The 57671-nt window shown below is 38.2% G+C and carries 49 protein-coding genes and 2 tRNA genes (2 of these 51 running past the window's edge); 45 read left to right on the top strand and 6 right to left on the bottom strand.

The features are described 5' to 3' along the window. The 7 genes from rsgA to J3U73_RS05385 form a co-directional block, all read left to right on the top strand. A protein-coding gene (gene rsgA, locus J3U73_RS05415; protein WP_267409798.1) for a ribosome small subunit-dependent GTPase A crosses the window boundary here: on the top strand, positions 1–606 show its 3' portion. The gene continues 423 nt to the left of window position 1, outside the view; the window shows 606 of its 1029 coding nt (coding positions 424–1029); its start codon lies beyond the left edge, outside the window; the stop codon is at positions 604–606. Positions 607–821: 215 nt separating this feature from the next. Further along, positions 822–2417, top strand: coding sequence for an ATP-binding cassette domain-containing protein (locus J3U73_RS05410; protein ID WP_267409797.1), 1596 nt, complete (start codon positions 822–824; stop codon positions 2415–2417). Continuing rightward, a complete protein-coding gene (locus J3U73_RS05405) occupies positions 2414–3991 on the top strand; it encodes an ATP-binding cassette domain-containing protein (protein ID WP_267409796.1) in 1578 nt (525 codons plus the stop codon). Before J3U73_RS05410 ends, J3U73_RS05405 begins: the two co-directional genes overlap by 4 nt. A 175-nt stretch (positions 3992–4166) precedes the next feature. Next, positions 4167–5021, top strand: a complete 855-nt coding sequence (locus J3U73_RS05400) for an ABC transporter ATP-binding protein (RefSeq protein WP_267409795.1) — start codon at positions 4167–4169, stop codon at positions 5019–5021. Next, entirely contained in the window at positions 5021–5881 is an 861-nt protein-coding gene (locus tag J3U73_RS05395; RefSeq protein WP_267409794.1) for an ABC transporter permease, read from the top strand. The genes J3U73_RS05400 and J3U73_RS05395 overlap by 1 nt, the downstream gene beginning before the upstream one ends. A 231-nt stretch (positions 5882–6112) precedes the next feature. Continuing rightward, positions 6113–6565: a LytTR family DNA-binding domain-containing protein gene (locus tag J3U73_RS05390; RefSeq protein WP_267409793.1), complete on the top strand. Its 453-nt coding sequence runs from the start codon at positions 6113–6115 to the stop codon at positions 6563–6565. 1 nt (position 6566) lies between these two features. After that, positions 6567–6962, top strand: coding sequence for a DUF3021 family protein (locus J3U73_RS05385; protein WP_267409792.1), 396 nt, complete (start codon positions 6567–6569; stop codon positions 6960–6962). Between the two features lie 137 nt (positions 6963–7099). On the opposite strand, the gene J3U73_RS05380 is transcribed toward J3U73_RS05385, so the two are convergent. After that, complete coding sequence (locus J3U73_RS05380) at positions 7100–8179, bottom strand: GntR family transcriptional regulator (RefSeq protein WP_267392349.1); 1080 nt, start codon at positions 8177–8179, stop codon at positions 7100–7102. A gap of 377 nt (positions 8180–8556) precedes the next feature. Between J3U73_RS05380 and J3U73_RS05375 the strand changes: the two genes are divergently transcribed. The 5 genes from J3U73_RS05375 to J3U73_RS05355 all read left to right on the top strand — a co-directional run bounded on the left by J3U73_RS05375 (position 8557) and on the right by J3U73_RS05355 (position 14916). After that, entirely contained in the window at positions 8557–9945 is a 1389-nt protein-coding gene (locus tag J3U73_RS05375; protein ID WP_267392348.1) for a sugar porter family MFS transporter, read from the top strand. 7 nt (positions 9946–9952) lie between these two features. Then, on the top strand, positions 9953–11557 hold the full coding sequence (locus J3U73_RS05370) for a xylulokinase (RefSeq protein WP_267410002.1): 1605 nt from the start codon (positions 9953–9955) through the stop codon (positions 11555–11557). Continuing rightward, complete coding sequence (locus J3U73_RS05365; RefSeq protein WP_267409791.1) at positions 11558–12286, top strand: L-ribulose-5-phosphate 4-epimerase; 729 nt, start codon at positions 11558–11560, stop codon at positions 12284–12286. 38 nt (positions 12287–12324) lie between these two features. Then, positions 12325–13749 (top strand): L-arabinose isomerase, encoded by a 1425-nt coding sequence (gene araA / locus J3U73_RS05360; protein ID WP_103752331.1) that lies wholly within the window; start codon positions 12325–12327, stop codon positions 13747–13749. 132 nt (positions 13750–13881) lie between these two features. Beyond that, the gene (locus tag J3U73_RS05355) at positions 13882–14916 is read left to right on the top strand and encodes an aldose epimerase family protein (protein ID WP_267392343.1); all 1035 of its coding nucleotides are present in this window, start codon (positions 13882–13884) and stop codon (positions 14914–14916) included. Between the two features lie 240 nt (positions 14917–15156). Here the strand turns inward: J3U73_RS05355 and J3U73_RS05350 are convergent, their stop codons facing one another. Then, on the bottom strand, positions 15157–15747 hold the full coding sequence (locus J3U73_RS05350) for a TetR/AcrR family transcriptional regulator (RefSeq protein WP_267409790.1): 591 nt from the start codon (positions 15745–15747) through the stop codon (positions 15157–15159). Positions 15748–15903: 156 nt separating this feature from the next. On the opposite strand from J3U73_RS05350, the gene J3U73_RS05345 reads away from it, so the two are divergent. Genes J3U73_RS05345 through J3U73_RS05335 form a run of 3 tightly spaced genes read left to right on the top strand, consistent with a single transcriptional unit; the run spans position 15904 to position 19483 of the window. Further along, positions 15904–17739: a beta-glucoside-specific PTS transporter subunit IIABC gene (locus tag J3U73_RS05345; RefSeq protein ID WP_267409789.1), complete on the top strand. Its 1836-nt coding sequence runs from the start codon at positions 15904–15906 to the stop codon at positions 17737–17739. 14 nt (positions 17740–17753) lie between these two features. After that, positions 17754–18059 carry a hypothetical protein gene (locus tag J3U73_RS05340; protein ID WP_267409788.1) on the top strand — a complete coding sequence of 102 codons (306 nt, stop codon included), beginning with the start codon at positions 17754–17756 and terminating at the stop codon, positions 18057–18059. A gap of 8 nt (positions 18060–18067) precedes the next feature. After that, positions 18068–19483 (top strand): 6-phospho-beta-glucosidase, encoded by a 1416-nt coding sequence (locus tag J3U73_RS05335; RefSeq protein WP_267409787.1) that lies wholly within the window; start codon positions 18068–18070, stop codon positions 19481–19483. Between the two features lie 128 nt (positions 19484–19611). Here J3U73_RS05335 and J3U73_RS05330 read toward each other — a convergent pair whose 3' ends face one another. Next, complete coding sequence (locus J3U73_RS05330) at positions 19612–21066, bottom strand: FAD-dependent oxidoreductase (protein ID WP_267409786.1); 1455 nt, start codon at positions 21064–21066, stop codon at positions 19612–19614. Positions 21067–21168: 102 nt separating this feature from the next. Between J3U73_RS05330 and J3U73_RS05325 the strand changes: the two genes are divergently transcribed. Continuing rightward, positions 21169–22083: a LysR family transcriptional regulator gene (locus tag J3U73_RS05325; RefSeq protein WP_220220084.1), complete on the top strand. Its 915-nt coding sequence runs from the start codon at positions 21169–21171 to the stop codon at positions 22081–22083. A 34-nt stretch (positions 22084–22117) separates the two neighbouring features. Here J3U73_RS05325 and J3U73_RS05320 read toward each other — a convergent pair whose 3' ends face one another. Continuing rightward, complete coding sequence (locus J3U73_RS05320) at positions 22118–23431, bottom strand: APC family permease (protein WP_267409785.1); 1314 nt, start codon at positions 23429–23431, stop codon at positions 22118–22120. Between the two features lie 210 nt (positions 23432–23641). On the opposite strand from J3U73_RS05320, the gene rbsK reads away from it, so the two are divergent. The 11 genes from rbsK (at position 23642) to alr (ending at position 33868) form a co-directional block, all read left to right on the top strand. Next, positions 23642–24556 (top strand): ribokinase, encoded by a 915-nt coding sequence (gene rbsK, locus J3U73_RS05315; protein WP_267409784.1) that lies wholly within the window; start codon positions 23642–23644, stop codon positions 24554–24556. A 154-nt stretch (positions 24557–24710) separates the two neighbouring features. Beyond that, positions 24711–25619 (top strand): L-lactate dehydrogenase, encoded by a 909-nt coding sequence (locus J3U73_RS05310; RefSeq protein ID WP_220268402.1) that lies wholly within the window; start codon positions 24711–24713, stop codon positions 25617–25619. 390 nt (positions 25620–26009) lie between these two features. Beyond that, on the top strand, positions 26010–26669 hold the full coding sequence (locus J3U73_RS05305) for an amino acid ABC transporter permease (protein WP_220232245.1): 660 nt from the start codon (positions 26010–26012) through the stop codon (positions 26667–26669). Beyond that, on the top strand, positions 26650–27324 hold the full coding sequence (locus tag J3U73_RS05300) for an amino acid ABC transporter permease (protein WP_220232244.1): 675 nt from the start codon (positions 26650–26652) through the stop codon (positions 27322–27324). Before J3U73_RS05305 ends, J3U73_RS05300 begins: the two co-directional genes overlap by 20 nt. A gap of 9 nt (positions 27325–27333) precedes the next feature. Beyond that, positions 27334–28074, top strand: a complete 741-nt coding sequence (locus tag J3U73_RS05295) for an amino acid ABC transporter ATP-binding protein (protein WP_103752338.1) — start codon at positions 27334–27336, stop codon at positions 28072–28074. A gap of 9 nt (positions 28075–28083) precedes the next feature. Further along, on the top strand, positions 28084–28926 hold the full coding sequence (locus J3U73_RS05290; RefSeq protein ID WP_220234759.1) for a transporter substrate-binding domain-containing protein: 843 nt from the start codon (positions 28084–28086) through the stop codon (positions 28924–28926). A gap of 114 nt (positions 28927–29040) precedes the next feature. Next, on the top strand, positions 29041–29286 hold the full coding sequence (locus tag J3U73_RS05285) for a type B 50S ribosomal protein L31 (RefSeq protein WP_103752340.1): 246 nt from the start codon (positions 29041–29043) through the stop codon (positions 29284–29286). Between the two features lie 133 nt (positions 29287–29419). After that, positions 29420–30787: a UDP-N-acetylmuramoyl-tripeptide--D-alanyl-D-alanine ligase gene (locus J3U73_RS05280; RefSeq protein WP_103752341.1), complete on the top strand. Its 1368-nt coding sequence runs from the start codon at positions 29420–29422 to the stop codon at positions 30785–30787. A 10-nt stretch (positions 30788–30797) separates the two neighbouring features. Then, positions 30798–32303 carry a DEAD/DEAH box helicase gene (locus J3U73_RS05275; protein ID WP_267409783.1) on the top strand — a complete coding sequence of 502 codons (1506 nt, stop codon included), beginning with the start codon at positions 30798–30800 and terminating at the stop codon, positions 32301–32303. Between the two features lie 78 nt (positions 32304–32381). Beyond that, complete coding sequence (acpS, locus tag J3U73_RS05270; protein ID WP_220268398.1) at positions 32382–32735, top strand: holo-ACP synthase; 354 nt, start codon at positions 32382–32384, stop codon at positions 32733–32735. A 2-nt stretch (positions 32736–32737) separates the two neighbouring features. After that, positions 32738–33868 (top strand): alanine racemase, encoded by a 1131-nt coding sequence (gene alr / locus J3U73_RS05265; protein ID WP_267409782.1) that lies wholly within the window; start codon positions 32738–32740, stop codon positions 33866–33868. Between the two features lie 271 nt (positions 33869–34139). On the opposite strand, the gene cbpA is transcribed toward alr, so the two are convergent. Then, positions 34140–34847, bottom strand: coding sequence for a cyclic di-AMP binding protein CbpA (cbpA, locus tag J3U73_RS05260; RefSeq protein ID WP_103752345.1), 708 nt, complete (start codon positions 34845–34847; stop codon positions 34140–34142). 225 nt (positions 34848–35072) lie between these two features. Between cbpA and pth the strand changes: the two genes are divergently transcribed. From pth to J3U73_RS05195, 13 genes are all read left to right on the top strand, one after another. Continuing rightward, positions 35073–35639, top strand: a complete 567-nt coding sequence (pth, locus tag J3U73_RS05255; RefSeq protein WP_103752346.1) for an aminoacyl-tRNA hydrolase — start codon at positions 35073–35075, stop codon at positions 35637–35639. Positions 35640–35642: 3 nt separating this feature from the next. After that, positions 35643–39134, top strand: coding sequence for a transcription-repair coupling factor (mfd, locus tag J3U73_RS05250; RefSeq protein WP_267409781.1), 3492 nt, complete (start codon positions 35643–35645; stop codon positions 39132–39134). Positions 39135–39148: 14 nt separating this feature from the next. After that, complete coding sequence (locus J3U73_RS05245) at positions 39149–39391, top strand: RNA-binding S4 domain-containing protein (RefSeq protein WP_103752348.1); 243 nt, start codon at positions 39149–39151, stop codon at positions 39389–39391. Between the two features lie 76 nt (positions 39392–39467). Then, positions 39468–39845: an FtsB family cell division protein gene (locus J3U73_RS05240; protein WP_103752349.1), complete on the top strand. Its 378-nt coding sequence runs from the start codon at positions 39468–39470 to the stop codon at positions 39843–39845. Continuing rightward, a complete protein-coding gene (locus J3U73_RS05235) occupies positions 39845–40210 on the top strand; it encodes a S1 RNA-binding domain-containing protein (RefSeq protein WP_267409780.1) in 366 nt (121 codons plus the stop codon). Before J3U73_RS05240 ends, J3U73_RS05235 begins: the two co-directional genes overlap by 1 nt. Further along, entirely contained in the window at positions 40200–41459 is a 1260-nt protein-coding gene (gene tilS, locus J3U73_RS05230) for a tRNA lysidine(34) synthetase TilS (RefSeq protein WP_267409779.1), read from the top strand. The genes J3U73_RS05235 and tilS overlap by 11 nt, the downstream gene beginning before the upstream one ends. Positions 41460–41545: 86 nt before the next feature. Further along, positions 41546–43783, top strand: a complete 2238-nt coding sequence (gene ftsH / locus J3U73_RS05225) for an ATP-dependent zinc metalloprotease FtsH (protein ID WP_267392332.1) — start codon at positions 41546–41548, stop codon at positions 43781–43783. A gap of 47 nt (positions 43784–43830) precedes the next feature. Next, on the top strand, positions 43831–44706 hold the full coding sequence (hslO, locus tag J3U73_RS05220) for an Hsp33 family molecular chaperone HslO (protein WP_220268387.1): 876 nt from the start codon (positions 43831–43833) through the stop codon (positions 44704–44706). Positions 44707–44765: 59 nt separating this feature from the next. Then, a complete protein-coding gene (locus J3U73_RS05215; protein WP_267392330.1) occupies positions 44766–46337 on the top strand; it encodes an ABC transporter ATP-binding protein in 1572 nt (523 codons plus the stop codon). A 106-nt stretch (positions 46338–46443) separates the two neighbouring features. Continuing rightward, the gene (locus J3U73_RS05210; RefSeq protein ID WP_220268385.1) at positions 46444–47067 is read left to right on the top strand and encodes a histidine phosphatase family protein; all 624 of its coding nucleotides are present in this window, start codon (positions 46444–46446) and stop codon (positions 47065–47067) included. Between the two features lie 102 nt (positions 47068–47169). After that, complete coding sequence (gene dusB, locus J3U73_RS05205; protein ID WP_220268384.1) at positions 47170–48207, top strand: tRNA dihydrouridine synthase DusB; 1038 nt, start codon at positions 47170–47172, stop codon at positions 48205–48207. Then, positions 48208–49749: a lysine--tRNA ligase gene (lysS, locus tag J3U73_RS05200; RefSeq protein WP_220268383.1), complete on the top strand. Its 1542-nt coding sequence runs from the start codon at positions 48208–48210 to the stop codon at positions 49747–49749. It abuts the gene before it with no gap. A gap of 123 nt (positions 49750–49872) precedes the next feature. Further along, the gene (locus J3U73_RS05195; RefSeq protein WP_220268382.1) at positions 49873–50433 is read left to right on the top strand and encodes a histidine phosphatase family protein; all 561 of its coding nucleotides are present in this window, start codon (positions 49873–49875) and stop codon (positions 50431–50433) included. Positions 50434–50465: 32 nt separating this feature from the next. On the opposite strand, the gene J3U73_RS05190 is transcribed toward J3U73_RS05195, so the two are convergent. Further along, positions 50466–51284: a DUF2785 domain-containing protein gene (locus J3U73_RS05190; RefSeq protein WP_267392329.1), complete on the bottom strand. Its 819-nt coding sequence runs from the start codon at positions 51282–51284 to the stop codon at positions 50466–50468. 227 nt (positions 51285–51511) lie between these two features. Between J3U73_RS05190 and J3U73_RS05185 the strand changes: the two genes are divergently transcribed. From J3U73_RS05185 to rpoB, 5 genes are all read left to right on the top strand, one after another. Further along, a tRNA-Gly gene (locus J3U73_RS05185) sits at positions 51512–51583 on the top strand. 43 nt (positions 51584–51626) lie between these two features. Then, positions 51627–51700 (top strand) — tRNA-Pro (locus J3U73_RS05180). Positions 51701–51833: 133 nt separating this feature from the next. Further along, positions 51834–52028 carry a hypothetical protein gene (locus J3U73_RS05175; protein ID WP_220268380.1) on the top strand — a complete coding sequence of 65 codons (195 nt, stop codon included), beginning with the start codon at positions 51834–51836 and terminating at the stop codon, positions 52026–52028. A 206-nt stretch (positions 52029–52234) separates the two neighbouring features. Beyond that, entirely contained in the window at positions 52235–54742 is a 2508-nt protein-coding gene (locus J3U73_RS05170) for an ATP-dependent Clp protease ATP-binding subunit (protein ID WP_267409778.1), read from the top strand. Between the two features lie 212 nt (positions 54743–54954). Next, positions 54955–57671, top strand: the 5' portion of a protein-coding gene (gene rpoB / locus J3U73_RS05165; protein ID WP_220232231.1) for a DNA-directed RNA polymerase subunit beta. 925 nt of this gene lie beyond the right edge of the window; the window shows 2717 of its 3642 coding nt (coding positions 1–2717); its start codon is at positions 54955–54957; the stop codon falls past the right edge of the window.

Here is a 57671-nt window from a genome sequence, read left to right as displayed (position 1 = left end):
TCAGATAGTAGCAAAATCGCTGCCCAGCTTGCTGCCAAATTGCAAGTTCCCGTCTTTTGCACTTCCAGTGTAACCAGTGATGGCATTGAAAAATTACGTTCCAATATTTTGCCGGGACAAACTGTTTCCTTTTACGGTAACTCAGGCGTGGGTAAATCGAGCTTAATTAATATTGTTGCCCAAAAAGAGGTCATGGCGACCAGTGATATTAGTGCAAAAACTGATAAGGGCCGCCATACAACTACGAGCTCAAGGTTAATTCCAATTGAAAATGGGGATTTTGTCTTAATTGATACCCCAGGCGTGAAAAGCATTGGTGTTGGAGCTAACGACCTAGCACAGGTTTTTCCTGAAATTGCGGAGCTAGCAAAAAATTGCCGTTTTAATGATTGCCGCCATCTCAATGAGCCTGATTGTGCCGTCAAAGAAGCTGTACAAAACGGGACTCTAGCGCAGAAAACTTATGATCAGTTTCTTGCTTTACAAAAAGAAAGTGAATTGACCCAAGGCTACCTTAACAAAAAATTGGCGAAGAAATTAAATCAGAAGGCTGAATTTAAGAAGCAAACAATCAATTATCATCGTTATCGGAAGCCACCGATGTAAAACTAGAAGACACCAATAAAGGCTCTCAATCTTAATTGAGGGCTTTTTATCTACGAAATTTTAAAAATAACCGTTCATTTTTTATATTGAATTAGATCTGCTTACTATCTTTAGCTATTTAATTAGATTGACATTTTGCCTCGTTAATTATATTATAATTTTATTTTAATAAAGATGAATAACAACTTTAACTTGTACAAGAAAGAACATTGCTTATGAATTTATCTGGTTTATTCAAAATCAACCGAAAACGTGCAACTTTTGTCCTTTTATTATATTTTGTTTATGCAATTACCGGGACAATTGACTTTTACTTGTTTCAATTCGCTGTCAATGCTTTAGGAGCTGGAAATTTATCAGAATATATTAAGTGGCAGGTCTTTGAATTCATACCTGCTTTTCTCGGGATTATTATTTTGCCTTTGGCGACATACTTGTTTAACCAACAAATTCAAGACTATATTGATAAATTGAGATCAAAAATGGTTAGCCATTTTTATGCTGAAAATGACTTGAACGTGGCACAAATGCAAAATAATTTGCAAAATAATCTCGACATTTTAACGATAGATTATGCTCTGCCTTGGATAGATATTGTCAGCAATTTTTTAATCATTCTATTGTCCGTTGGGGCTCTTTTCAACTTAGACTGGACATTTGTCTTATTAACTGGGATTCTCGTTTTGATTAATTTGTATTTGCCCAAAGTAATGCAAAAAAAGACTTCTCAAGCTAGTACGCAAGTGGCTCAAAATAATGGTTCTTTTTTGACTGTGATTGGAGACTGGATTAGTGGCTTGAATGAATTGCGGCGCTACCATGCTGTTTCAATACTTAATCGGGAACTGGCAAAGTATGGTGAACAGTTGGAAAAGTCAAAGGTTCATCAGACTAAAACAAGAACATTTTCAAATACTGTTAATGGCTTTGGCAACACGATTGGTCAGCTTTCAATTGCTTTTTTGGCAGGTATTTTGTTCCTTTTAGGTCAGATTAAAATTGGTACGGTATTAGCTGCGACTTCGTTTGCCTATAGCATATTCTCGGCCGTCTCAGCAATTACAGTCGCCATGGTTAAGCTTAAATCAACTAAGACAATTAATGAAAACACGCAAAAAATAATTGCAGGGGTTGAAAAAGATAAAAGTTCTTCAGCTGAACTGATAAGTCAGATTGAAGTTAAAAATTTGGTACTTAAATACGACCATAGCCCAGAAATTGCCTATCCCAATTTTACGATTAACAAAGGTGAAAAAATTTTACTCACAGGCGACAGTGGTACAGGTAAGTCAACTTTATTGAAAGCCATTTTAGGTGAAATTAAACCTTATCGCGGTGAAATTATCTATAAAAATGATGCTGGCGATCAAATCACCCCGGATTTAAAGCAAATTGGCTATTTGGCGCAAGACCCGAAACTGTTTCCGGGCACGATTGCTGATAACATTGTGATGTTTCATCATGAACTTTTTACCAAAGTACCACAATTGTTAAATAAGGTTCAGTTAGAAGCCGATGTGATGAGATTCCCTGCGGGTGTTGAAACAGTAGTTGATTTGGATCAAGATAATTTATCTGGTGGTCAACGACAAAAGGTGATCTTGGCTCGTGAAGAAGTCTTTGATAATAACTTTGTTTTAATGGATGAAGCAACCAGTGCTATAGATAGCAAAGCAACCAAGAAAATTATTGAGTATTTGGTTTCGACTGACAAAACCATCGTTCTAATTGCACATAACTTGCAGCCAGAAATTCAGCAGCTGTTTGATAAAAATATTTATTTAGTAAATAACCAGGAAGGCAAAAAATGAATCTGAAAACTTTTTACCAGACCAATCGCTTGCGTTTTGTCCTCATTATCTTTCTTAGTTTAATGAATCCGGTTGCGATAATTACCGCTTCGTATCTCAACATGTGGCAACTTACGTCCCTTCATAACCACGACTCTAGAGCCTGGTTGATAATTCTTTTGGTCACGCTATTAGCATATCTGCTCTCATATTTTTTTGATATGGGTTCGGATAATTTACTCGCAAGACAAGTGCAAGAGTTTAATGGTGAACTGCGAAAGAAGATTGTTAATCATGTATGCCGTGATCAAAGAGATTATCAGGTTTCAGAAGTTGAGAATAGATTAACTAATGATTTAAACACAGTAAATGACCAATACTTTAATTTAATACCGCTTATTTGCAATTTTACGGGTTATACTGCCTTTACGGCGATTGCACTCTTAACGATGCATTGGAGCTTGCTTTTTTTAACACTAATTTCGATTGCTGTTTCAATACTTCTACCAAAGGTAATGGATAAACCGATTCAAAAAGCAACAGAAAAATTATCAAGTCAAAACAAACAATACTTGGACTTGATTGAGAAATGGCTTAGTGGAATTGCTGAATTGGAAAGATATTTCGCCGGTGAAAAATTATTCAACGTGATGCACAAAGGCGCAAAAGATTTGGAAAGAGCAAATCTCAATTTGACCAAAAAGCAGCAAATTTTGGCAATTATTACCGGAAGTGCTTCTCAAATCATGGTTATAGTTCTGTATGTCTGGACAGGTATTTTAATCAATAAGGGCTCAGTTACATTCGGGGCTGTTGGGGTTATTGGTAGTTTCAGCACATATATTTCTTTTGGAATAAAGTATTTGCCCTACTACTTTGGTTTAATAAAAGGAACAACTAGTCTAAGAAAACAAATTACCGCTGCTACGTCGTCGATTGAGGTTGATAACAGCACGCAAAATGCCCCATATTCATTATGTACGAACAACTTGGAAGTTAATTTTGAAAATGGCGAAGCCCTAAAGTTCCCTGATATCAAGATTAATTATGGCGAAAAAATTCTGTTGACGGGTGATAGCGGTACTGGTAAATCGACCTTGTTAAAGTTGCTTTTAGGAATTATTCAGCCTAGTTCAGGCAAAATTCAATTTATGGACAAACAGGGTAGAGTTGTCACACCTGACCTGTCGAAAATTGGTTATATTGCGCAAGACCCCGTTTTGTTTCCTAGCACGATAAAAAACAATATTACGATGTTTGATGATAAGTTAGATGGTTTGGTGGAAAATGCAGTCGAGGATGTTGGCTTAGCGCCAGATATAGCCAAATTTGATGCAGGCCTTGATACTAAAATTAATCTGCACAAGTTAAATGTTTCTGGTGGTCAAAGGCAAAAAATTATTTTGGCCCGTTCCAAAATCCATGACAGTAATATTCTGCTCATTGATGAAGGCACAAGTGCGATTGATAAAACGGCAACAGTGGCAATCTTAAAAAAATTAGTCGAGCTGCCAAGCACCATTATCTTTATTGCGCATAACTTTGACGAGCGAATCACTGGCTTGTTTGATCGCGAAATTCAGTTAAGTAAGTAATTTGGTCCAAAGGTAGAAGCAGCTTAACATTAAGTTGCTTCTATTTTTTATTCTCAAAATTTCATAGCAAAATCATATCCTTTCATGTTTGAATATTGACCTGTTGTTGCAAAAAATGATATTTACTTCCACTAACTCGGTATTCTAATAATTGAGATTACGGAAAGGAGAAACTATGCTTATTGAAACGCACAATTTAACTAAAAATTACGGTAATCGTCCTGCTTTAAATGGGGTTGATTTAAAAATTGGTAAGGGACAACTCATTGCTTTTCTAGGTACAAATGGAGCAGGAAAATCAACTACGATTAATATCTTGACTGGGTTATTAAAGCCAACCTCAGGTACTATTTCTTATGCAGCTAACCTGAAAATAGGTGTAGTTTTTCAGACTAGTGTTTTAGATGATAAATTGTCAGTTAAAGCCAATCTCTATTTAAGGGCAAGAATGTATAAAGAGTTTTCATCAGAGTGGCTCGAAGAACTAATTAACTTAATGGGGATTAGGAGATTCTTGCACCAAAAATACGGAACATTGTCTGGTGGTCAAAGAAGAAGAGTGGACATTGCCCGATCATTAGTTAATCGTCCCGACATCTTGTTTTTAGATGAGCCAACCACAGGGCTAGATTTACAAACAAGATTAGTGATTTGGCAACTCTTACAAAAGCTGCAAAAAGAGCAAGGACTAACCATTTTCTTGACGACGCATTATCTCGAAGAAGCTGAAAGTGCCGATCAAATGTATATTTTGGAAAATGGGCATGTCTTAGCCAGTGGAACAGTTAAAGAAATAAAAAAGCAATATGCGCCTACTAAATTACTCGTTAATATAAAGAATAAAGCGAAGCTGAAAACAAATCATGCGGTCATTCACCATAAAAATAACCTAGTTGAAATTGATGCTTTGTCTTTTAAAGAAGTAACGAGCTTCCTAAATCAAAATCTGGATGAAATAACTGATTTTGAGTATCGTAAAGGATCAATCAATGACGCCTTTATTAAAATTACGGGAAAGGAGTTACAGTGATGCTTGCTCTATTACAAAGAAACATTAGAATTTATTTTGGAAATATTTTCGGCGTGATTATGTCTTGCTTAGGGGCATTAATCTCATTCTTCATCTATATTGGCTTTTTGCAAAGAACTCTAGAAAAATCTTGGGGTAATATTCCGCATATTACCGAAATCCTCGATTTGTGGATGCTTGCAGGTATTGTGACAATTGCGGGAATTACCACGTCTTTTCAGGCGTTAGGGCAGCTCGTTAAGGACAAAGAAACAAGAACAGCAGATGATTTGAGCCTGACCGATACTTCCCTGCCAACGCGAAATTTTGCTTATATTTTAGCAAGTATTTTTGTTAGTTTGATTATGCAAATAGTTACTTTTACGATAATGAGCATTTATTTTACAGCGGTTGATAAAATTAGTATTCCTAATAATGCATATTTGTTAAGCAGTGGGTTTATTTTGCTGGGTGCTATTTCCGCGACCTTGGTAAACGGAGTAATTACGCTATTTATTCACTCCTATACTACTTTTAGTCGCCTATCATCTATCATTGGAGCAGCGGCAGGTTTTGCAGTAGCAACTTATATGCCATACGGAACACTGACTACTCATGCTCAAACTTTAGTCAAGTTAATACCAAGTAGTTATGAAGCTGCAGCTTTGAGAAGTATATTACTAGATAAAGTAAGCCCCAATTTTTTAACAGGTAATGCAAGAACCCAAATGTTCAATTATCTTGGAGTTTCTTTTAAAATTTATGGCTATCGGTTAGCCAGAATGGATAATGCTTATATGTTGTTGGGGATGACAGCACTTTTGACCGTGATAATTATTGCTTTATCGTTGACAATTGCTAAAAGTAAAAATAATGTTTGAAGAATTAACCGGTTATTTTAGAAATGTCAAAACTTGGTTAGTAAGTGAGCATTAGTAATATAAAATTTTCATTTATTATCTTATGTTTTGGTTTGCACATTTTGGTGCTTACAATTAACTGTTTACGTGTAAATATGATATTTTTGGGGTATTCTTAAATTTGAACTACCAAAGTAATGAATAGAGTATGAAATCGTCATTCTTACAAGATAGAAAGAAAGTGAAGCATAAGTGAAAATTAAATTTCAAACCGATGCCACTTTAAGCAAAGATGAAATTGAAGTTGCCATTAAAGCTATGCAGGAAACAGAAACTGTCAGTAAATTGATCAGTTATTTAAATAAGTTTAACGAAAGTCAGCGCGCATTAATCCCTGTTAAAACTGAGGATCGCATTGTCACCCTTAAACAAAGGGAAATTATCAAAATCGAAGTTCAAACAACGACATTAATCTACTACACAACCAAAAATGTTTTTAAAGCTAAGGGGAGACTCTATCAGGTGCTAACTAATTTGAACGATGATTTTGTTCGAGTGTCTCGCCATGGTCTAATTAATTTAAATTATTTGGAGTCAATTGAGGTCGGCTTTGCGGGAAATATGGTTGCTAAACTAGCCAATAACTTAAAAGCTGATGTTTCAAGACATTATTTGCCAGAATTAGAAAAAAAGGTAGGTCTTTAAAATGAAGCTACTAAAAAAGTGTATTAGTTATTTCTTAACCGGAGTTGGCTTTGGTTCAACCAGCTATTTAGCTATCTTAACTTTTGTCTATCCTAAGGTTGCACCCACCCAAATTAGTTTTATATCCGTTTTCATCATGTCAGGTTTGATTGGCCTTTTGTCGATGATTTTTGAAACAGATCTGCCTTTTACAATTGCGCTGATTATTCACTTAGCGGGCAGTTTTATCTTATTTATTCTAATGATGATAATTAGTAATTTTGCTTTAAGCCAAGTGACAATTGCACTTTTCTTGCTAATCTACCTGATTGTTTGGGCGGCTGTAATCTTGATGCAGGTAAATACTGTTCATAAAATTAATAAACTAATTAAGAAGCGAAATAGCAATAAATCGTAAACAAAGTAGAATAAAAGAGCAAGGTCAACCACCAATTAAAACTGGGCAAACGTAAAAAGCAGGCAAAGCACATTTTTCAGTGTTGAGTCTGCTTTTTTGTTAATTCAAAAGTTAAAGCTACAATTTGTAAACATTATTTACTTATTGAGTGAAATAACTGAGTCACGTAGCTTTAATTGTGGATGATGGACAACCGAAGTAAACTTTTTCCCATCGATTAGCGCTAAGATTCCCTTACCAGCTTCTTCACCAACTGATGTGCGCTGGTAATTCATTGTTGTCAAACTAGGATTTAAGTAAGCTGCAGAGTCAAAATTATCAAAGCCAACAATCGAAATGTCTTGTGGAATTCTAATGTTTTTCTTTTTAAGTTTATCAGTTACTAGTAGAGCCAGCTCATCGTTGTAACAAGCAATTGCTGTTGGTGGCTGACTGCTATTTAAATAATCGTCAATCTTTTTACTAATAATACTGAATGAATCATGCGAACTATACATAATTAAATTGCTATTAGCCAAATTAGCATCATTATTCTGATAGGCCTGGATAAAGCCTTTCATACGTTCTACACCTTGGAGATCATCAGTCTGAAAGATCCCTAATATATTTTTATGGCCTTTATGTAAAAGGTAATTGATTAATTCTTCTTCAGATTCACGATCAGAATTAGTGATTGCAGGGAAATTAAATTCTGGGTATTCTGCATTAATGAATAAAAGTGGAATCTTGCTTTTTGCAATCCTTTGATAAATATCAGAATTTTGACAGGGTTTTGCACTCTCACTTGGCTCAACTATTAGTCCAGCAACTTGTAAGTCAAGCATTTTAATTAAATTAGAGCGTTCAGTTTTTGGATAATTATGAGTGTTAGCTATTAGAAGAGAATATCCTTTAGGATCAATAACGGTATCAATCTGAGAAATAATTTTGGGGAAAATGTAGTCTGCAATATGTGTACAAATTAAACCAATAGTTTTACTTTTAGGATTTACTTGCCACTTCTTGTTCCAATCTTGGATAAACATCCCACTTCCCTGAACTTTATAAATTAGATGCTCGTTTTGTAACTCAGTTAGTGCTTTTCTAACAGCATATCTTGTCGAATGAAAGCGATTAATTAATTCACTTTCAGTAGGAAGTTGTTGATTAACTTGATAATGTCCAAAAGTAATTTCATTTTTTAAAGTCTCCACAATGGCTATGTAATCACGTTTCAAAATATAAACCTCCAAAAAAATAGTTTGATAAAAGAAGCCATTACTCAAATTAGATATAAAAGATTAGATAAAAATTGTAATTCATTAGTCTAATTTTTTAGTATAAAAATAACAGTAGTTTCATAATCATTTCTATTAATTATAATATTAGTCATTTTATGGGATGAATTTTTGGAAAAATACAGCATAAAAAACAAATATTTTTTCTTTATAACAAAATATGCCTTAATATCAACACTTAACTTACATAAATATTATAAAATTTATTCGAATAAATTTCAACAGCTATTGCAGATAACAAATAAAAGTCATATTATGAAAGTGCTTTCGAGAAGGCGAAAATTAAAACTAGTTTTAGATAAAAGGAGGTACTATGAGTGAAAAAGAATAAAATTTCTAGTCGATTTATTTATTTCTTTGGTTCATTTGGTGGAATTTTATTTGGTTATGACATTGGAGTTATGACAGGTGCTTTACCTTTTCTTCAAAAAGATTGGCATTTAACAAATGCAACAGTTGTTGGTTGGATAACTTCAGCTGTTATGTTTGGAGCCATTTTTGGAGGAGCAGTTGCTGGCCAGCTTTCTGATCGTTTTGGACGACGCAAAATGATTTTGGCTTCAGCTATTGTATTTGCAATTTTTGCTTTACTTTCAATGGTTGCTCCGAATAATGGGGCTCTTTATTTAATTATTGTCAGAGTCTTATTAGGTCTAGCTGTTGGTGCGGCTTCGGCTTTGGTTCCAGCATATATGTCAGAAATGGCACCTGCAAACGCCAGAGGTAGTCTTTCAGGCTTGAATCAAACAATGATTGTTTCAGGAATGTTGCTATCTTATATAATGGATTTCTTATTAAAAGGGCTTCCACAAGCTTGGGGTTGGAGAATAATGCTTGGCTTGGCCGCTGTTCCCGCAATTATCTTGTTTTGTGGCGTACTACGTTTACCAGAATCACCTCGGTTTTTAATAAAAAATAATCAGGAACAAGAAGCTAAGGCAGTTCTTTCAAGTATTCGGAAAAACCCACAGGAAGTTACCGATGAAATTAATGATATAAAATCCGCTTCACAAAAAGAAAATTCTGCAACTGAAGCAACGACCTGGGGTTCTCTTTTTAGTAGTAAATATCGTTATTTGGTTATTGCTGGTGTTGGTGTGGCAGCTTTTCAGCAATTTCAAGGAGCAAATGCAATCTTCTATTACATTCCGTTAATTGTGGAAAAGGCAACAGGAAACGCTGCAAGTTCAGCATTGTTATGGCCAATCGTTCAAGGTGTGATTTTAGTGATTGGTTCGTTGGTATATATAGCAATAGCTGAAAAATGTAAGCGAAGAACCTTACTAATGCTAGGCGGAACTGTAATGGGTCTTTCCTTTTTACTTCCTTCCGTTATTAATAGTATAGATCCTCATGCAAATCCAATGATGATTGTAGTTTTTCTATGTATCTATGTTGCATTTTACTCATTCACTTGGGCACCTTTAACTTGGGTTTTAGTAGGTGAAATTTTCCCATTGGCAATTCGTGGACGTGCTTCTGGATTAGCCTCATCCGTCAACTGGATTGGATCTTGGGCTGTAGGTCTACTGTTTCCAATGATGACGGCTTCAATGTCTCAAGAAATGGTTTTTGCAATCTTTGGCATTATCTGCATTTTAGGAGTCTTATTCGTTAAATTCTGTGTACCGGAGACCAAAGGATATACATTAGAGCAAATTGAGTCTATTGGAATGAATCACGGAAAAGATCTGATGGAGGACTAAAGTGAAATTGAATATTTCAGAAATTGTGCAACTAATAAAATCAGGTCAAACAGCACTTGGAATTGAATTTGGCTCAACACAAGTAAAAGCAGTATTAATTACAACTGATTTCCAGCCAATTGCATCAGGTAGTTATCTCTGGGAGAACACACTGCAAGATGGAATTTGGACATATTCACAAAAAGAAATTTTAACTGGCTTAAGACAAAGTTATGCACAATTAGCTGCAAATGTAAGCAGTAAATATCATGTCAAAATTGAACATATTGGTTCAATCGGTGTAAGTGCAATGATGCACGGATATTTGCCTTTTGACCAAAATGACAAGCTGCTAGTTCCCTTCAGAACTTGGCGAAATACGATAACTGGAGACGCAGCAAGTGAACTAACCAAATTGTTTAATTTTAATATCCCGCTGCGCTGGAGCATTGCTCACTTGTATCATGCTATTTTGCAAGATGAGAAACATGTAAAAGACATTGCTTATTTAACAACATTAGCAGGTTATGTTCACTGGCAATTATCTGGTGAAAAAAACATCGGTGTAGGCGATGCCTCAGGGATGTTTCCCATCGGTAAGAATGGTCAATTCGATCAGGAATGCTTACAAAAGTTTGGTGCCTTAGAAAAAGTAAAAAAGTACCCGTGGAAGATTGAACAAATTTTGCCACATGTATTAAAGGCAGGCGAAGTTGCTGGTCATTTAACTAAAGAGGGGGCAAATTTACTTGATCCAACCCAGACATTGCAAGCAGGAAGCGTGATGGCACCACCTGAAGGCGATGCAGGAACAGGTATGATTAGTACTAACAGTGTCCGTAAGCGCACAGGTAATATTTCTGTTGGAACTTCTGAATTTTCGATGGTTGTCTTAGATAAGCCACTTAAGAAAGTTCACCGTGACATCGATCTTGTTACAACACCGACTGGGGTGCCTGTAGCCATGGTGCATATCAATAATTGTTCATCTGATATCAATGCATGGGCACAACTTTTCCAGGAATTTGCTGAAAGGGTTGGAATTGACATCAGTGCCGATCAGCTATATAGCGCTTTATTTCTAGACGCGACTAAGTCGGATCCCGATGCAGGAGGAATGGTTAATTACAGCTATTTCTCAGGGGAACCAATTACCAAGACGCAAGAAGGCAGACCGCTATTAGTCAGAACACCTAATAGTAAGTTTACATTGGCTAACTTTATGCTGGCTCAGCTATATTCGGCCTATGCACCACTTAGAATTGGGATGGACATTTTGACTAATGAAGAAAATGTTACAACTGATGTCATGATTGCTCAAGGTGGCCTATTTAAAACTCCCGTAATCGGGCAGCAAGTTTTATCCAATATGTTGAACTTACCAATCTCTGTTATGACTAACGCTAGTGTTGGCGGACCTTGGGGTATGGCAGTACTTGCGCAATATGTTGCTTCCGGTGCGTCCGAGCCATTAGAAGATTACCTAGATACTAAGGTTTTTGTTGATTCTGAAATTATGACACTGAGTCCAGAGCCAGAAGGAGTTAAGGGTGCTGCTAAATACCTTGAGCGCTATAAATTAGCACTTCCTTTGGAAAATGAAGCAAAAGTTTTGAGTGATGAGGCGAAGTAAATGCTGGAACAACTGAAAAAAGAAGTATATGAAGCTAATATGCAGTTACCAAAACTAGATTTGGTTACATTTACCTGGGGCAATGTTTCAGGAATAGACCGCGATCAAGGATTATTTGTCATTAAGCCTTCTGGCGTGGATTATGATAAATTGCAACCTGAAGACCTTGTAGTAGTTGATTTGACGGGTAAAGTGGTTGAAGGTAAATTAAATCCTTCAAGTGACACTCCAACACATACGTATTTATATAATCATTTTCCTAAAATTGGTGGTATTGTGCACACCCATTCGCCGTGGGCAGTAGCCTTTGCGGCAGCTAAAATGGATATTCCTGCTCTTAATACAACGCATGCAGATACTTTTTACACTGATGTACCAGCTGCAGATGCGTTAACTAAAGAAGAAATCGAAGAAGATTATGAGGGCAACACTGGTAAGACTATCGTTCGCACTTTTAATGAACGAAATTTAGATTATGAAGCAACTCCTGGGAGTTTAGTTAGTCAGCATGGACCGTTTTGTTGGGGTGAAACTCCGGCAAAGGCAGTTTACAATGCTAAAGTTTTAGAAGTTGTTGCCGAAGAAGATTATCATACCTTGCAATTAACTAGGTCCGATAGCCATCTTCCTCAGTATTTATTAGATAAACATTATTACCGTAAGCATGGAGAAAATGCATATTATGGTCAGAATAATGCGCAATCAAAAACACATGCTAAAAGAAAGTAAAATTTTATTATTTTGATTAAAAAAGGAGAGTTTATATTATGTTAGAAGTACCTAAATATGAATTTTGGTTCGCAGTTGGAAGTCAACACTTATATGGTGAAGAAACCTTGAAGGAAGTTGCAGAAGATGCTAAAAAGATTGCAGATGGCCTAAATAAAAATGGAAATTTGCCATATAAGATTGTTTTCAAACAAGTTTTAACTACAGCGGATGAAATAACCAAGTTTATGAAAGAAGCTAACTATGAAGATAAAGTAGCTGGCGTCATTACTTGGATGCACACATTTTCACCAGCAAAGAACTGGATTCGTGGCACAAAACTTTTACAAAAACCATTATTGCACTTTGCAACACAATATTTAGATTATATTCCTTATGATACCATTGATTTTGACTACATGAACTTAAATCAAAGTGCCCATGGTGATCGTGAATATGGTTATATTAATGCCCGTTTACAAATGCACAATAAGATTATTTATGGCCATTGGCAAGATCCAAAAGTAATGAAACAAATTGCTGACTGGGAAGATGTTGCTGTTGCCTATGATGAGTCATTTAACTTAAAGGTTTGCCGGTTTGGCGATACAATGCGTGACGTTGCAGTTACTGAAGGCGACAAGGTTCAAGCTCAAATCCAATTAGGCTGGACAGTTGATTACTATGGCGTAGGCGACTTAGTTGATGAGATGGCTAAAGTTAAAGAATCAGAAATTGATGATGAATATGCTGATTTAAAGTCTCGTTATATTATGGTTCAGGGCTCAATGGATGAAGCCGCATATGAAAAGACTGTTCGCTATCAATTGAGACAATATATTGCCATGAAACGCTTCTTAGAACGTGGGGGCTATACTGCTGTTACTAGCAACTTTGAAGACCTACACGGTTTAGAACAACTTCAAGGCTTATCGGCCCAGTTATTAATGCGCGATGGTTACGGCTTTGCCGGTGAAGGTGACTGGAAGACAGCTGCATTATTGCGGACAATTAAGATTATGACCCATAATCAAAAGACTGCATTTATGGAAGACTATACGTTAGACTTGCGCCCAGGTCACCAAGCAATTTTAGGCTCACACATGTTGGAAGTTGATCCTTCGATTGCTTCAGAAAAACCACGTGTTGAAGTTCATCCCCTAGATATTGGTGGTAAGGCAGATCCTGCACGTTTAGTCTTTTCTGGCTCTGAAGGCGATGCAATCGATGTCACCTTAGCTGATTTTAGAAATAACTTTAAGTTAGTTACATATGCAGTTGATGCCCATAAGGCTGAAAAAGAAACACCACATTTACCTGTTGCTAAACAATTATGGACTCCAAAAGTTGGCCTTGAAAATGGCTCAAAGCAATGGATTCAAGCTGGTGGTGGCCACCATACAGTCTTCTCATTCGCAGCAACTGAAGAGCAAATAACAGATTTAGCTACTCTATACGGCGTAGATTTATGTAGTATTAATTAGAAGTAACTAATCTGTACAAAGAATAAAATCCCTATATATTTCATGAAAAGCAATTAAATATTTATCTAAATACACTATTTCAATTATCTTGTTGAAGTAGTGTATTTTGCTAAAAAGAACAGGAGAATAAAAATGAAGGTAATTAAAGAATTTTTTGAAAAATATCAAGATCACGATGTTACCAAGGTAACTTTGGAAAATGACAATGGTGTTGCAATTTCGTGCTTATCAATGGGTGCAACTTGGTATGAGTTTTTAGTGCCACAAGAAAATGGCCAACAGAAAAATTTGATTATGAATTTTGCTCATTGTGCTGATTATTATGCAAATGGACTTTGTTGTTGTCAGGGAATTGGTCGTGTAGCTGGCCGAATTAAAAAAGGTCAATTCACTTTAAACAACAAGCAAGTTCAAGTACCAACAAATGAGAATGGAAATACTCTCCATGGTGGTAAAGGCGGCTTTCGCTTTCTGAATTGGTCAGTAGCAACAGAGCAGACCGATGATAGCGTTAGCGTCATTTTCAAAAAGATAATCGATGAAAACACAGATGGTTTTCCTGGCGACTTTAAAGCGACAATCACTTACACTTTAAATAATCAAAATCAGGTTACAATTTCTGAAAAGGCAATTAATGGTGGAAAGGCAACACTATTTAATCCAACTATTCATGTTTACTTCAATTTAAGTGATGCATCCAATCTAGATTCACATGAAATTAAAATTAATAGTCAGAAATACTTACAACTAGATTCTCAGTTGATTCCAACAGGCAAAATGTTACTGACCGCCAATACCCCATATGATTTTCATGAATTTAAAAACCTAGCTACTGCAATTAGAGAAAACGCTGGTTTTGATGATGCATTTGTTATTGATGGACCAGAAAATGAAATGAAGGAAGTAGCAATCCTGCGTGAAAAAGAAAGTGGTCGTCAAGTTAAGATTACTAGTGAATCAAACTGTCTAGTGATGTATACGATGTCGCAAGAACAACCAGGAGTCAAGTTTGTGCGCGATCAGGGGATTGTTGCTCAGCCAAGTGAAGCAGTTGCGTTAGAAGCGCAGGTTTTGCCTGATGCGATAAACCACGGTAACTTTGGTAATATTATTCTGCCGGCAAATGAAACTAAAACACATAAGATTATTTTTAGTTTTAGTAATTAATGGGCAGGCAATTTAGTTAAAACATTTTGGAAAAGCTGCCTTTAATTTGAATAACTATTGTTAATTCCAAAAGTTAGGATAATTCAATAGATCTTAGCTGAGGACTAACGCCGATATAAACTTGGTGTTAGTCCTTTTTTAACCATGATTATTTTAATGTAGATGGCACAAACGATTATAAGATAGTTTGATCATAATAAAAGTCTCAAAGTTGTTTTAACTTCGAAGTCCATGTCAAGACTATAATTTAGCTCTTTTTTCAAAAGCATAATAAGATCCAGTACGTAAACAACGTGTGATGATATTGGCAATTTCATCAACTGGTGCGGAAGGGTTTGTCTCAATCCACCAGAGTATAACTTGCATTGCCGAAGAAGCAAATAGGTTAGCCTGTAATTGATGATATACGGTTAATTCTTTATCCAATGAATAAACATTTTCCTTAAATTTTTCGGCGAAGATTGTTTGCATTTTGTTAAAAACTTCATCTTCTAAGTTAGGTGACCACATGACTTTTAGCCATTCGCGATGATGATAAATTGGTAATAAAGCCTTGGGAAGATCTGCCTCATATCTTTTTAAGTCATAGTTTTTATTCATAAAAGAAAGATCGAGTCGCTGTGAAAAGTTCTCCAAGGTGCTATCGATAAAATGCTGTCGTAAATCGTATTTATCATCGTAATATTTATAAAAAGTCGATTTATTAATCATCATTGCATCTGTTAAGTCAAGAATTGTAATTTTAGAAAAGGTTTTTTGCTTAATGCAAGACACAAACCCACGCTCAATCATTATCTTTGTTTTCTTAATTCGTAAATCTGTTTTGTTCATTATTATTTCCCATTTCACTACTTGGATAAAGTCGATTTTTTAAGTTAAACAACGAAAGCACTATTATAGTTGATTAAACAACTTTTATCATCATTCTTCTGGTTTTTCGCTCCTTGTTTTAATGATACAACTAAGTTAGAAGAAAAGAGGTAAAAAATGAGTCATATCAACAAAATGGTCAGTCAAATTAAAACTTTGATTGGTGGCGAGTCCAACATTCAAGCAATAACGCATTGTTCAACTCGCCTTCGAATTAATGTTAAGGATACTAAACTAGTTAAGTTAGCCGAAATAAAAAAGATTGAAGGAGTGGTCGATGCTTTATTTAGTAATGGTCAGCTTCAAATAATAATTGGAACCGAAGTCCCTCGGGTTTATGATGCCTTCATGTCCGGGCTATCTGAAAAAACAAGCCCGCAAAAAGATGAGCATACTAAAAACAAAGAAGGAATTTTTTCTAGCATAATCGATTTTATTTCCAGTAGCTTTACGCCGATATTGCCAGCCATAATTGGTGGAGGACTACTTAAGGGAATAATTGCCATTTTTGTAGCATTTAATTGGCTTTCTGAGAAAAGTATAGATTACCAAGTATTGGCCTTAATTGCAGACGCAAGTTTTCAATTTCTTCCGGTTTTGTTAGCTTATACTTCAGCTAAAAAGCTAAAGGCTAATCCCTTCATTTCAGTTACTTTGGCTGGTGTTTTGCTGAGTCCTGCTTTTCTTGGTATGATCAATAATCAAACAAAAATCGTGTTATTTGGATTGCCAATTAGGTCAGTAAATTACACGTCAAGTGTTATTCCAATTTTATTAATTGTTTACGTACAATCAAAAATAGAGAAGTTTCTTAATCAAAAACTTCCATCCACAATTGGTATGTTTTTGACACCAACTATTTCAATTTTTATCAATGCGGTATTGGGCCTAATCATTTTAGGACCAATAGGAGCTTATATAGGAGATTATCTTGGTATGGCAATAGGCTTTATGAATAGTCACGTTCCCTGGCTTGCACCAACCATCTTGGGAGCTTTTTCACCACTATTTGTTATGCTGGGTGTTCATTATTCCCTTTTTCCAATAGCATTACAATCAATTTCACGTTTTGGCTATGATTCCTTTTTGACGCCTTCAGGTTTGGTGGCTAATATGGCTCAGGCCGGTGCCGGCTTTGGTGTTGCCATTAGAGCCAAAAATCAAAAGTTAAAGTCTACAGCATATTCTACTTCAGTAACTGCTTTACTAGGAATTACTGAGCCACTATTATATAGCGTAAATTTGAAACTCAAAAAGCCGTTATATGCAGCAATTATTGGTGGAGCTGTTGGAGGTTTATATGCCGGAATAACTTTTGTAACAGCTACTGCAATGGCAAGCCCTGGTATTTTAGCTTTGGCTTTATTTGCTAAAACACTTAGAAACTTACTTAATGCTGTAATTGCAATGGTAATTTCGTTTACAGTTTCATTTGTATTATCTTTAGTATTTGCTCGAACAGATGGGCAAAAAAAGAAAGTCAAAAATGGTAAATCTGAGACGCTAGTTAGTGCCACTGACGGAAAAATTGTTCCTTTAGCTAATGTTAATGATCCACTATTTTCGACTGAGAAGATGGGTAAGGGCGTAGCTATTAATTCAGCTAATGGCGATATTTATGCCCCGATTGCAGGTACAATTACAGCAGTTTTTCCTTCTAAGCATGCTTATGGAATCAAAACTGCAGATAATCTTGAAATTCTGATTCATCTTGGAATTGACACAGTTGAGTTAAAGGGAAAATATTTTACATCTTTTGTTAAACAAGGACAAGAAGTAGACCAAGGTCAAAAAATAGCTCATTTTGAGTCTAATTCAGTTAAAAAAGCCGGTTATAATCCCATAGTTATAATAGTAATAACAAATGATCAAGGTCAAATACCGCAAACTTGTGTAAGTGCTAACCAAAAAGTAACTAAAGGAACTCCCATTATTAAGCTAGAAAAGAAGTAACTATAGTGTATCAGATGAGAATATATATAATTAAATCAAAAGACAATGCCGAACAATATTTTAATGTTCAGTGGTCAAGACATATCGTTAGTTTAAGAAAATTTAATATTGTAGCTTGTTCAGTCTTTTTAGAAAATAAGCCAGATGCAAATGACTGCTATCGGATTGTTGCCATAGTTAAGGGAAAGAGTGAAGAGCAACTTTCGACTTCTAATGATGAATTTATGCAAAGTAATGAATTTAAACAAGATATGCAAGACTTTCCAATGCAGACAATTAAAAATGTTGAAACAATCAATTTGACTAGAAAGGAACTATAGCAGAAATAATGAAGAATGATTTTTTATATGGTGTAGGAACATCTGCTAGTCAAATCGAAGGCGCCTATATGGCAGACGGTAAAGGTTTAAGCATGGCAGATCTTTTACCGGTAAACAAAAACGAACGATTTAAATGTGTTAAAGATGGTAGTTTTGCTTTAGCTAATTATGATGCTAATAAAAAATATTATCCCGCACATAATGCAATTGATTTTTTTCATACATATAAGGAAGATATTGAACTTTTAGCTGGATTAGGCATTAATTCTTTCCGTTTATCCATTATGTGGTCACGAATTTTTCCTACAGGAGAGGAAAACGAGCCCAACCAAGAGGGGCTTGACTTTTACGTTAAAGTCATTGATGAATGTCTTAAAAACCATCTTGAGCCAATTGTGACTATCAGTCATTTTGATACTCCAGTTGAACTAATAAAAAAATACGGTGGCTGGTTTAATAGAAAACTGATTGAAGCATATTTAAGGCTATGCAAAGCGCTTTTTAGGACTTTTCAAGGAAAAGTTCATTATTGGATTACTTTTAATGAGATAAACATGATTTTGCAATTACCGTTTGTGGGTGGGGGGCTTTGTTTTAAGACCAGCGAGAATAGAGAGCAAAAAATGTATCAGGCAGCGCATTATCAACTAGTGGCTTCCAGTGCTGCAACTAAGTTAGCTCATCAAATTGATTCTAAAAATAAAATAGGCTGTATGCTTGCTGCTGGTGAAGTTTATCCTTATTCTTGTAACCCACAGGATGTTTTTGCAGCTTTGCAGAAGAATCGCGAACAATATTTCTTTTCTGATATTCAAGTACGTGGATATTATCCCTCATATGCTAATGAACTATTTAAACAAAAAAATATTAAGCTAGATATCCTGCCCCAAGATGAAGAAATACTAAAAAATACTGTTGATTTCGTCTCTTTGTCATATTATTCAAGTCGCTGCACTACAACAGATCCACAGGTACAAAAAAATGTTACTGATGGTAACGCATTTGAGTCTGTCAAAAATCCATATTTAGATACCTCTGAGTGGGGATGGCAAATTGACCCACTAGGTTTTCGGATTACGCTAAATAATTTATATGATCGCTACCAAATACCGATGATGGTGGTCGAAAATGGTTTAGGCGCAGTTGATACTTTAACTAGTGACCGAAAAATTCATGATTCTTATCGTATTAATTATTTAAAGAATCACTTAAACGCGCTGCAAGAAGCAAGAAAGGATGGTGTAGACCTATTGGGCTACATGGCATGGAGTGGAATTGATGCAATTAGTGCATCTACCGGCGAAATGCGCAAACGGTATGGCTTTATATATGTCGATTATAATGATAGAGGCCAAGGCTCAGGTAAGAGGTTTAAAAAAGATTCATATTACTGGTTTAAAACTTGGCTGGCAGAGGAACGTTAGTCTTAATTAAAAATGAGCTTAAACAAAAAAGAAGCTTCACGCTGTGATTCTATAGTGACGTAAGCTTCTTTTTTACATATTTTTTTAGCAGAAAAACTAATTTCTTAGCATTAATCTAATATCTTTATTTAACCCTTAATTTGATCGTAAATTACGTTAGCGACATGTTTGCCGGAATAGAATACAAAGCCAGCTTCAGTTCCTGGCATATTTGGACCATATGTATCACCAATTAACATTCCCGCTGCATCGTTACCCGCAGCGTATAATCCTGTAATTGGTTTACCATCTTTATCCAATACCTTGTGCTCAGTATCAGTTTTGAGACCACCCATTGTACAAAAGGCGCCGATTCCCAACTCAATTGCATAAAATGGTCCATTTTCGACGGGAATCATGAAGTCCGCTTTTTTACCAAAGTCTAAATCATGACCATCATGAGCAAGTTGATTATACCGCGTAACGGTCTTTTCTAAATCGACCAACCCGATCTTTTGGGCCAGTTCATGAACTGAATTTGCCTTAGTCAGGTAAGGTGCATTCTCGGCAAAGGCTTGCTGAATTTCTTCCTTGAGGTGCGGTAAACGAGTATCGTGGTAATCCCAAGTACCCATTGGCTTATAAATGTGTTCGTCATTCAAATAATCAATCGTACTTTGATCCAAAATGGTAAAGACCTTACCCTGAGTAAAGAGGGCATTGCCAGCTAGGGCAAAGTTATCGACAACCTCTTCGTTAACAAACCGCTCGCCGTTTTCGTTGACCCAAAGAAGAGATTGCTGGTCTGCTGCTCCGTTTAATTCGGAATAACGGTAAACGTAACCTGGCTTGGTGTGGTCTTTGAGGTAACCTCCAAAGAGCATGGCAGTTCCCATCGCATATTTTTGTGCACCAGCAGCCCAAGCAAGTTTTAAACCATCTCCCGTATTCTTTTCAGAATTAACAGGGATTAATTGGTCCGGGTCATAATGGGTTTCGTTTTTAATTAATTCTTGATTGTTTAAATAGCCACCGGTTGCTAAAACTACTGCCTTAGTGGCAACGGTCTTTTGACTATGAGTAGCGAGATCTTCTAAAACTACGCTGGTAACTTGACCATCTTGATCTAAATTAACTTTGGTTACAGTAGTTGAGGTAACTACATCGGTTCCTTGCTCTTTTGCTTTCGGTTCTAAAACGTTGTGGATAACAGCCTTGCCTAATCCTTTGAATAAATGCCATGTGCGATAGCCGCTGCCTAAAGGAGCAACATCAAGATATTCTACGCCAAGATCTTTTAACCATTTAATGATATCTGCCGAAGCAGCAATGTATTCCTGCCAGACTTTTGTATCTGCACGATAATGAGAATAATTTAATTCCTCATTAAGGACATCTTCTTTAGTCAGCTTAACATGATGCTCTTTTTGCAAATATGAATCTACTGCAAATGCGCCTTCAATGTATTCACCACTGCCGCCAGTATTGTGCCCTTTTTCAACTACTAAAACTGACAATCCCCGGTGACTTGCCTGATAAGCGGCTGTAAAGCCAGCAGCACCGCCACCAACAACTATAACATCATAATCATTTTTGATTTCCATATCAAAATCTCCTTTTCTCACCAAAAATTATAACCGCTTACAGCGTCAGTATGTTATAGTTATTTCAGTCGAGACTAGGACATTAAAGTACGGGTAAAACAAATGGATAGTGAACAAATAAAAGTATTTTTAGCGGTTGCTCAACAAGGTAGTTTTGGTCGAGTTGCTGAGCAGCGTTATGTAACGCAAAGGGCAGTTTCGCGCCAAATTTCACGATTAGAAAATGAAATTGGCGTAAAACTCTTTAACCGTACTAATAATCGCATCAGTCTTACACCAGCTGGTAAATATTTTGCTGGGCGAGCACAAGAGTATTTAAATAATTTTGATCTAACGGTTTCTGAATTAAAGCATATCTCTAAGTCAACGGAACAGACGCTATCAATTGGCTACTTTTCGATTTTTGACGCATACATTATGGAAAAAGAGATTATTAATTATCGGAAATTGCAATTGTCGCCGAAGATTTCCTTTTTTACGATGGAAGAAAGCGTTGAGCACTGCCTGGCGGATTTGGTATTAAACAAGCTCGATTGTGCATACATTAACCATTATGGTAGTTATGATATTCCACAGGCAGAATTGTATGAATATGTTTCGGTGTATTCTAACGAAATGGTGTTAGGAATCAGTAAACAGAATAAGTTAAGTCAGAAAAAATATATTGATGAAAATGATTTAGACGGGGCGACGCTTTTTTATTACAGTAGTGAAAACTCTGATTTTATGCGCAAGACATTTGCTGCTACTTTAAATAAAAATGAGCATAATTATCAAATTGAACGTGTCTCTTCAATTGAGCAGCTACTAACAAACACTGCGTTAAACCAGGGGATTTCTTATATTCCCCGAGGACTAATTGATTACATCATGCAGCCTAACTCGGAAATTGTGTACCGGCAGTTTCGTTCACAACAACAAAATCAAGAGTATGCGATGCAATTAATTTACTTAAAAAATAATCGCTCTCGTGCACTTAAAAGTTTTGTGCAATCGTTAAAGCAGTTCAGGATATAAAAATAAGCTTTGCCCACTTTTGGACAAAGCTTTTTTATTCTAGTTGTTTATTCTTTTTTTGGACATAAAGGTAAACGGGCCAGCCACTCAGCGTTAATAAAATGCCAATGATTGCTAAAATTGGCTGTGTCAAAGTTGTGGTAATAACAACAAACAATGCACCGCAGATTGCCAAAATCGGTGGTAGCGGGTACCAGGGGATTTTATATGGCCTTTCTAAATCTGGATGTTTTTTGCGCAAAGCAAAGACGCCAGTAAACAAGAGAATTGAAAAGATCCACGAAACGTAAACTAGCATGTCAGTTAGTGAATCAAAGGTCCCTGAAAAAATCATAATGGTTGCGATGATGCATTCAAATAACATGCTGTTAGTTGGAACGATTGTTTGATTATTTAATTTGCCAAAATAGTTTGAGGCTGGCAGTTTCTTTTCTTTACCTAAAACATAGGGCATTCTGGAGCCTAATAAGAGGTGGCCGTTAATGGCACCAAAAACCGATACTAAAATTCCGGCAGCGATAATGGTTCCACCTAGGTGGCCGAATAACTTTTGGGCCGTTAACAAGGCAGTACTTTGATTGCCGACTACTTGATTCCACGGAATAACTTTGACATAACTCCAATTTAGTAAAGTATAAAAAATGGTTACACCAAACAAACCCCAAATGATGGCCTGGGCTAAGGTCTTAGCGGGATTCTTGATTTCACTTGCAAGGTTACCTATACTAAGCCAGCCATCATAGGCAAAAAGAACTGCTAGCAAGGCTTGACCAAAAGCTGCCGTGCTACTGGCGGTAGTCAAATGAGGGCTAGGCGCACCTGCTAGTTGATTAGGACCTTGATAAAAAAGCGCGAAAACGATAATAGCAATAATTGGTAACAGTTTAATTACCAAAGCTATTTTTTGCACCTGTGAACTTAACTTGGAGCCTAACCAGTTGATTACTAGCACTGTTAACATGACAAGCAAAGCAATAAGTGTTGTCGAACAATTTTTAAATTGTGGAATTTCTTTTAGTTGCGTTGCAAAGACAATTGAGAGGGCAGCAATGTTGGCTGGATAATAAATGATAATTAGGGACCAGCCAAATAAAAAAGAAACTTGCGGACCGTAAATCTTTTCGAGATATTTCACTGGACCACCATCTTCAGGATAAACGGAAGCAAGTTCTGCAATACTGAGGCCGGCCATTAATGTGATAAAACCAGCAAGTGGCCAAACTAAAATACTGAGCCAGGCATTGTGTGTTAGCGATGAGATATTTGCAATTTTGAAAAAAGCACCGCCCCCAATCATGGTTCCCATGACTGTTGCCAAAGCAGCGAAAAAGTTGAGTTGTCTTTTCATAATAATTACCCTATTTAAAAATTACAATAATTAATTGTAATTATAGGCTATGCTGTCCAAAATAAAAAGTTTGCTTACATTTTTTTTCAATTTATTTTTAAGATTAAATATAATAATACTTAAATCATTAATTTGAAAGCAATTTCAAGTGTGCTATTATTCTTTTAGAGAGCTATTTGGCAAGGTTGCCTTTGGTAATAAGGAGAGAAAATGACTAAGATTACTGTTATTGGTAGTATTAATCTAGATACCAATTTGCGCGTTAAGCAAATGGTTAAACCAGGCGAAACGATTCATGCAAAAGAGCATTATTCTGCTGCTGGTGGCAAGGGTGCAAATCAGGCCGTTGCTGCTGCTCGCTCAGGCTGCGAAGTTAACTTTATCGGCGCGGTTGGAAATGATGCACCCGGAAAAGAAATGCTAGGGCTTTTAAAGCAAGAAGGAATCGATACTTCTGGTGTAAAAGTGATTAACAATGAATCAACGGGCCAGGCATTCATCACCGTTGATGATGCTGGGCAAAACTCAATCACAATTTATTCTGGAGCTAACTCTGGCTTTAATGCTGATGATGTAGCTGAAAAGCGTGACTTATTGGGCCAAAGCGATTATGTGATTGCCCAATTTGAGACGCCGGTTGAAGCCACAATTAAGGGCTTTGAAATTGCACACGCAGAAGGAATAAAAACTATTTTGAATCCGGCGCCAGCGATGACCGAAATTCCTTCTGCTTTGTTAAAGCAGACTAATCTTATCGCACCAAATGAAACTGAGGCGGCTACAATTACCGGTGTTCAAGTACGTGATGAAGAAAGTGCTAAAAAAGCAGCAGCGAAGTTGCATGCTCTTGGCGTCGAAGCGGTGATTATCACCATTGGCTCTAAGGGTGCCTTTTATGATTACAATGGTCAAAGTGGGTTGGTGCCAGCGTTTAAGGTAAAAGCCGTTGATACTACAGCTGCTGGTGATACTTTTATCGGTGCAATGACTAGCATCCTTAAGCCTGATTTTTCTAATTTAAAAGAGGCAATTATTTTTGCCAATAAGGCGTCATCGTTAACCGTACAGCGTTATGGTGCTCAGCCATCGATTCCCTATAAAAAAGAAATAGAACAAGTTGACTAGATTTTTCGTAGTTTACGGGTCTTTTGACTAGCATAATCGTTAGATATTAGTAAAAAATAGTTTAACTTACACGTGGTAAAAATTATAATTAAGATGAACTTATTGGTGCAGCATGAATTTAAGCTGTCCAATTAGCACAGAAAGGACATCTATTATGACTACTAAAATTGGTATTATTGGCGATGGGCACGTTGGCTGCACCGTTGCACATGAATTAATTGTTTCAGGATTAGTTGATGACTTGGTAATGATTGATCTTAATAAGGGCAAGGTTAACGCTGATGCTGTCGACTTTGAGGATGCAATGGCTAATTTACCCAACCACGTCAATATTACGGTTAATGATTACAGTGCACTTAAAGATGCGGAAATTGTGATCAGTACATTGGGTAAGATTTCTCTTGAGTCAAAGGGCGATCGTTTCCAAGAGCTTGAATACAATAAGAAGCAATTGCAGCCAATCACTGAATCAATTAAAAAAAGTGGCTTTAACGGTATTTTATTGGTTATTTCTAATCCAGTTGATGCTATTACCAACCTTTATCAACAATTAACGGGCTTACCAAAAGAGCGGGTTATCGGAACGGGTACACTGCTCGATACTGCGAGAATGAAAAAAGTGGTTGCTCATAAATTTGATGTTGATCCCCGTTCAGTTAGCGGTTTTGCCTTGGGTGAACACGGTAATTCACAGTTCACTGCTTGGTCAACGGTTAAGGTATTAGAAAAGCCTATTTCTGAACTTGCTAAGTCCGCTTCTTGGGAACTAACAGATTTAGAAGATGAGATTGTCCGTGGTGGTCAAACCGTCTTCATGGGTAAGCACTACACTAATTATGGCGTTTCTGCAGCTGTTGTTAGAATTGCTCGGGCAATTCTGACTGATTCACGGACTGAATTGCCAGTTTCAAGTTATCAAGAAAAATATGGCACTTACATGTCATACCCAGCAATTGTTGGGCGGTGCGGTATTGTTGCTCGCGTTGAATTAAACTTAACGCCAGACGAAGAAAGTCTTTTGCAAAAATCCGCTGAAACAATCAAAGAAAAATCTCAAGCCTAGTTTAAATTGTAATTAGTATTACTGGGTAAAGCGTCCTTTAAAATGGACGCTTTTTTATTGCCCTAATTGCTTGAATTCCTAGGAAGAGTCGCACAAAGCAATTTCATTGACAAAAAGTAAGTATAAGAATAGCATTAACTTTATCAACTGTTTTACTTGAAGGAAGTGCGATTATGGCTCAAATTTTAAACACTGTACAATGCAAAAATGTCTGTTTGTCTAACTCATTTGTATTTAGCCGGTGGGGAAATTTGTGTGTCGCTTAAAAACGGTTTAATTAGCAATCTGCAGTTCTAGTGTAATTTGCGGATTATTGTTTTTATTTGTTAGGTAAGACCCATGAATCCTCGCGATGATTGGGTCTTTTTCTTTTGGAGTGGGGGAGAGAAAATGAGCTGGCAGATCATTACTCAAAGTTTGCCAATTTTTTTAAAAGCCTTTGAACTGACCCTCTGGCTTTCCTTAATTGGAATCTTAGGGGCAATTATCGTTGGTGTGATTAGCAGTTTAGTGCAGTACTTTAAAGTGCCGGTCTTAAGCCAACTATTGGCGGCTTATGTTGAGTTAGCGCGAAACACGCCGTTATTAATTCAACTATTTTTCTTGTATTATGCTTTTCCAGTAATTGGGTTAAAAATGTCAGCGATGACTTGTGGCATCATTGGCCTGATTTTTCTTGGTGGAGCTTATATGGCGGAAGGATTTACCGGTGGGTTCACTGGCGTTAGTGCGACCCAAATTGATGATGGCAAGGCACTCGGGATGAATAATCTTCAGTTAGCCCGTTATGTGGTTTTTCCACAAGGTTTTGCCTTAAGCATGCCATCTTTAACTGCTAATATCATTTTTCTAATTAAAGAAACTTCGATTTTCTCAGTGATTGCAATTCCGGAATTAACCAATACGGCACTTGATTTAATTGGAATGTATTATCGTTCCAATGAATATTTGTTAATGCTGGTAATTGCCTACGCAATTATTTTAATTCCGGTAATCCTAATCCTGAACTACCTAGAAAGGAGAGTGCGCTATGGCACATTCGGCGATTGATGTCATTTTTACCGGCAACAATTTTGCCAGAATCCTCGATGGTTTATGGACATCTGTCTGGATTTCGGTAGTCAGCCTTGCGGTTGGTCTTATTTTGGGCACTTTATTTGGTATTTTACGTACAATGCCAAACAAAATTATTCGGTTTATTTTGCGACTTTATTTAGAATTTTTCAGAATTGTACCAACAATTGTTTTGCTATATTTGTTCTATTATATCTTGCCGCGTAGTTTTCATATCGATTGGCCAGCCAGCTGGATGGCAATTCTGGCTTTTGCACTGTGGGTCGCCGCAGAATTTAGTGATATTGTTCGCGGAGCACTTGAATCTGTTCCGCTTGTCCAAAAAGAATCGGGACTTGCGCTGGGACTTAGTCCGACGCAACTTTTTCGATATGTTTTATTACCGCAGGCAATGAAACTCGAACTGCCAGCTACGATCAACTTGGCAACCAGGGTTATCAAGACGACCTCTTTATTGATGATGATCAGTATTATGGATGTCATTGCGGTCGGACAACAAATAATTGAAGCCAATAACCAAAAATATCCGACAGCAGTCTTTTGGATTTACGGACTGATTTTCGTCCTGTATTTTGTAATCGATTATCCATTATCGCTTTGGTCAAAAAAGTTAGCTGCAAAACAGAAATAGGTGGATTAAATGACAAAAGAAATTTTGCGCGTTGAAAATTTAAATAAGTATTACGGAGATCGGCATGTCTTGCATGATATCAACTTTACTCTCCATGAAGGGGAAGTACTAACCTTGCTTGGCCCATCTGGCTCAGGGAAAAGTACTTTGATCAGGTGCTTGAATGGTCTTGAAGAATACAATGATGGGGCAATTTATTTTAAAAACCAAAAAGTCACGCCATCGGCCAAAAATTGGCAAAAATTGCGGCAGAAGATTGGCATGGTCTTTCAAAGCTATGACCTTTTTCCTAATCTAACAGTAATGGAAAACATTTTACTGGCACCGACAAAAGTGCAAAAACGGCCTGAAGAAGAAGTCAAAAAAGAGGCGGAAAAACTATTAGCTAGAGTAGGTTTAACTGGCTATGTGGATTCATATCCACGGGAACTGTCAGGTGGACAAAAACAGCGAATTGCGATCGTACGGGCATTAGCTATGCACCCAGAAGTGATGCTATTTGATGAAGTGACAGCTTCACTAGATCCAGAGAAGGTGCGGGGTGTGTTACAAATCATGACAAACTTGGCCAAAGAAGAGCACAAGACAATGATTATTGTGACGCACGAAATGAACTTTGCCCGGCAAATTGCTGATCAAGTCTTATTTTTAGAAAACGGACAGATTTTAGAAAATACTCCGGGAAAGGACTTTTTCGCACAACCGCAAACAGCACGTGCGCGTGCCTTTTTGGCTAGCATGGATTTTTAAGGAGCAAGCATGAAAGTTAAAACAAAAAATAAGGTAATTAGTATAATTGTTGTTGCCGTAGTTTTAATTATTAGCTTTTTTGGGTTTAAATCCTCTTTAAATGAAAGTACGGGTGGCAGCGATAGCAGCGTTAGCGCAATCAAAAAACGGGGCGTTTTGCGTGTGGCAGTGTTTGGTGACTTGCCCCCTTATGGTTGGGTCGACGACCACGGCTTTCGCAGGGGGTATGACTTGCGCTTAGCTAGAAAAATGGCTAAGGATCTTGGCGTAAAGGTAAAGTTTACCCAGGTCAATGCCAATAACCGGGTTGATACGTTAAATTCAAATAAGGCCGATATTGTTCTTGCCAATTTCACGGTTACGCCTGAGCGAAAACAAGTGGTTGATTTTGCCAGACCTTACATGAAAGTTTCGGTCGGAGTCATTTCACCTAAAAGTGCGCCACTTAAAAGTGAGGCGGCTTTGAAGGGAAAGTCGATCATTGTTAATAAAGGGACAACCGCGGAAAACTATTTCACGGCAAGAGGCGGCGTCAATTTGCTGAAGTTTGATTCCAAAACGCAACAGTTTAATGCCCTGAAAAATAAGCGTGCGGCGGCTTTAGCCGATGACAACTCGTATCTTTATGCCTGGGTAAAGCGTAATCCAACTTATACGGTTGGAATTAAAAATATTGGGCCAAACCAGTATATTTCGCCAGCCGTGAAAAAAGGCAATAACTCTCTTTTAGATTGGACCAATAAAGAAATTACCAAGTTGACCAACCAGAAGTTCTTTACCGATGACTATAATAAGGAACTAAAACCATATTTTGGTAAGGAAGTTAAGCCGAGTGACATTGTTTTAGATTAAAGATGCTGGTATAATAATTAAGTCTTGAAATATATTTTGGAAAATGTTATTGTATTAGACGTTAATCGATTAATCTATGACTTGCAATAAAGTCATGGCAAAGGAGTAATAAACATGAAACAAGGCATTCACCCAGATTACCAACAAGTTGTCTTTATGGATTCCGCAACAGGTGCTAAGTTTGTTGCTGGTTCAACCTTAAAGTCAAAAGAAACAGTAGATTACGAAGGTAAAACTTACCCATTAATTCGGGTTGAAATTACTTCAGATTCTCACCCATTCTACACTGGCAAGCAAAAGTTTGCTCAAGCAGATGGTCGAATCGAGAAGTTCAACAAGAAGTATGGTATGAAGAAGTAATATCTTTGATCTGGTGGAAGCAGTCCCATTGGGGCTGCTTTTTTACGTAAAACGTTAATATTACGCTGCTAACTATAACTAATAGTGTAATATTGATTTTAGCGGAATTTCTTTTTAGCTAGGAGAAAATTAGATGAAAATGCAACTGGCAGAAATTGCTAAAGCAATCAACGCGAATTGTGAGGGCAACGACCAAACTGTTATTACTTCCGTTGCCTTTGACTCAAGAAAAATCGCTGAGGGCGGATTATTTGTCCCGTTAGTCAGTGATCGGGATGGACATGACTTTGTAAGCAGCGCAATTAATAATGGGGCTAGTGCTACTTTGTGGCAAAAAGGTCACCCTAATAAGCCCACAGATATTGCCGTCTTAGAAGTTGATGATCCATTAACAAGTATGCAAAAATTGGCGCAGTATTACCTAAATAAGGTTAATCCGACCGTAGTCGGCATTACTGGTTCAAACGGTAAAACCACTACTAAGGATATGACTGCGGCGGTTTTGGCCAAAAGATTTAATGTGCATAAGACAGATGCTAATTTTAACAATGAAATTGGCGTCCCAATGACCATTTTGGATATGAAGCCAAATACTGAAATTTTGGTTTTGGAAATGGGAATGGACCATGCGGGGCAGTTGCACCAACTTAGTGAATTGACTCATCCGGATGTTACGGTAATTACCATGATTGGTGAGGCTCACATTGAATTTTTAGGTTCACGTGAAAAAATTGCTGATGCGAAGATGGAAATTACCGATTTCCTGCGTGAGGATGGCGAACTTATTTACAATGGTGACGAGCCGCTTTTACGTGAGCGAGCTGAAAAGATTGACCAGTCAAAAGTTACTTTTGGTTTTGGTAAAAATGATACAGTGTATGCAACGGGTTTTAGAAGTTATAAACACCACGCCACATTCACGATTAACCAATCAGACTGTAAGTTTACTATTCCAATGATTGGTAAGCATAATGTTTCAAACGCCCTGTCTGCTCTTTGCGTTGGTCGCCATTTTGGTGAAAGCGACGAAGAAATTGCTACTGCTTTAGCTAGCTTTACCCCAACTGCCAACCGGATGGAATGGGAAAAAGGTGATGTGGGTGAGGACATTATGAGTGATGTCTATAACTCAAATCCGACAGCTGTCCGTGCCGTTTTAAGCAGCTTTGGTCAGATCCAGGTTCCTGAAGGTAGCCGGCGCATTGCTGTCTTGGGTGACATGCTCGAATTAGGTGACAGATCAGCTGAGCTTCATGCTGGTCTTGCAGATTGCCTTGATCCGCAAGTGATTAACGAAGTATATTTATATGGCTCAGAAATGAAAAATTTAGCTGATGCTCTAAAAGAAAGTTACGAGCCAGAAAATCTACATTATTATAAAAAAGATCAGATGCAGCCAATGATAGCTGATCTGAAAAATGATATTAAGCCGCACGACATTGTTGTCCTGAAAGGATCACATGGTATGCACCTCGAAAAAGTAGTGGAGCGGCTTAGATAAGGAGAACTTAGTGAAATTTTCGGAATTAGGATTAAATGATGAGCTTCTAAAAGCAATTAAACGCTCAGGCTTTGAAGAAGCAACACCAATCCAAGAACAAACAATTCCTCTTGCTTTAGCAGGCAAGGACGTGATTGGCCAAGCTCAAACAGGTACTGGTAAGACAGCTGCCTTCGCTTTGCCAATTTTACAAAACTTAGACAAACACAATAAGGCAATTCAGGCGTTAATCATTGAACCAACGCGTGAACTTGCTATTCAAACACAAGAAGAACTTTTCCGCTTAGGCCGTGATGAAAAAGCGCGCGTTCAAGTAGTATACGGTGGTGCTGATATTGGCCGCCAAATTCGGTCACTTAAAAACCATGTTCCAGCTATTTTAGTTGGTACCCCTGGACGTTTGCTTGATCATTTAAAACGCAAGACCATTAATTTGGAAAACGTCAACACAATTGTTTTGGATGAAGCTGATGAAATGCTTGACATGGGCTTTATTCAAGATATTGAAAGTATTTTGGGCTATGTCAAAAACCGTAAGCAAACATTGCTCTTCAGTGCGACAATGCCAAAACCAATTCTAAATATCAGCGAAAAATTCATGCATGACCCTGAAATCGTGCGGATTAAGACTAAGGAATTGACGGCTGACTTAATTGATCAATACTTTGTCCGGTCAAAGGACTCAGAAAAATTTGATATTATGTGTCGTTTAATTGATGTTGAAAGTCCAGATTTAGCGGTTATCTTTGTTAGAACTAAACGCCGCGTTGATGAAGTAACGCGTGGACTGCAAGCTCGTGGGTATAACGCTGCCGGAATTCACGGCGACTTATCCCAGGCTCGCCGAATTAGCGTTTTGAAACGGTTCCGTTCTGGTAAATTAGATATCTTAGTTGCTACCGATGTTGCAGCACGTGGACTTGATATTTCAGGTGTTACCCATGTGTACAACTATGATATTCCTCAAGATCCAGATTCATATGTTCACCGCATTGGCCGTACTGGTCGTGCCGGTCAAAACGGTAGTTCAATTACTTTTGTTACGCCAAATGAAATTGGCTACATGCGGACAATTGAACAACTTACTAAGAAAAAGATGACACCTCTTCGTCCACCATCAGATGACCAAGCTTTCCGTGGCCAATTAAAGGTTGCCAAATCCAAGATTGAAGACCTGATGAAGGAAGACCTGACCAAGTATACCGACGATGCTAGTGAGTTGTTAGAAAACTATTCTGCAATTGATCTTGTTTCTGCATTCTTGAAGAACTTATCTAAGGACTCATCAAACGTTGAGGTTAAGATTAGTTCAGAAAAGCCGTTACCTTATAAGGGGGGCGGTCGTCGTGGCGGCGGCCGTGGTCGTGGCCATTATAGTCGCGGTCGTAATGGCGGTGGCCGCGGCGGCTATCGTGGTGGTGACCGCGGTCATGGTGGTCGTGGCAACTACCGTGGTGGTCGCTCGAACCGTTCCGGTGGCAGCCATAATTTCGTAATTAAGAACAAAAAAGATTAATAATTTTACTAAAAAAGAGTTGTGGTCATGTGCAGCTCTTTTTTTGTATTATAATTTTCTCAAGTGAGGTAAGAAAAAATGATTTTTGGCGTGGGCATTGATGCAGTTGAAGTTGAACGAGTAGCCAAGATTGTCGCTAAGGGTGATGGTTTTGCCAAAAAAGCTTTAACCCCGAAAGAATTCGCACAGTATCAAAAAATGGTTGGTAAACGAAAAGTTGAATATTTAGGCGGCCGTTTTTCACTGAAAGAGTCTTTTTCAAAGGCAATGGGTACTGGCTTAGGGGAAAAAATCGGTTTAATGGATGTTGAAACCCTATGGGATGAAAACGGGCACCCGGTGACAACTTCGCCAAAATTCGATGGTCAAATTTTTTCGAGTATCACTCATGATAATCATGAAATAATAACTTTAGTTGTATTGGAGAAGTGAATATGGTTCCTGGAATACATCGTCCGGCAGCTGTTTATGTCGATTTAAGTGCAATTAAGCAAAATATTGAGCAAGAGTTAAACCACCTTGAGCCTGGGCAAAAATTATTTGCCGTAATTAAGGCTAATGCGTATGGTCATGGTGCCGTTAAAGTTGCTCAATTAGCCGCTAAAAATGGTGTCAGCGGTTTTTGCGTAGCAATTTTAGATGAGGCCCTTGAACTTCGCCGAGCGGGAATTACCCAGCCAATTTTGGTCCTGGGAGTTACCCCTGAAGAATACGTCACCTTGGCGGCCAAAAATGATATATCACTGACCGTGCCTGACTTTGAATGGCTAAATACAGCAGACCAAGAGCTTAACAATACCGGTTTGCAATTGAAAATTCATCTGGCGGTTGATTCAGGAATGGGGCGGATTGGTTTTAGCGAGGATGAGGAATTTCTCCAAGCTAATGACTTTTTGCTTGATAACCCGCACTTCGAAGTAGAAGGTTTGTTCACGCACTTTGCTTCCGCGGATAGCAGTGATGATACCTACTTTAAAACCCAGGTAGAACGGTTCAGGCATCTTAAGAGTTTACTGAAAGTAAAACCTAAATGGATTCATGTGGATAACACGGCAGCCAGTATCTATGGTAAAAAGGTGCACAGTGATTTAGTTCGGTTTGGTATCGGGCTTTATGGCCTTAACCCATCCTCAAATCCAAGTACTCCGGATTTACCAGCACAAATTAGACTAAAGCCAGCATTATCTTTGGAGAGTGAACTAGTTCAGGTTCACACCATTCACAAGGGGCAAGGTGTTGGTTATGGTTCAACTTATATTGCTGATTGTGACCAAATTATCGGTACAATTCCACTAGGTTATGCAGATGGGTTTATCCGCAAATTTCAAGGCTTTAAAATCCAGGTCGGAGACGAATATTGTCCAATTGTAGGGCGGATTTGCATGGATCAGCTGATGGTACGTTTACCGTATGAGATGCCGACCAAAACTAAAGTGATTTTGATTTCAAATGATCCTACTGCTCCGAATAATATTAAGGCTGCGGCGGACTATGTTGATTCAATTCATTACGAAGTGGCTTGCTTACTAGACGACCGCTTGCCACGCATCTACCGTGAAGGATAAATTGGCTAGATATTTTTATTTAGTATTTCTAGCTTAAATGATTAAATAAATATCAGTCAAAGACTTAGAGGTACAATTTAGTCATGATGTATTAACTTATTTACTTGAAGAAAATAGTAAGGGTAGCCATCTGCCATCTAAATCTGTGTCCTTTAAAAGTTAAAAGCATACAAAAAGCGACTAATTTCTCAAACTAAGAGAGGTTAGCCGCCTTTTTGCTATTAGAAAATAGTTAATCTAACAAAGTTTTGCTAGTTACAATTATTGATAATTAATCATCAATTGGCTTACTCATAAATACGCCAGGATTTTCATCACTCATAATCGTCATCCCTGCCTGCAAATCTTCAATTTCTGCTACTACGTAGCTCTTTGCTTCCAAGCGCTTCACGATCAATTTCATCGTGTCTTCTGTTACTCCGGCTGGCAAAGTAAAGAGAATTCGCCGAACAAAATTGTCATTAACCTCGGCCGAGGAGGCATCGAGACTCATTACACCAGCAATTTCCGAATATTTACTAATTGCTTTTGCCATTTTAACTAGATTACCCCGAGAATTATCGGTTAAAACCGTCAAAACATATGATCCAGTCTTGATGTTCCAAGCATCGGATAACATATCAAGCAAGCGGGAGTGCGTTAAAATACCATAAAATTTATTTTCTTCGTCTAAAACCGAAATGTATGGTAAATCCTTAATTGTGAAGAAAACTTTAAAAAATGGTGAATTAACTTTAATTGTTTTGGTGGCGTTTTTGAGCAGATAGGTAACCGGCAAACTCATGTCTTTACCCTGAGATTTATGGCGGTAGATGTGCATCTTATAAATGTTTCCGCGGAAAATCGTCCCAGTATCATCTAAGATAGGCACACACCGATAGCCAGAGTCTTCTAAAATTTTAAGTGCTTCTTCAAGTGTTGCGTGTTCGTTAACTGTAGTTAGATAATCTTTTTTGATAACTAAAGATTTAATCAGCATGAAACTGCCTCCATTTTAAAAATAATCTGATTAGTCAACCATCACTCAAATGGTTTTTATTAAATAAAAATTAGAATAATTTTATTGAACAAATAGAGTTTAGCACGAGCTTGCCAAATTAAAAAGCTTTTTTACCGACTGAAATCAAAGTGTAATAGTCTTGGGCAATTTGCTTTTGGCAGGATGTGCTATTATTAAGTGCGACTAAAAGTAAGGGGTAATTTGATGAAAATAATTGCTGGCCTGGGTAATCCAGGCAGAAAATATGATGGTACAAAGCATAATACTGGTTTTATGGCAGTTGACCATTATTTACGGAAAAATGCGCTTGAACTTGAACGGGAAAAGTTCGAGGGTAAATATACAAAACAAAAAATTAATGGTGAAGATATTATCCTGCTTGAACCACAAACTTATATGAATGATTCTGGACGGTCAGTCGCTCAGTTTGCCCGTTTTTTCAAGGTTGAGCCACAAGATATCTTGATTATTCATGATGATATGGATATGCCATTGGGCAAAATCCGCATTCGTGCAAATGGTAAATCAGGCGGTCATAATGGTATTAAGAGCATTATCCGTGATCTAGGTTCCAGTAATTTCAACCGCTTGAAAATTGGAATTCGGCACCCAGATAATGTTACTGAAGCCAGTGTTATTTCGTGGGTCTTGTCCCCGTTTAATGCTGAGCAAAAAGACTTAATGGATGCTGCTTTTGAAACTAGCAGTGAGGTCATTGCCGATTTTATTGCTGGTAAAAGCAGTCAGTTTTTGATGAATAAGTATAACTAAATCATGCGTTTGACAGACTTAATCGAAAAAGATCAGGATTTAACCGCGTTTATTGCCAAAGCGGTACAAGTTAAAAATTCACTAATCACGGGCGCTAATGCCGGTGCTTTTAGTCTGCTCTTATGTCAGATTGTAACGACACTCAAGCAGCCTTTAATATTAATTGAGGAAAACGAAAATAAAGCTCAGAAACTGTATAGTGAATTAAATGCGGTTATGCCGGATAATACTGTTCAAATTTTTCCACTTGATGCAACAATTGCTACGCAAACCGCTGTTAGTTCTCCTGATGAATTGAGCAGCAGAATCCAAACGCTGAACTTTTTGTTAAGCAAACAAATGGGAATTGTGGTAACGACGCCGCAAGGAATGCAGTATCAACTTTCACAGCCTGAACAATATCAAGCTACTAGAAGAGCCTTTACCCCGGGTAAAGAGTTTGAATTATCTGAACTAACTAACTGGTTAATTCAAGCAGGTTATCGGCGGGAAAACTTGGTTGCGCGGCCGGGTGAATTTGCTCTAAGAGGAGATATCCTTGATATTTACCCGCTTGATCGCGAAAATCCGATCAGAATCGAGTTCTTTGGTGACGAAATCGATACGATTAAGAAATTTGACCTAGCAAGTCAGCGCAGTCAAAAGCAGGTAGAAGAAGTTACGATTGGGGCAGCGCAAGACCGTGTATTTACAGCTGCTGACTTTAGTCGTGCGGCAAAAATGATTACGAAGGCAATGGGCGATGCTCCCGCTCCAAAAGAGGCCGTCAAAGACCACTTTACCCAAATTCTGGATGAATTAAATGGTGGGACTTTACCGCAAAATTATGCTTTTTTAGTTGATTTTTTACTAGCAAAACCAAGTAGCTTACTGGACTATTTAGATTCGGATGGACTAATTTTACTTGACGATTGGCCGTTAATTGATCAGGCGGTAAAGACAGTTGACCAACAAAATGCCGGCTTTATTGATGATGAATTAAAAACGGGTGCAATGTTGCCAGGGCAGCAGTTACGGGCTGACTTTCACCGCATTTGGTCCAAGGATCAGCATCACCACATTTATTTTTCACTCTTTCAGCGTAGCATCGGCCGCGTAAGACTTGGACAGTTATTTGATTGGCAGACACGTGAGCCGCAACAGTTTTTCAGTCAAATGCCGCTAATCAAAACTGAAATTGAATCGTACCAAAGAAACGGCCAAACGGTTGTCTTACAAGCAGATAATCCTAAACGGGCACGGCAGATTAGTCAGACGATGGCCGAATTTGGGATGGATATTCCGGTGGTTAATGTGGCAGATATTTCTGAGCAGCAAACACAAATTATTGTGGGTTCATTCACCAGCGGCTTTACGTTGCCAAATAATAATTTAGTTTATCTAACAGAACATGAACTGTTTAATAAAACGACCCATCACAATCGCCGAATTAAAACACTGGAAAATGCCCAGCGTTTGCGCAATTATACGGAGCTTAAGCCGGGCGATTATGTTGTTCACGTCAATCATGGGATTGGACGCTTTGAAGGAATTAAGACCCTAGAAAATAATGGGGTTAAACGTGATTATATTACAATCACTTATCAGCACGGCGATCAGCTATTTGTGCCAGCGGATCAACTGAAATTAGTTCAGAAATATGTTGCTTCGGAAGGTAAGACGCCACATGTTAACAAGCTAGGCGGAACTGAATGGGCTAAAACCAAACGCAAGGTTCAATCGAAGGTGGAAGACATTGCGGATGATTTGATTGATTTATACGCCAAGCGTGAATCTGAAAAGGGCTTTGCATATTCTCCCGATGATAGTTTGCAACGCGAATTTGAGGATGCCTTTCCGTACGTAGAAACACCTGACCAATTGCGTTCACTGAAAGAAATCAAGCATGATATGGAGCAAGATAAGCCGATGGACCGCCTATTGGTGGGGGATGTTGGCTTTGGTAAAACCGAGGTGGCATTGCGCGCGGCTTTTAAGGCTATTCAGGACAATAAACAGGTAGCTTTTTTGGTACCAACTACCATTTTGGCCCAACAACACTATGAAACAATCCAAGATCGGTTTAAAAACTTTCCGGTCAATTACGCTGTTTTATCTCGCTTTCAAACTCCAGCTGAAGCTAAAAAAATCACAACGGGGTTAAAGGATGGCAAAATTGACTTGGTTGTTGGAACGCACAGGTTATTATCAAAAGATGTCCAGTTTAAAGATCTCGGATTGCTAATCGTTGATGAAGAGCAGCGCTTTGGCGTTAAACATAAAGAGCGGCTAAAGGAATTAAAGGCCAATATCGATGTCTTAACTTTGACGGCAACGCCAATTCCGCGAACGCTTCACATGTCAATGGTGGGAGTGCGTGATTTATCTGTTATGGAGACACCGCCATCTAACCGTTATCCGATTCAAACTTATGTGATGGAACAAATTCCTAGCGTCATTAAGGATGCCTGCTTGCGCGAAATGCAGCGCGGTGGCCAAGTCTTTTACTTACACAATCGCATTGATGATATTGATGAAGTTGTTAATCATTTAGAAGATTTGATGCCAACGGCTAGGATTGTGAGTGTCCATGGACGCATGAGCAAGAACCAGATGGAAGATATTCTGTACCGTTTCTTGAATCGTGAATTTGATATTTTGGTGACCACCACAATTATTGAAACAGGCATCGACATGCCCAACGTTAATACAATGATTATTGAAGACGCCGACCATTATGGGTTAAGTCAGCTATACCAGTTGCGTGGCCGCATTGGCCGGAGCGCACGGCTAGCCTATGCTTATTTCTTGTATCAGCCTAACAAGGTGCTCACGGAAATAGGTGAAAAGCGGCTTGATGCTATTCGTGATTTTACCGAGCTTGGTTCGGGTTTCAAAATTGCGATGCGTGATTTGTCAATTCGTGGAGCAGGCAATATGCTGGGCGCCCAACAGCACGGCTTTATTGATAGTGTTGGGTATGATTTGTATTCACAGATGCTGGCAGATGCCATTAAAACGCGTAAGGGCAAGAAAAAGCTTAAAAAGAGTAACGCAGAAATTGATCTGGGCTTGGAAGCATATATTCCGGAAAGTTATATCGCTGACCAGGAAGAAAAGATCGAGTTCTACAAGAAAATTAAGGCGGCTGATGTTGATGAAATTGCACAAATTCAGGATGAGTTAATTGATCGCTTTGGTGATTATCCGGAGCCGGTTGAAAATCTCCTCGCAATTTCGAAATTGAAGACTGAGGCGGATCTGGCACAGGCTTTAACTATTACTAAAAGCAATAATCAAGTCAAAGTTGAATTTGATAACGAGGCAAGCCGAGAGCTGGAAGGACCGAATATTTTTAAAGCCTTGGAACATGTGAGTTTAAAGGCTAGAATTAACCTATCGCCACAAAAACGGTTAATTGTTTTATTGGAATTGCCAGCTAAAATTCAGAGCAGACAGCTTTTTAATGAATTAACAACATTTATGGCCGGCGCTAATGATATTATTCAAAGATAATTTGAGGTAAAAAAATGAGAATAGATAAATTTTTAAAAGTTTCCCGTTTGGTCAAAAGACGTCCTGTAGCTAAGGAAATGGCCGATCAGGGTCGAATCAAAGTTAATGATAAGGTCGTTAAGTCGAGTTACGATGTCAAGATCGGTGATGTTATTGAAGTCGGCTATGGCGCTAAAGAAGTAAAAGCCAAGGTCTGTGACATTAAGGAAACAACCAAAAAAGCAGAAGCAAGTGAACTATACGAATTAGTTGATTAATTACTTTGTTATTTAATGACTTTTATAAGTGGTCTTGCTATAATGAAATTAGTAATTTTAGTAATAGAAGGAAAAAATTATGAAAGGACCACGTATTTACAATTCGCTTAGTCCAGAAGAGCGAGTTGCACGCTTGAGAAAAAAGCAGGAAAAACGGGAAAAAGAAGTACATCGTGTTCGACGCAACAGGATTATTGCGGCTTTTTTAGTTTTGTTTGCCTTTTTAGGCATTCAACTAGCGGTTACGCATGCGCAAACTAACCGCATTAATGAGCAAGTGCAAACGTCTAAGAAATCGTTAAAGCAGATTAATAATCAGAAAAAGATTTTATTGGCTAAACGCGATGACTTGAAGGATCCTGACTACGTGGCCAAACTTGTTCGCTTCAAGTTCTTGTATTCTAAACCAAATGAAACAGTTTATAATTTACCTGAGGACAAAGATAACAATTAATGAAATACCAAGTAGGACAGCGCGTTACTGGTAAAATTAACAACATTACCGATTTAGGCATCTTCGTATCGCTACCGCAAAATGCTTCGGGCCTTATTCACCATAATGATTTTGGCGATAACTGGCTGCATGAAAAGCGCCACTATCAGGTCGGAGAGACGATTAGAGTAGTCGTAATTAATAACTTCAAAGGTAAAATAGGGTTATCAAAAACGCGGATTAATGATCCTAGTTTAATTGACCATACTAATGAATTTTCAACCACCAAAAAAGAAGACTTCTTAACCGTTTTAGCTAAGACAGTTGCTGATGCCGAAAAGGAAATTAACAAATTACAGCAAGAATTGACCGATTATGCTAGTTGATGATTTTTTTAAGCGTCATAGGTTGCCCCTTGAGAATAAGACGCTCGTAGTTGCTACTAGTGGCGGCCCCGATTCGATGGCACTGCTAGATATGCTGGAGGAACTTCAGTCGCAGTATCATTTAGCCATCATTGCGGCCCACTTAGATCACCAATTACGTGCTGATTCGGCTCGTGAAGGTGAAGTAATTGCAGCTTATTGCCGTGATAAGCCAATTAAGGTGGTTAATGGGTTGTGGCCGACTGCTTTACATCCCCAAAAAGGAGTTGAAGCTGCCGCCCGCGAATATCGGTACCACTTTTTAGTGCAAGTGATGCAAGAAAACAATGCCGATTATCTCTTGACTGCACATCATTGTGACGATCTTTTAGAAAATATTTTATTGAAGTTTATTCGTTCGGGAAATCCTAGTGAAATGAATAGCTTACAGGCCGTAACTAAAATGAAAGACAGGACGCTCTTGCGTCCGTTTTTGTCTTTAGAAAAAGAAACGCTGCTGAAATATGATCAGGAAAAGCAGATTCCGTATGTGATTGATGAGACCAACAATGAAGACGACGTTTTGCGCAACCGTCTGCGCCATCACCTTGTTCCATTATTAAAACAAGAAAATCATCAAATTGGTCAGAATGCTCTGCGCTTTACTAACCAGCTTAATTTGGTAGATTCATTGGTTGAGTTAGAATTTAGCCAGCTCGGACAGCCAGAGAATTTTTTAGGAATTGCTTACCGCATCAAAACTTCGCATCTTGCATCTTTATCTAAAAAGCAACAGCTTTTTTACTGGCAGTATTTTATTTGGCAAAAATTTCATATTCGCGTCAATGAGCATTTAGGCGAGTTTAACTTAATTACTTACCAAGCCTATTTTTATCTTTACCAAAATAATTTGCCACCGCAAGAAAAACTGCATCATGTTAGTGTAGGGCAAAAGTTCGGTTTTAATAATCGCCACTGCTTAATTACAACCAGGCCGTGTACTTCTGGCAAGCTAGTTGGACGGTTTTATGCTCCAGCTAGTGCAGCTCTAGTCGTTGGTTCACTAACTCCCGGCACGCGGCTGGAGTTAATATCAGGGCAGCACGTTAAAAGCAAGAAAAAATTTGCTGCTAAGGGAATCCCCAATGTTTTACGCCCATACTGCTTGGCAGTGTTGGCAGATGAGGTGCCCGTTTTTGTTGAAAAAACGTATGTTAAGCAAAATAAGCGAACTGAATTGCAGCAATATTATTTATATGACAATATTTAATAAGATATTTTAAAATATTAGAGCATCACTGAAATTTGTGTTAAACTTTTATTCGTATATCCTTAGGAACTTTGCGGAGGTTTTTTATGAAAAATAACCGGAATCGGCTGTTTTCAAACGGCTTGTTCTATATTGTTGTTTTCCTGTTATTATTGGGGGGAATCAACTGGGCACTTGGTGGAACTGATAATTCCGGTGGTAGTGAAAACATTAGCTACTCGGAATTTGTGAAGGATTTAAATGACGGAAAAGTTAAAAACTTTAACGTTCAGCCTTCCAATGGTGTTTACACTGTATCAGGCAGTTACAAGACTGCTCAGGGTACCAAGGGACAGTCAAAAAATAGTTTTGACTTCTTCAATGGTAATTCTGGTTCTAAAGTAACGCGTTTTTCGACAACGATGTTGCAAAATGATTCAAGTGTTTCGAATGTTCAAAACTTAGCTGAAAAGAGTGGTACGAAGATGACCACTCAGGGCGAATCACAGTCTGGCAATTGGATTTCCACGATTGTGATGCTTGTGCCAACCATTTTGTTCATCGTGATGCTTTGGATGATGATTAGTCAAAGCAGTGGCGGTGGCCGTGGTGGTAACGGCGGTATCATGAATTTTGGTCGCTCACACGTTAAGCCAGAAGATCCGAAGAAAAATAAAGTTCGTTTCTCTGATGTTGCAGGTGAAGAAGAAGAAAAGCAAGAATTGGTTGAAGTGGTTGAGTTCCTTAAGAATCCAGCCAAATTCACCAAGCTTGGTGCTAAAATTCCGTCTGGTGTTTTGCTTGAGGGTCCTCCGGGTACTGGTAAGACCTTACTTGCGCGGGCAGTTGCTGGTGAAGCCAATGTACCATTTTTCTCAATTTCTGGTTCAGACTTTGTAGAAATGTTTGTCGGTGTTGGTGCCAGTCGTGTACGTGATTTATTTACCAATGCTAAGAAAAATGCACCAAGTATTATCTTTATCGATGAAATTGATGCAATCGGTCGTCGTCGTGGTAGCAATGCCAGCGGTGGTGGTAACGATGAACGTGAACAGACCTTAAACCAGTTGTTAGTTGAAATGGATGGTTTCGAGGGCAATGAAGGTGTTATTGTTATTGCCGCAACTAACCGGTCCGATGTATTGGATCCAGCTTTGCTTCGTCCTGGTCGTTTTGACCGGAAAGTCTTGGTTGGTACTCCGGATGTTCGCGGACGTGAAGCTATTTTACGGGTTCACGCTAAGAACATGCCGTTAGCTGACGACGTTGATTTAAAGGAAATTGCGCGCCAAACACCAGGTTTTGTTGGTGCCGATTTGGCTAACCTGTTGAATGAAGCTGCATTGCTTGCTGCTCGGCGCAATGGCAATGAAATTACTGCAAGTGATTTAGATGAAGCAGAAGATCGTGTCATTGCCGGTCCAGCTAAGCGTAATAGCATGATTTCTAAGAAAGAGCGTCAGCGAGTTGCCTTTCACGAAGCCGGTCACTCCATTTGTGGGCTGGTCTTAAGCGATTCACGGACAGTTCGTAAAGTTACTATCGTACCTCACGGACGGACTGGCGGGTACAACCTGATGTTGCCAAAAGATGACCAGTTCCTGTTGACTAAGAAACAATTAATGGAACAAATTGTCGGTTTAATGGGTGGTCGTGCAGGTGAAGAAGTTGTTGTTGGTGACCAATCAACTGGTGCCTCAAACGACTTCGAGCAGGCAACGCAAATTGCTCACAGCATGGTTGTTAATTACGGTATGACCGATTCTTTAGGAATGGTTGAGCTCGAAAAAGAGGGCGAAACTAATCCATACGGCTTTAAACCATATAGTGAAGCAACTTCTGCTAAGATTGATGAAGCAGTGAAGAAGATTCTTGACGAAGCTCATGAACAAGCGGTTGAAATTGTTAAGAATAACCGTGAAAAACACCGCATCATTGCAGAAGCCTTGCTGAAGTATGAAACTTTGGACGAAAAGCAGATTATGTCACTCTACACTACTGGAAAAATGCCTGAAAAGACGGTTGAAGAATATCCAAGTGAGTCTAAAGCGTCAACTTATGAAGAAGCAAAAGCTGCTGCTGAAAAGAAAGAAAATCATAAGGCAGATGGTGCAGATTCATTGCCACCAAGTGAGCAAAAACAAGAGCAAATTTCTGAAGAGGAAAAATCCGAAACTCCTTTAGAAAAGAATAAAGAAGCAGAAGAAAGAAATCCTGAGAATCCAGAAAAGCTTGAATTTCCTGAGGAAAATGGTTCAGAAAAAGCAGATAATGCTGAGTCTGGACAAAACAAAGATTCTAATTTAAGTGATGACGATCACTCTGATGATCATTCACAAAATTAATAATTAATAGGGCCTGTGTTGGGCTCTATTTTTTTAGGAGAATAAAAATGAGCGACTATTTAATTAAAGCAATTGATAAAACTAAAAATTTACGTTTGTTAACGATTAATGCCAAAAATTTAGTACAAGAAGCACAAACTAGACACGACACTTGGTCTGCTTCTTCTGCCGTTTTAGGGAGAACTTTAGTTGCTGGTGTATTGCTAGCAGGGGCTGAATTGACTGATCAAGAGGAGTTAACTGTTCGCCTGCTTGGCAATGGTCCTGTTGGACCAACGATTGTTACGGCTAAGTCTGACTTAACGGTTAAAGGTTATGTGAAAAATCCGCATATTGCATTACCGCCGAAGGATGATGGTCATATTGATGTTAAAAAGGCAGTGGGCGAAGGTTGGCTCGAAGTGACCAAAGATTTAGGTTTGAAAGAACCATACACAGGGCAAGTACCAATCGTTTCTGGCGAAATTGCCGAAGATGTTGCATACTATTTAACAAAGTCGGAACAAATTCCTTCTGCTGTTGGACTGTCCGTTTTTGTTAATCCCAATAATTCAATTGGCGCTGCTGGTGGTTTTATGTTGCAAGCCTTACCGGGAGCAAGTGATTCTTTAATCGATCATACAATTGAGCGGATTAACAATTTGCCAGCACTGTCTAGTTCATTCTTAGATGGGATGACGCCTGAAGAGTTAGCCAAGTTAATTTTGGGTGATGACTGCAAGATTTTAGCAAAAGACGATGTTGCATTTAAATGTGATTGCTCGAAAGAAAAATATGCCCAAATTTTGGCCACACTCAAAACGAGTCAATTGCAAGAAATGATTGCCAAAGATCATGGTGCAGAATTAACTTGCAATTTCTGTGGTAACAAGTATAACTATACAGAAGAGGAGTTAAAGGCAATTTTAGCTGATAAAAAGTAATATTTAGTTCGACAAAAGTTAGTGTTAAATAACGATATTTTTATAAAAAGGTAAAAGTCATGATATTCAACTACTTGAAAAAATTAATTTTAAAAATCGGTGTTGCTCGGGTCATGGCTTTTATTGTGCTTTTAATTATTAGTTATGCGGTGTATTTTTTACAGCCTTATTTGATTAATCAGTTATTTGCGCAAAAGCAAACGCAAACTAACAGGGTAATTGTTCTGTTATTACTAGCAATTTCACTTATGATGATGCCGCTAATTAATTGCCTCAATAACGGTTTTATCCAGGCTGTGCGCAAATATTCCAAACAGGAACTATGGGCAGATATTACTAAAAAGCCGCTGAGTTATTTTGCTAGACAATCGGTTGGCAAAGTCCAGAGCTATATTAAGGATGTATCCTTTGCTTGTCGCGAATTAGAACAAACTAGTTTAGCTGTTGTAATTCAAATGGCTGTGATGTTAATTTTATATACGATCCTGCTTAGTCTGCAAAATATTTGGCTGGGGTTGGCTTACTTATTGTTTTTTATTGGTTACCTATTAGTTTCGATAATGATGGCAAGGAAAAATCGGCAAAATGTGGCTTCTTCTTTAAGTAGTGCCTCTAAAGTTAATGAGTATATTGTTGATTATTATCGTAATGTTGAAACAATTATGTCGAGTGACGCAGCTAAATATGAACAGGACAAGATGGACAAAATTCTTGCCCACGAGCAAAGTTCATTTATCAAAGTCCAAGCAATTACAAACAAGGCAGCGCTGCTGCAACAATTAATGATTGTTGTCTTAGCTTGTGTGATTGCAGGAATTAGTCAATTTTTATTAGGCACTCATGACTCACAGTCTCTTTCAATTGTGTTGATTTTATTGTATTCCATCTTAAATTTGTCCGGTTTTGGTACACAATATTTGGCAATTGAGGAACTGTTAAACCGGATTCGGGCAGGGCTTGCTGAACTTGAATACGGTAAAGCAGAAAAAGTTCCACTCACTTGCTTCCACCTGGATGGCAGTAAACAAGAAATTATCATTAATGGCATCAGTTATTCATATCACGGACAACACCCGGTTTTAAGTAATTTAAAGCTCAATTTTAAAAAGGGCGAAATGTCGGCGCTGATTGGGCCGAACGGAGCGGGAAAGAGTACCTTGCTAAAAATTATCAGTGGCTTTTATCAACCGGATAAAGGGCAGATTATTCTTCCGTTTAGTGATAGGCCTACCATAATGTATGTGGCGCAGGATGCCTCCTTGTTTAATCGGTCCCTAATGGCTAATATCTGTTATCCAGACCATCAAGTTGATCTTCAGAAAATTTACGGCTTAGTCCAGGAAATTGGGTTAGATTCACTGATTAAATCCCCGACTGATTTAATTGATAAAACGCCTGGAGATTTTAAGAATAAAATTTCAGGCGGTGAGGAACAAAAAATCCTCTTTATGCGGGCGATCATCACTAAACCACAAATTTTGTTATTAGATGAATTTACAAGTAATTTGGATGAAAAATCGATTGCTACCGTCTATAAAATGCTTAAACAATATATACCTAAGAGTACGATTATTAGTGTCATTCACCGGACAGCCGAACTTCGCTATTATAAACATGTGGTGGAGTTGTAAAAACTAGGGCTAGCACTTAATTATTCCTTAAAATTAGGGTGCGGCAATTACTAAATTTGATTATAATGGAGAAGTTGAATCGAAATAGAATAAGGAGTGTAACTAAATGCTAAACGTGTATATTGTGCGTCACGGTCAAACTGATACTAATAAAACCTTAGCCATTAATGGTTCAGGAACCAACCTGCCCTTAAACGAAACGGGAATTAAGCAGGCTGAAGCTTTACGTGATAGTTTTGACATTAATAAAATTGATTATGTCTACGCCAGCCCCTTAACTAGGGCTAAGCAAACGGCTGAGATATTGAATCAAAATAAGCACAACATTATTTATGATAACCGGCTTAAGGAAATGAATTATGGTAATTGGGACGGAAAATCTGCTGTAGATATTCGCTCGAAATACCCACAGGCCTTTGATGATTTAGGGTATTTTACTGAAAATTATACTAATTATTGTACCGGTGAAAGTTACGAGCATTTAGCTGCACGTTTAACCGACTTTTGGCATGACCTGGTTCAGCGGCATGTGAATGAATCAGTTGCATTGGTATTCCATGGTACTGCTTCGCGGTCGATGGTACAGAACATTTTAGGAAGTAAGAAAATTTCTAAAATTGGTGAAATGCAAAATGCTGGTGTCACCAATATTTCAGTTGACGATCATAGTAAAGAAGCCTTTTTGCGTTACTACAATCGGGTTGCACCGTGCAATTTCTTTATTGAATAATCAAAAATTAAATTACTTAAATTTTAGCATGCATAATAGCCAGAAATTTTGCTTATAAGATCCTTTTTGTTATGATGTTAAAGTATTTGAAAGGATGATTTGGTGAATAATAGCTGGAAAATTCGCGAAATAACCATCCCAAACCGGGTTGTTGTAGCGCCGATGGCCGGAGTATCGAATTCGGCTTTTCGGATGATTTGTAAGGAATTCGGTGCCGGCTTGGTTGTATGCGAGATGATTTCTGATCATGGAATTATTTATCGCAATAAAAAAACAATGTCGATGATGCAGGTTGATCCGCGTGAACACCCAATGAGTATTCAAATTTTTGGTGGTACAGAGGAAACCCTGCTTGAAGCGGCACAATATATTGATCAACACACGGCGGCTGATATTATTGATATTAATATGGGGTGTCCGGTGCCAAAAATCACTAAGACCGATGCGGGGTCGAAGTGGCTTTTGGATGCTAACAAAATTTATCAAATGGTGCACGCCGTAGTCCAAAATGTTTCTAAGCCCGTTTCCGTTAAAATGCGGATTGGTTGGGATCGTAAACATATTTTTGCGGTTGAAAATGCCTTAGCTGCCCAAGAAGCGGGTGCCAGTATGATTGCGATGCACGGCAGAACTCGGAAACAAATGTATGCCGGTGAAGCAGACTGGGAGACGCTTCATGAGGTAGCTCAAGTACTTGACGTGCCATTTGTTGCTAACGGTGACATTACAACACCTGAACTTGCTAAAAAGGCCTTAGATGAAATTGGCTGTACCGCCGTCATGATTGGTCGCGCTGCTTTAGGTAATCCGTGGATTGTCAAAGATATGGTGCATTATTTGGACACTGGTGAAAAGCTCGCACCTCAGACGGTTCGTGAGCGGGTAGCAACTGCTAAACACCAGTTGAAGGGCCTAGTAGATCTTAAAGGTGAAAAAATTGCTGTCCCAGAGTTTAGGCAACAAGCAGCATATTATTTGAAGGGAATTCCCCGTTCAGCCCGTACTCGTGCTAAAATAAATGAAGTTTGGACGGCACAAGAGGTTTATGACTTACTTGACAATTTTGTTGAGGACTATGAAGCAAGGCAAGCACAAAAGGCTGTTAGAAGCGAAAATAGAAAGATAATGGAGGAAAAGTAATTGGCTAAAAGTGAAATGAACGACCAATTAATCGTTCGCCGCCAAAAAATGGAAGAATTACGCGAAAATGGGATTGAGCCATTTGGCATGAGAAAATTTGACCGGCAAGATTTGGCTCGAACTTTAAATGAAAAATACGCACAAGATGATAAGGATGAGTTAAATAGCGAGCTCCCTAAGACCAAAGTTGCTGGCAGAATGTTGGCAAAAAGAGGTAAGGGTAAAGTCGGTTTTGCTGATCTTTATGACAGAACTGGTAAGATTCAGATTTACGTTCGTAAAGACATCGTCGGTGAAGAAAACTACCAGATTTTCAAAAAATCTGATATTGGTGACTTCTTAGGTATCGATGGCGAAGTGATGAAGACCGATACTGGTGAATTAACCATTCGGGCTTTGCACGTAACTTTCTTATCTAAAGCTTTACGGCCTTTGCCAGATAAATACCATGGTTTGAAGGACGTTGAACAAATCTACCGTCAACGTTATTTGGACTTAATTACTAATCATGAAAGTTATAAACGTTTTGTTAACAGGACTAAGATTATTCAAGCAATCCGTGATTTCTTAAATGGTAAGGACTTCTTGGAAGTTGAAACGCCAGTTTTACACAATATTCCTGGTGGTGCTGAAGCTCGGCCATTTATTACCCACCACAATGCTCTTGATATTGACTTATACATGAGAATAGCACTTGAATTACCTCTTAAGCGCTTGATTGTCGGTGATATGGAACGGGTCTACGAAATTGGTCGTGTGTTCAGAAATGAAGGTCTAGATACTCACCATAACCCAGAATTTACTGAACTGGAAACCTATGCCGCATACTGGGACTTCCACGATGTGATGGATGAAGCAGAAGGCATTATTCGGGCAGCTGCTAACGTTGTTACGGATGATGGTAAGGTAACTTACCAGGGTACCGAAATTGATCTTGGCAAGCCATTCCGTCGTGTTCACATGGTTGATTTGATTAAAGAAAAAACTGGCGTTGATTTCTGGAAAGAAATGAGCGTTGAGGAAGCAACTAAGATTGCTGAAGATCATGATATCAAGGTGGAAAGTTTCTGGAAGGTTGGTCACATTATCAACGCTTTCTTTGAAAAATACTGTGAAGAAACAATTGTTGACCCAACCTTTGTCTATGGTCACCCAGTTGAAATTTCACCACTGGCTAAAAAGAATGCTGATGATCCTCGTTTCACTGACCGTTTTGAAATCTATATCATGGGCGAAGAATACGGCAATGCCTTTTCTGAGTTGAACGATCCAGATGACCAACGTGAACGTTTTGAAGCGCAAATGGATGAACGTGAAGCTGGTAACGATGAAGCCGACATGATTGATGAAGATTACTTGCGGGCAATGGAATACGGAATGCCGCCTACAGGTGGTCTCGGCATCGGTATTGACCGTTTGGTAATGCTCTTAACTGATGCGCCTGCCATTAGGGATGTTTTGCTCTTCCCAACGATGCGTCCAGAAAAGGTTGAAGATATTGACCGTGAAGTTCAGGAAGATTTGAAGAAAAAAGATCATTAACATAACATGTCTGTAAAAAGCAAGCCTTTAATTTTAATGGTTTGCTTTTTTGTAACCAATTAATAGATAATGGCAGTAAGTCACTTTTTAACACTAAATTTAACTGAAAGAGAAAAATCATAAATGACAATTGTGTATTTTGTTCGGCATGCAGAACCAGACTTAAGCAATCACAACGACTTAACCAGGCAGTTATCCAAAAAAGGGTTGGCTGATTGCCAAAAGTTAGTAGAATATTTTAGCAATCAAAACATAAGTGCCATTTATTCCAGCCCATATAAACGCGCGGTTGAGACTATTCAGCCCGTTGCCAAACAAAAAAAGTTAAAAGTTAAGCGAATTGAAGCTTTTAGAGAAAGAAAAGTCGGTGATAGCTGGATTTCTAACTTCCATGAATTTTGTGAATCCCAATGGGCTAATTTCGATTATAAATTGCCTAAAGGCGAATCTTTACGACAAACGCAACAAAGAAATATTAAGGCCTTGGAATTTGTCATTAAGAATCACGAAAAACAGCGTGTAATTATTGCTAGTCATGGAAACGCTATTGGTACGGTTATTAATTATTTTGACCCTACCTTTGACTATTTAAAGTTTAAGTCTATTCAACCGATTATGCCTTTTATTGCTAAATTTTCGTTTTCGGATTCATTGAAACAATATCGAATAATTAAATTGTTATAAATTTGCTAAAAAGACAAAGGAAAATATGCCATTTACTCATAGCCCATTTCAGTATAGTATTTAGTGATTTTTTCTCTTAATATGATCTGTAAATCTTTGGTAGCATCAAAGAAGAAGTACCAGTTTTGTAAAAGCCGTAACCAAGTACTTAATTTATGCCATGACAGCAGATCGTCTTTTTGCAATTCCTGATATCTCACTATGTCGCTTTGATTAATAAGTTCAATGAAGTTGCTAAGGGCAATTTTGTTAGCTTTAACACCTTGGTAAAATGCAAAAGCGAGTCTTTGCTCTTCATCATCGACAAAAGGTGCTTTCATATTTTTAAAAATTGTGGGAATTATTTGCATAAGCTTATTTTGATTTTGCTCAAAAAATTTGGGATGACTTAAAGCTGCACCAAGAAAGTCGCTGCCGTGGGCAATGCTATGGGCCCAGCCTTTGCCTTCAACATAGCCGCGATAATCTTTTTCGCGCAGGAGGTAGTCAATGCTCCATGCAAAGAGCTGCTTGCGCTGCTCGTTCGTCAAAATTTCCGTTTCCTGATCTGTTTCGAGTATGACGGAGCCTAATAAGGCACTGAATGATCTTAAAAAAACATTGTCATTTTGTGGTTTAGCAATATCTTTAAAGAGCTTCTTTTCTGTTATAAATGTATTAATAATAGTTTGTTCTTGCTCATGAGTAAATGCGCGTTCTAAAAAGCCGCGGGCAAATAAAGTATAGACAAGATCATCGCGAATAACTGGATCTAAGTTACCGATATTGCCCAGCAACAATTGCACTTGATTATCCGTAAATTTTAATTCGCCTTCGGGGCATCTGACTAATTTTTCTAGACTATGTTTCATTGTTATCACCAACCTCAATACAGAATTTTTCATTAATTATATATCTTGATCAAGTATTAGAGCTATAGGTAAGGGTAATTATTACTAAAAGATCGTAGAAGTTCAAAGTTTTTTCCTTTGCTGACCCCCAAAAACGCTAGGTTTGATGTGCCAGTTGCAATTTCGTGAATTTTTTTGTCAAAAAGGGTTGCAAATCAGATGGGGTTTGCTATAATAATATTTGTCTTGCGGAAGTAGTTCAGTGGTAGAACATCACCTTGCCATGGTGGGGGTCGCGGGTTCGAATCCCGTCTTCCGCTCTAAAAAATAAAGACTCACCGCGCGGTGAGTTTTTTTGTTAATCGGGAAATAGCTCAGCTTGGTAGAGCGCTACGTTCGGGACGTAGAGGTCGCAGGTTCGAATCCTGTTTTCCCGATATTTTATTTACCCCTATTGCAATGTCATTTGACATTTACACTTTGAGTTTTGTTAATTGGTCGTAGTTGAAAAAATAAAATAAACTTTGACTAGATGTTAAAGAAATAAATATTATTAAAGAGGAAACATCAATGGACAAGTATACGAAAAGCTTGATTTTAGGCTTAACGGTAGGAATCTTTGGCTTTGGTTATAGTTTGCTAGTCGATCAAAAAATTGTTTTTCCCAATAATGTAGTTAAGACCATAACTGACGCAATTGTGATGGGGCTTTTTGCCTTCTTAGTAGAAATAGTATTAAATCATTTTAATCAGCCCAAAAAATAAGTTTGCTATTGCAAACTTATTTTTTTATATCAGTCTAAGTAGAAGCCAATGTTTTAGAATGTAAATTCGCATCAAAAGTTAGTCTCTGCTATAATGAGAGCAATGTTTTTAAGTACAAAACGATTAACAAGCTTGAATCAAATTATTTTACATTTTTGCAAAAAAGTTTATAGTGTATACACGTCATTTTTAAAGGTGGTGCTATGATGAAAAAATCTTATACTAGAAGTGCAAATCAAGTCTTAGAAATTGCACGTGAACAAGCACAAAGTTTTCATCATCGCTTGATTGGTACTGAACACGTACTGCTTGCGATGGTAATTGAATCTGATGGCGAAGCAGGCAAGAACTTGCGCGCTTGGGGTGCAACGCCAACAGCTATCCGTGAAGAAATTGAGCGTTATACTGGTTATGGTTCAGCTGGCAAAACCACTTATATGGAAATGTCGCCGCGTTTAAGCATGGTATTGGCTTATGCCGGTACATTAGCTGAGCGAGAAGGCTCTTCGAAGATTAAGACCTGCCATATTTTGCTCGGACTAGTTCTTAATGATCAAATTTTAGCGTCGACCATTCTGCGTAATTTAAATATCGATTTGAGTGGCTTGCGCAATGATCTTTTCCATAGCTTAGGTGCAGACTACGATAGTATTGAGGATAACGATCAGCCTGATAACGGTAATGGTTGGTCCAACTTTAATGGTCCCGAACTAAATAGTCAATCTAATTCCAACAGTAGTACGCCTACCCTGGATCAAGTTTCAGTTAACCTGAATGAGCGAGCTGAAAACGGGGAAATTGACCCGGTAATCGGTCGTGACCGTGAAGTTGCTCGGGTAATTGAAATTTTATCTCGTCGTAATAAAAATAATCCTGTTTTAATTGGTGAACCTGGTGTGGGAAAGACAGCTGTGGCTGAAGCGATTGCTACAGCAATTGTGAACAAAAAAGTACCACACGACTTGATGGATAAGCAGGTTGTTTCTCTTGATTTAGGTGGTCTTGTTGCCGGTACAAAATACCGGGGCGAATTCGAAGACCGAATGAAGAAAATCATTAAAGAAATCACTGAAGATGGTACGATTATTCTTTTTGTCGATGAAATGCACACATTAATTGGTGCAGGTGGTGCAGAGGGCTCAATTGATGCAGCCAATATCTTAAAACCATCATTAGCACGTGGTGATATTCAAATGATTGGTGCAACAACCTTTGATGAGTATCAAAAATACGTTGAAAAAGATCAGGCTTTAGCTAGACGTTTCCAGATCGTACGGTTGAATGAACCTTCAAGAACTGAAACTAAGGCGATTTTGTCAGGATTAAAGCCGAAGTATGAAAAGTTCCACCACGTCAAGATTACCGATTCCGCAATTGAAAATGCAATTGATTTATCAAGTCGTTACATTTTCAACCGTTATTTACCAGATAAGGCAATCGACTTAATTGATGAGGCTAGTGCCGCAGTTAAAATTAAGTCAGGTAAGGGTTCAAACAATCAATTAATTCAGATTAATGAACAAATTAAAAAGGTCATTGAGCAGAAAAATGAAGCTGCCGTTAACCAAAACTTCGTTAAAGCTGCTCAATTGCAGGATCGACAAAATAGTTTACAATTGCGCCAAGATCAGCTCTCTAACCGTCTAGATCAAGCTACTAGTAAAAAGTCAACGGTTCAGCCAGAAGATGTTGCTAAAGTAGTTTCTAATTGGACGGGAGTACCTGTCACGCAGATGAACCGTGATGAAACTAAGCATTTAGCTAATCTGGAAAGCGATTTGCATAAGCGGATTATTGGCCAAGATAAAGCAGTATCAGCTGTTAGCCGTGCAGTCCGTCGTAGTCGCAGCGGCATTAAGGATGAAAATCGACCAATTGGTTCCTTCCTATTCTTAGGACCAACGGGAGTTGGTAAAACGGAACTAGCTAAGGCAATTGCTGCTTCTATTTTTGGCTCAGAAAACAACTTGATCAGAATTGATATGTCCGAATACATGGATCAAATTGCTAACAGCAAGTTGATTGGTTCCGCGCCGGGTTATGTTGGCTATGATGAGGGTGGCCAATTATCTGAACAGGTCAGACGTCATCCTTATTCCGTTGTTTTATTGGATGAAGTTGAAAAAGCGCACCCAGATGTTTTCAATTTGCTATTGCAAGTTCTTGATGATGGTTTCTTGACTGATTCTAAGGGACGCAAGGTTGATTTTAAGAACACAATTGTGATTATGACCTCTAACCTTGGCTCACGGTCTCTGTTTGAAACTAAGGAAGTTGGCTTTACGGCTGATAATTCAAGTCAAATTGAAATGCGAAAAGATCGTGTACGGCAGGCTCTAAAACAGTTCTTCCGTCCAGAATTTTTGAACCGAATTGATGAAACAATTATTTTTGATGAACTCGATCAGAAGCAGCTTCGTCAAATTGTTACCTTGTTGACCCGTAAGTTAATTAACCGGTTAAATAAACAAGGTGTTCAATTAAAAATTTCCCGTGCCGCTTTAGATAAGATTGCTAAAGACGGTTACAATCCTGAGATGGGGGCACGGCCACTTCGCAGAGCTATTCAAAAGGATATTGAAGACGAAATAGCTTCAATGCTAATCAAGGGCGACCTTAAAGAAGGCGACTTGCTCAAAATTGGTTGTAATCATAATAAATTAAAGTTTGACATTGTTAAGGCAAATGACAAAAGTCTTGTTGGCTCTAAGTAAAATTGATTGACAAGTCTATTAAAATTTGCTATATTTATGCGTGATTAAAAAGGCTGATTTTCAGGATTTTGCTGATATATTGTCCAGCAGAATAATAAAGGACAAAAACGACTACAGTTGTTTTTGTCTTTTTTATGCTTAAAAATCCCGCTTTTTGAAATTGTAACCAAAATGTAATATTAGCTTTCTCTGACAGAAAGGATGTTTTCTCCTTGTTAAATGGACACGTAGTGAATTTTGGTCAACATCGTACAAGACGTAGTTTCTCTCGTATTAAAGAAGTATTGAAACTACCTAACTTGACTGATGTCCAAACTGAATCATATAAATGGTTTTTGGATGAAGGTATTAAGGAAGTCTTCGACGACATTATGCCAATTAGTGACTTTTCAGGTAAGCTTTCGCTTGAATACGTTGGCTATAAACTACAAAAGCCAAAGTATACTGTTGATGAGGCACGTGATCATGATGCAACTTATGCTGCACCAATGCATGTAACCTTAAAGTTGACTAACCAAAAAACCGGTGAAATTAAGACCCAGGATGTTTTCTTCGGCGATTTACCATTAATGACCGAATCCGGTTCATTTATTATCAATGGTGCCGAAAGAGTTATTGTTTCGCAATTAGTTAGATCACCAAGTGTCTACTACTCCGGTGACTATGATAAGAATGGTCGGCAAATTTTTGGGACCACAGTTATTCCTAACCGTGGAGCATGGCTTGAATACGAAACTGACGCTAAAAATGTGTCATATGTTCGTGTTGACCGTACCCGTAAGTTGCCATTGACGGTTTTAATTAGAGCATTAGGAATCGGCTCTGATGGTGAAATCACTGACATTTTCGGTGATAGTGACACATTACAATTTACTTTAGATAAAGATGTGCACAAGAATCCGGCTGATTCCCGCGTTGCCGAGGCGTTGAAGGATATTTACGAACGTCTGCGTCCAGGTGAACCAAAGACAACAGATTCTTCACGTTCGCTACTTTACGCTCGCTTCTTTGATCCACGCCGCTACGACTTAGCCCCTGTTGGTCGTTACAAGGTTAATAAGAAGTTATCATTAAAGAATCGTCTTTTTGGTCAAACTTTAGCTGAAACTCTAGCTGATCCAGATACTGGTGAAATCATTGCTAAAAAAGGTACTGTTGTTACTCATGAAGTAATGGACGGTTTGGAAAAGTACCTTGACCGTGATGACTTCAAGATGGTTACTTATGAACCTTCTAAAGAAGGTGTCTTGCCAGATCCAATTAACGTGCAAGAAATTAAGGTTTACTCAAAGGTTAACCCAGAACGTGTTGTTAAGTTAATTTCTAATGGTCATATTGCTAAGGATGTTAAGTACTTAACTCCAGCTGATGTTTTGGCATCAATTAACTACTTCTTCTTATTACAAGATGAAATTGGTAATACTGATGATATTGACCACTTGGGTAACCGTCGTATTCGTCGTGTTGGTGAATTATTGCAAAATCAATTTAGAATTGGTTTAGCAAGAATGGAACGTGTTGTTCGTGAAAGAATGTCAATTCAGGATCCTTCAACAGTTACACCACAGCAATTGATCAATATTCGGCCAATTGTCGCCAGCATCAAAGAATTTTTCGGGTCATCACAACTGTCACAGTTTATGGACCAACACAACCCGCTTGGCGAATTAACGCATAAGCGTCGTATGTCTGCTTTAGGGCCTGGTGGTTTGACTCGTGACCGTGCTGGATACGAAGTCCGGGATGTTCACTATACTCAATATGGTCGTTTGTGCCCAATTGAAACACCAGAAGGACCAAACATTGGGTTGATCAACTCGCTTGCAACATACGCAATTATTAACAAGTACGGTTTTATCGAAACACCTTACCGGCGTGTTTCATGGAAGACACACAAGGTTACCGATAAGATTGACTACTTAACTGCTGATGTTGAGGATAACTACATTATTGCCGGTGCTAACACTAAGTTAAATCCTGATGGTTCATTCAAGGATGACTTAATTTTGGCAAGACACAAGGAAGATAACGTCGAAGTTAGTCCAGATAAGATTGATTACATGGACGTTATTCCTAAGCAAGTTGTTTCTGTTGCATCTGCATGTATTCCATTCTTGGAAAACGATGACTCTAACCGTGCGTTGATGGGTGCCAACCAGCAACGTCAGGCAGCACCTTTAATTAATCCACACAGCTCACTTGTTGGTACTGGTATGGAATATCGTGCCGCTCACGATTCTGGTGCAGCTATTGTTGCTAAAGCTGCTGGTACAGTTGAGTATGTTGACGCTAACACAGTTAGAATTAGACGTGATGACAGTACTTTAGACAAGTACACTCTTGAAAAGTACCGTCGTTCAAACAACTCTAAGTCATATAACCAAACACCAAACGTTAAGTTGGGTGATCGAGTTGAAGAAGGCGAAGTAATTGTCAATGGTCCAACAATGGATCACGGAGAACTTGCTTTGGGACAAAACCCAGTTATTGCCTTCATGACTTGGAACATGTACAACTACGAAGATGCCATCATGTTATCAGAACGTCTGGTTAAAGATGATGTCTATACTTCAATTAGTATTGAGGATTATGAATCTGAAGCACGTGACACTAAGCTAGGACCTGAAGAAATTACTCGCGAATTACCAAATGTTGGTGAGGATGCTTTAAAGGATCTCGATGGTCAAGGAATTGTTCGCATTGGTGCCGAAGTTCATGATGGCGATATTTTAGTTGGTAAGGTTACACCAAAAGGGGTAACTGAATTATCAGCAGAAGAAAGATTGCTACACGCCATTTTTGGTGAAAAAGCACGTGAAGTTCGTGATACTTCCCTTCGTGTACCTCATGGTGGCGGCGGAATTGTTCGCGATGTCAAGGTTTATACGCGTGAAAATGGTGATGAACTTTCACCAGGTGTAAATACCTT

This window comes from Lactobacillus sp. B4005 (assembly GCF_026536045.1).
Classification (GTDB): Bacteria; Bacillota; Bacilli; order Lactobacillales; family Lactobacillaceae; genus Lactobacillus; species Lactobacillus panisapium.
This window is presented reverse-complemented; position numbering and strand designations above follow the sequence as displayed.

What these genes read in the sequence shown, in the direction of transcription:
- J3U73_RS05410 (WP_267409797.1), top strand. Translation starts at nt 822, where the DNA reads ATGAATTTATCTGGTTTATTCAAAATCAACCGAAAACGTGCAACTTTT.
- J3U73_RS05235 (WP_267409780.1), top strand. Translation starts at nt 39,845, where the DNA reads ATGAAATACCAAGTAGGACAGCGCGTTACTGGTAAAATTAACAACATT.
- J3U73_RS05330 (WP_267409786.1), bottom strand. Translation starts at nt 21,066, where the DNA reads ATGGAAATCAAAAATGATTATGATGTTATAGTTGTTGGTGGCGGTGCT.
- tilS (WP_267409779.1), top strand. Translation starts at nt 40,200, where the DNA reads ATGCTAGTTGATGATTTTTTTAAGCGTCATAGGTTGCCCCTTGAGAAT.
- J3U73_RS05280 (WP_103752341.1), top strand. Translation starts at nt 29,420, where the DNA reads ATGAAAATGCAACTGGCAGAAATTGCTAAAGCAATCAACGCGAATTGT.
- J3U73_RS05405 (WP_267409796.1), top strand. Translation starts at nt 2,414, where the DNA reads ATGAATCTGAAAACTTTTTACCAGACCAATCGCTTGCGTTTTGTCCTC.
- J3U73_RS05290 (WP_220234759.1), top strand. Translation starts at nt 28,084, where the DNA reads ATGAAAGTTAAAACAAAAAATAAGGTAATTAGTATAATTGTTGTTGCC.
- rbsK (WP_267409784.1), top strand. Translation starts at nt 23,642, where the DNA reads ATGACTAAGATTACTGTTATTGGTAGTATTAATCTAGATACCAATTTG.
- J3U73_RS05195 (WP_220268382.1), top strand. Translation starts at nt 49,873, where the DNA reads ATGACAATTGTGTATTTTGTTCGGCATGCAGAACCAGACTTAAGCAAT.
- hslO (WP_220268387.1), top strand. Translation starts at nt 43,831, where the DNA reads ATGAGCGACTATTTAATTAAAGCAATTGATAAAACTAAAAATTTACGT.
- J3U73_RS05340 (WP_267409788.1), top strand. Translation starts at nt 17,754, where the DNA reads ATGAGAATATATATAATTAAATCAAAAGACAATGCCGAACAATATTTT.
- J3U73_RS05215 (WP_267392330.1), top strand. Translation starts at nt 44,766, where the DNA reads ATGATATTCAACTACTTGAAAAAATTAATTTTAAAAATCGGTGTTGCT.
- J3U73_RS05170 (WP_267409778.1), top strand. Translation starts at nt 52,235, where the DNA reads ATGAAAAAATCTTATACTAGAAGTGCAAATCAAGTCTTAGAAATTGCA.
- J3U73_RS05355 (WP_267392343.1), top strand. Translation starts at nt 13,882, where the DNA reads ATGAAGGTAATTAAAGAATTTTTTGAAAAATATCAAGATCACGATGTT.
- cbpA (WP_103752345.1), bottom strand. Translation starts at nt 34,847, where the DNA reads ATGCTGATTAAATCTTTAGTTATCAAAAAAGATTATCTAACTACAGTT.
- J3U73_RS05365 (WP_267409791.1), top strand. Translation starts at nt 11,558, where the DNA reads ATGCTGGAACAACTGAAAAAAGAAGTATATGAAGCTAATATGCAGTTA.
- J3U73_RS05245 (WP_103752348.1), top strand. Translation starts at nt 39,149, where the DNA reads ATGAGAATAGATAAATTTTTAAAAGTTTCCCGTTTGGTCAAAAGACGT.
- ftsH (WP_267392332.1), top strand. Translation starts at nt 41,546, where the DNA reads ATGAAAAATAACCGGAATCGGCTGTTTTCAAACGGCTTGTTCTATATT.
- J3U73_RS05310 (WP_220268402.1), top strand. Translation starts at nt 24,711, where the DNA reads ATGACTACTAAAATTGGTATTATTGGCGATGGGCACGTTGGCTGCACC.
- J3U73_RS05395 (WP_267409794.1), top strand. Translation starts at nt 5,021, where the DNA reads ATGCTTGCTCTATTACAAAGAAACATTAGAATTTATTTTGGAAATATT.
- J3U73_RS05300 (WP_220232244.1), top strand. Translation starts at nt 26,650, where the DNA reads ATGGCACATTCGGCGATTGATGTCATTTTTACCGGCAACAATTTTGCC.
- J3U73_RS05295 (WP_103752338.1), top strand. Translation starts at nt 27,334, where the DNA reads ATGACAAAAGAAATTTTGCGCGTTGAAAATTTAAATAAGTATTACGGA.
- J3U73_RS05385 (WP_267409792.1), top strand. Translation starts at nt 6,567, where the DNA reads ATGAAGCTACTAAAAAAGTGTATTAGTTATTTCTTAACCGGAGTTGGC.
- J3U73_RS05400 (WP_267409795.1), top strand. Translation starts at nt 4,167, where the DNA reads ATGCTTATTGAAACGCACAATTTAACTAAAAATTACGGTAATCGTCCT.
- J3U73_RS05190 (WP_267392329.1), bottom strand. Translation starts at nt 51,284, where the DNA reads ATGAAACATAGTCTAGAAAAATTAGTCAGATGCCCCGAAGGCGAATTA.
- J3U73_RS05285 (WP_103752340.1), top strand. Translation starts at nt 29,041, where the DNA reads ATGAAACAAGGCATTCACCCAGATTACCAACAAGTTGTCTTTATGGAT.
- J3U73_RS05350 (WP_267409790.1), bottom strand. Translation starts at nt 15,747, where the DNA reads ATGAACAAAACAGATTTACGAATTAAGAAAACAAAGATAATGATTGAG.
- J3U73_RS05320 (WP_267409785.1), bottom strand. Translation starts at nt 23,431, where the DNA reads ATGAAAAGACAACTCAACTTTTTCGCTGCTTTGGCAACAGTCATGGGA.
- J3U73_RS05335 (WP_267409787.1), top strand. Translation starts at nt 18,068, where the DNA reads ATGAAGAATGATTTTTTATATGGTGTAGGAACATCTGCTAGTCAAATC.
- J3U73_RS05325 (WP_220220084.1), top strand. Translation starts at nt 21,169, where the DNA reads ATGGATAGTGAACAAATAAAAGTATTTTTAGCGGTTGCTCAACAAGGT.
- J3U73_RS05345 (WP_267409789.1), top strand. Translation starts at nt 15,904, where the DNA reads ATGAGTCATATCAACAAAATGGTCAGTCAAATTAAAACTTTGATTGGT.
- mfd (WP_267409781.1), top strand. Translation starts at nt 35,643, where the DNA reads ATGCGTTTGACAGACTTAATCGAAAAAGATCAGGATTTAACCGCGTTT.
- pth (WP_103752346.1), top strand. Translation starts at nt 35,073, where the DNA reads ATGAAAATAATTGCTGGCCTGGGTAATCCAGGCAGAAAATATGATGGT.
- alr (WP_267409782.1), top strand. Translation starts at nt 32,738, where the DNA reads ATGGTTCCTGGAATACATCGTCCGGCAGCTGTTTATGTCGATTTAAGT.
- J3U73_RS05305 (WP_220232245.1), top strand. Translation starts at nt 26,010, where the DNA reads ATGAGCTGGCAGATCATTACTCAAAGTTTGCCAATTTTTTTAAAAGCC.
- acpS (WP_220268398.1), top strand. Translation starts at nt 32,382, where the DNA reads ATGATTTTTGGCGTGGGCATTGATGCAGTTGAAGTTGAACGAGTAGCC.
- J3U73_RS05175 (WP_220268380.1), top strand. Translation starts at nt 51,834, where the DNA reads ATGGACAAGTATACGAAAAGCTTGATTTTAGGCTTAACGGTAGGAATC.
- J3U73_RS05210 (WP_220268385.1), top strand. Translation starts at nt 46,444, where the DNA reads ATGCTAAACGTGTATATTGTGCGTCACGGTCAAACTGATACTAATAAA.
- araA (WP_103752331.1), top strand. Translation starts at nt 12,325, where the DNA reads ATGTTAGAAGTACCTAAATATGAATTTTGGTTCGCAGTTGGAAGTCAA.